Here is a 40,443-nt window from a genome sequence, read left to right as displayed (position 1 = left end):
GGACGCCGCCCTTTCACGGCGGAAACAGGGGTTCGATTCCCCTTGGGCGTACCATAGTTGTCTTCTCAATGCCGAGTGGTTATCTGCTCGAAGGCAGAGCTTGAAAGAGTTCTCTCACTTTGTGAGCGCCCATCGTCTAGCGGTTAGGACGCCGCCCTTTCACGGCGGAAACAGGGGTTCGATTCCCCTTGGGCGTACCACTTCTTATCTCCTCAATACATCTTTGATAAATCTGCGCGCAGAGTTTTCCTCACGACGTATGCGTTGTATCTGAGCTATATGATCCGCGATTTTGCAAAGAAGAAGATGTGGTCTTGGTTCCCCTAGATGGGGGGATGCAGCACTTCGAGATTGCGAATTGGTGTTTTGCAGCAAGCAGTCTTGGGACGTGATTTAGAACCAGCGGCCGTTTAGTCCTGCACCCAGGTGATGGTCTTCTTTGTCCCCGTCAACATCAGCCCAGAGTTTTTCGTCTGTCTGAGATTCATTGCTAACGGTTTTTGCCAGACTTTCGCTGAGTTGAGCATTAATTTCTTTCAGGGCATCGATGTCATCAAGAACTTCGACGCGAGCCTCAGCAGTCTGGAGTTTGCTTTTCAGTGCAGCCGGTTTCTTGCCAGCAAACCTATTGGCACTGTGTGGCCGTTCCATTACGCGAGTCACAGTTTGTCCCTCTTCGCTTTTTTAGCTGAACTTTGATAAGACAGTGTATTGATCCGCGTGAGCTTTAACGGGCTTCTTTGGGCGGTATCATGACAAAGATGGAAAAAGTTGCAGCTTGTCCCCTTTTTGTGACGTATTAGTACTAAGAGTAGGGGAGCAGAGGCAAGAGGACTTTTGTTTTGAACTCATCTAATAGTCGTCTGGATGCTTCTGTGCTTTTGGCTATAGTACTGTGAAACATCGCAGATTATAGACTGATGGCAATGTACAAAAAAATTATCGGACTTGTTTCATGATGCTGGTTTCGCGCCACAACTCTATTCTTGATATTGCCCGAGAGACCGGGAAGGTGGAAGTTGATGAACTTGCCACACGGTTTTCTGTGTCTCCTCAGACAATACGTAAAGACCTGAAAGAGTTGAGTGACCAAGGATTGCTGACCCGTGTGCATGGTGGCGCACTTTTGGCATTTGGCGTTGAAAACCTTGGCTACTCTGCTCGTAAAGATCTGGCAGGCAAAGAAAAAGAGATTATCGGGCAGGCGGCAGCGGATCTAATCCCGGATCGAGCTTCTTTGTTTGTGAATATCGGAACGACCACAGAGGCGGTTGCGCGGGCACTTATCCAGCGCAGTGGCCTGATGATCATTACCAATAACCTTAATGTAGCGAGTACGCTGCGCCCGTTCTCAGAAAATGAGGTCATCATTTCTGGTGGACTGGTGCGTGCGACTGACGGCGGTATTGTTGGTGAGGCTGCAGCAGATTTTATTCGCCAGTTTAAGGTTGATTATGCTGTGATCGGTGTATCTGCTCTGGATCGTGACGGAGCGCTTCTGGATTATGATTATCGTGAGGTGCGTGTGGCACAGGCGATCATTGAGAACGCGCGGCACGTTATTCTGGTGGCTGATCAGACAAAGTTCGAGCGTTCGGCGCCTGTCCGCATCGGCCATATTGCTCAGGTGGATACGTTTGTGACAGACACTCTGGTTTCGCAGGACTATCGGCAGCTGTTGGCTGAAAATGAGGTGCGATTGGTAGAAGTGGCTGGTAAGGTTCAGAGTGAGCCGGGCAATGGCTCACGAAGTACAACGGAGGCTTAAGCCTCTGCTTGGAGCTGTATAGAGCACGTCGAGTTCATGCGCATTCACACATCAAGCTCCAACTCTATATTGTCCTCGTATTCTTATCCGTAAAACGGGATTGATCTGAAAGAAAACAAAAAAAGGCGCCTTTGTCTTTGGATCAAGTTGTTTGGGTTTAACCGCTTGAGCTTCCGGTTTTTCTAGCGTCTGCGATACGCTCCGCCAGGTTTTTATCGGACTGAGGCGCGGGTGCTGCATCATCGGCCTTTGCAGCTGGAGTGCTTTTTGATGCGGCTGTCTTACTTGTGGCAGCTGGCTTACGGGTGCGAGGCTTTGCTGTAGCGCGCTTGGCACGTGTCGGTTTCGGCTTTGGTGCGTCTGTCTTTTGAGCACCTGCGGCGATCGTACTGAGATCGTTCAGGACTTCGTCGTACTTTTCAGAGAGTGGTGGGTTTTCCGAGATTGCCTTCGCTGTGATCTGAGCCGCCAGATCTTTCAGTTCATTGCGCAGATCGACGGCTTCTTCGATCTTAGAGGAACTGTTTGCTCTTTCCTCAAGCTGCTTTGTCAGCTGCTCGATGGTTTTTTTTGCTTCGTCCAGATCGTTTTCTAGGCTTTTCATAGGCTCGGGCGTTTTAATGTTCGGATTCCTAGTGCTGCGCTTGGCAGTTTTTTCATTTGCCGCTTTTTCGAGTTGAAGCGCGTGCTTTAGGTTATCGCGCTCTCGTTCCAGCGAACCATAACGGCTCTTCAGTTTTGTGAAAGACCGTGAGGCCAGTTCGGCGGCTTCTGCTGGAGATGTTGGCTGATGTTTGGTTTCAGACTCAGCAGTCATTTCCGAAACTTGCTGGGAGATCTGCGTTGCCAGTTCTGCCAGCGGGTTGTCCATGTCCTGTAGGTCCGAGGTATCGATTGGACCTATCGGTTTGGTGGCAACTTCTTCTTCTTTCAGCTCTGCATCCAGCTCACGTGTTTTATCCGCAGCAGCCTGTTTGCTGAGTTGGATGATTTCAGCGGACGTGGCCTGATCTGCAGTTTGTGCGGCAGCTTCATCCTGAACTTTTGCTTCCGGTTCTGTCGTGATGCGATCATCTGCAGAAAACGGGATCGGCTCGGATGGATTTCTACGGCGGAGGAAGCGTGTTGCTTTCTGAGCCATGTTCTTCCGCTCGCGGGCCGATTTGAGCTGAACAACGCTGAGCTCTTCTTTGAGCTCTGCAAGTTGGGCTTCAGCTGCTGAACGGGCAGATGCGTTCTCAGCGAGTTTTTCCGTCATCCCTTCGAGGCGCACCTCCATCTGACGGATCGCAATGGCATGTTGAGCGCGTAACGCGTCTTTTGCCATTGTGGCACGGGCATAGCTTATGGGGTTAGACGTCTCAATCGCTTTCCGCGTGAGGCGTACAGCACGGCCCCATATAAAGGGGAGGGCGGCGAGCGCTAGAATGCTCGCGAGGAAGAAACCCAGTGCAATGTATAGTGCAATTTCAATCACAAACTATGCCTGATCTGTTGAACGGTGTGAGGGACTGCTGCAGACTTAAGCGCATTCTCTCACACACTAACTTGCCAAAATATAACTAACGCAGGGTTAGTTATATCAGAAAGGATTCCATGTTGGCTTCCTAGTAAATTTCAAATAGCCCATGTTGAGGCCAAGGCGAGCGCCAACGCCTGCACGAACAGGCACAACGAAGATATCGTTGTTGGACAGAACCTGCATGCCGAAGCCGCCGACAAGGTAGGCTGAGCCCTTAGCACCAACATAGCGGCGATAGATGGCATCGACACTTGGCAGATCGTAGACCAGCATCATAACGCGGGCGCCGTCACCGCCAACATCAAAGCCCAGGGATGGACCTTGCCAGAAGATCTGATGGTTGCCAGCGTTGCGGGTGTACAGTGTACCTTCGCCATAAGCAGCGCCTGCGAAGAACGCTGCTGAGCCTTCCTGCCCCAGGATATAACCGTTTGGTTCGCCGTACTGCTGAACTGCGCGCTCAACAACCTTTGCGAGGCCGGTGGAGATGGAACCGAAAAATTCGCCACCTGCCGTGATGATATCTTTTTGGTGGTATCGCGACTGATCAACGGATGATTGCGCAAATGAATGTGTATTGAGCGCCAGCAGTGCGAAACTGGCGCAAAGGACGATTGCAGCTTTGTTGCGCAGATTGGCGAACAGGCTCGTCATCATGCCAACGTCTCCTTCTAAGAAACCCGAGAATTTGGATTGTTCAGAGCAATTCAAATGTTAAGGGCATAGTGCAACTTTTAGGTACAACAAGTTATAGTGTCTTACATCTACCTAGTGGTTAATCACGGTATAGCTGGGTAAATGATGTACATCCCGTTGGCCTGCAGTCATGAATTTTTGTATCAGTTGTCGAACTTGCTCGTTTAGTTAATGCAGGTGATTCGGACTCTGGATGGACATTCCCATGATTTCTGAGGTTTTCTACAGAAAATTTGCGCGAACGGGCAAAATTCTATGGAGTTCTATCGTTTTTTTGTGTGCCACCTCAGTTTTTGCAGGTGCGCAAGAGCGGTTCACCTACACGCTCTCCATGTGTGATCCCGTGACCTATCAGGTCTCTGAAACTCCTGAAAAGGGGCGTGAAGACCTGACGCTGTCCTGGGGTGGACGGGTTTGGGCATTTTCCAATGAGGGCAACCGAGACGCTTTTCGGCATGCTCCGGAGGTCTATGCCCCATTATTTCAGGGATGCGATGCTCTCTCACTTGCGCAAGGCTACCGAGCTGAGGGATTGGCGAAAATCTACCTTGTTTATAACCAGCGATTATTGCTGTTTCAGAGCCGTGAACACCGGGCTTTGTTTCTGACAGCACCAGAGAGTTTGCTCGCGAAGGCACAAAGTCGTGCACGCGATGTAAAATGCGGTCCATATCAATGATGTCCAGCTTGGAATTAAACCAGCAGGATTGTACCTTTTTCGCCACATCTCGAATCAATCATAGGGCCTATTGGCCAAAGTTCTGGAGCGGTTATGTCAGTATTTAAAGATTTGTCATCTCTTGATCTTGCCGCACTCGTCGCAAGCCGTGTGTGCCACGACATCATTTCACCAGTCGGGGCGATCACGAACGGTCTGGAAGTGCTGGATGAAGAAGGCAATGAGGACATGGCAGACTTTGCGATGGATCTCATCCGCAAGTCAGCGCGTCAGGCTTCTGCAAAACTTCAGTTTGCCCGTCTTGCTTTTGGCGCTGCCGGATCTGCCGGTGCTTCAATTGATCTGGGCGATGCGCAAGAAGTAGCGACTGGATACATGAGCAATGAAAAGGCGAATCTGGAGTGGACTATGCCACGCCTGCTTCTGCCTAAGAATCAGGTTAAACTGATTTTGAACCTGCTGCTGCTCATGAATCAGTGTGTTCCACGGGGTGGTACCATTACCATCAGTATGGAAGGGGATGAGGGTGTTCCGAACTTTCTCCTTAAAGCTGAAGGAACGAATGCGCGAATCCCTCAGGTTGTAAGTGAGATTCTTTCCGGTCAGGAGCCAGAACGCATTGATGCCCACACTGTTCAACCGATCTATGCGGTTTTGTTGGCAGGTGAAGCGGGTTTAAATATCGAGCTCCTGAAAGACGGTGATGCCGTCATATGCAAGGCAAATACTCAAGTTTCAGAGTCTGTCTGATCCTCTGTCAAAAACAACCAGTTATTGTAGGTTGGATGAATCTTACAATCTTTCAACCTATGTTAACCGTTTCGCTTAACACTCAACCTTAGTGAAATTTAGGAGTCTCGGTTTTTGAGGCTCCCCTAAGCATTGAGTGGGTGCGGGCCATGGACGATCTTCTCAGAGAGTTTCTCACTGAGACCAATGAAAGCCTGGATGTTGTAGATGTTGAGTTGGTGAAGTTCGAGCAAGAGCCGAATAACGCCACCATTCTAAATAACATTTTCAGGTTAGTGCATACAATCAAAGGCACCTGTGGGTTTTTGGGCCTGCCGCGTCTGGAAGCGATTGCTCATGCTGCTGAAACCCTGATGGGCAAGTTCCGCGACGGTGTTCCTGTGACACACGAAGCGGTAACACTTGTCCTCGCTTCTATTGATCGCATTAAAGATATTCTTGCGGATCTTGAGGCTGCTAACGGTGCTGAGCCTGATGGCACGGACCGTGATTTGATTGATGAGCTGGAACGCCTTTCCTTAAGCGCTGACAATGACGACATGGCTGACGAAATGGCGGCAGCGATGGCGGAAGAAAAAGCTGCTGAGGAAGAAGTCGGTACCGACATCTATCAGGTGCTGGAGCGGCCTCTGCGTCCTGGTGAAGTTTCTCTTGATGATCTTGAACGTGCTTTCCAGGAAGCTGAAGTTGAGATTGAGCTGCCTGCAGTTGAAGAAGAAACTGAGGAAGATGGCACTGCTGCTCCTAATTTTTCGGAAGCGAAGACTTCTCAGAAAGAAGTTGCCAAGCCGAAGAACCCAAGCGCGAAGGGGAAGGCATCCAGTCAGGGTGTTTCCAACCAGTCTATTCGTGTGAATGTTGAGACTTTGGAACATCTGATGACGATGGTTTCTGAACTGGTGCTGACACGCAACCAGCTTCTGGAAATTGTTCGTCGTCATGAAGACAGCGAATTCAAAGTTCCACTTCAGCGTCTGTCCAACGTTACCGGTGAGTTGCAGGAAGGGGTCATGAAGACCCGCATGCAGCCAATTGGGAATGCATGGCAGAAGCTTCCACGTATTGTTCGCGATCTCTCTCAGGAACTCGATAAGCCTATCGGTCTTGAGATGATTGGTGCGGAAACAGAGCTTGATCGTCAGGTTCTGGAACTCATCAAAGATCCGCTGACACATATGATCCGCAACTCTGCCGACCACGGTCTGGAAGATCCTGCAGATCGTGTGGCTGCTGGTAAGCCTGAGAAGGGTAACATCACCCTTTCTGCTTATCATGAAGGCGGACATATCATCATCGAAGTGAAGGATGATGGTCGTGGTCTGAACCTTGAGAAGATCAAGGAAAAAGCGCTTAAGAATGGTGTGACCACCGAAGCTGAACTTGAAAAGATGGTAGATCATCAGATCTACAAGTTCATCTTTGCTGCAGGCTTCTCTACCGCGACTAACGTGACCAGTGTGTCTGGTCGTGGCGTTGGTATGGATGTTGTGCGCAACAACGTTGAGCTGATTGGTGGCTCTATCGATCTGCGCTCGACACCAGGTCGCGGTTCCAGCTTCATCATCAAGATCCCGCTGACACTTGCCATTGTCTCCACGTTGATCGTGGAAGCTGGTGGTGACCGTTATGCGATCCCACAGCTGTCCGTTGTTGAACTGGTTCGTGTTCAGTCCAACTCTGAACATCGCATCGAGCGGCTTAAAGACCGGCCTGTTCTGCGCTTGCGCAGTAAGCTGTTGCCACTGGTGCATATGTCGGAACTGCTTGGTCAGACTGAAGAGGCTGACCTTGATGAAGACAACGGCTTTATCGTTGTGATGCAGGTTGGTAGCCAGTCCTTCGGTGTTGTTGTTGATGGGGTGTTCCACACTGAAGAGATTGTTGTGAAGCCAATGTCTTCCATGCTCCGCAACATCAACATGTTCTCCGGTAATACCATTCTCGGTGATGGTTCTGTGATCATGATCATTGATCCGAACGGTGTTGCAAGTGCAATGGCAAGCCATGCTTCTGGCACTCTGAGCGATACAGTTGAAGATGAGTACGAAAATGCGGAAGCTCATGTGATTGACGCTGATGCTCCAATTTCACTGCTGCTGTTCCGTGCTGGTTCTGAAGAGCCGAAAGCTGTGCCGCTGTCGCTGGTGACACGCCTTGAAGAATTCGATGTTAACAAGATCGAACACTCCAATGGCCGTGATCTGGTGCAGTACCGTGGTTCGCTGATGCCGTTGGTCTACGTAAATGAGGGTGATCGTCATAAGTCTGAGGGAACTCAGCCGATGCTGGTGTTCTCTGACAATGGTCGTTCAATGGGTCTGGTTGTTGATCAGATCGTAGACATTGTTGAAGACCGGATGACAATCGAAGTGGTATCTGAGCGTCAGGGTGTACTTGGTTCTGCAATCATTCGCGAGCGTGCAACTGAAGTTATTGACCTTGGCCATTACCTGCCATTGGCCTTTGATGACTGGTTCATGCGCAAGGAAATTGATACGACCACAAAGGTGAGAAAACTTCTCTTCCTCGATGACAGTGCCTTCTTCCGCAACATGCTGACACCTGTTCTGAAAGCTGCTGGTTACGATGTTACTGTTTGCTCCAGTGCCCAAAGTGGCTACGAGTTGATGGAAAAAGGCACCGACTTTGCTGCGATTGTGACTGATATCGAAATGCCGGACATCAGTGGCTATGAGTTCTGTGAGAGCCTGCGCCGTGATACCCGCTTCCGTCATATGCCAATCATCGCGCTTTCTGCTGTTGTGACGCCGGCTTCTATCGAAAAAGGCCGTCAGGCCGGGTTCGATGACTATGTGGCCAAGTTTGACCGTCCTGGTCTGTTGGCAGCGCTCAAAGATGTTTTGACCAATGAATTCGGGGTTGCAGCATGACCGCTCATAAACTCACCACAGTCGACGGTGATGACAACCGTCAGGGCAGTGCCGATCACATCCAGTATGTGACTGTTGTGATTGGCAGCCAGTTGTTCGGTCTGCCAATTTCGCAGGTGCATGATGTTTTTGTGCCTGAAAAAGTAACGCAGGTTCCTTTGGCTCCGCCTGAAGTGGAAGGAGTGTTGAACCTGCGTGGACGCATTGTGACTGCTATCAATATGCGTCGTAAGCTTCATCTCAAGCCAAATGATGCTGACCAAGGCATGATGGCTGTTGGTATTGAGTACAAAGGGGAGTCCTATGGCCTTGTTATTGATGCCGTAGGAGAGGTACTCAACTTGCCAAGAAACGAGATGGAAGCAAACCCATCCAACCTTGATTTCCGTTGGGCCGAAATTTCTGGCGGGGTTCATCGTCTGGACGGGCGATTGATGGTGGTTCTTGACGTGGACCGTCTGCTCAGCTCCCTGATTGAACCTAAAGCTGCGTAAAGCATACCTTCGAAGCGAGAGAGCCGATTTAATGAAAAAGTGTCTGGTTGTTGACGATTCCAGCGTAATCCGCAAAGTGGCCCGCCGCATTCTGGAGGACATTGGATTTGAAATCACCGAGGCCGAGGACGGACAGAAGGCACTTGATGCTTGTAAAGCGTCAATGCCGGATGCGGTTCTGTTGGACTGGAATATGCCTGTCATGGACGGGCTGGAGTTTTTGGCCAAGCTTCGTGAGGAAGACGGTGGGGAAGACCCAATTGTTGTTTTCTGTACGACAGAAAACGATGTTGCTCATATTACCAAGGCTATCCGGGCCGGCGCGAACGAATACATCATGAAACCGTTTGATCGGGAGATTCTATCAGCGAAATTTCAGGAAGTTGGATTGGTCTAAGTAATGGATATGGGCCGGCTGGGCATGTATGCAAAAGTTGAGGAGCCGAAGTCAGAGAGATCTGGTCAGATGGCACCTATCCGGGTCATGGTCGTAGACGATTCCGTTGTTATTCGTGGGCTTTTCAGCAGATGGATTGAAGCTGATCCTGAGCTGGAAGTTGCTGCAACCCATCGTAATGGCGAATTGGCTGTAAAAGACATTGAGCGCAGCAACCCTGATGTGGTTGTGCTGGATGTTGAAATGCCCGTGATGGATGGCCTGACAGCTCTTCCTAAACTTCTTGAGAAAAAACGCGATCTTATCATTGTGATGGCGTCCACGCTGACGCGACGGAATGCTGAAGTGAGTTTGAAGGCTCTTTCTCTTGGTGCCACCGATTATGTCGCCAAGCCTGAAACGACTGGCCAAACGGCTGGTGCAGTTGAGTTTCAGAGAGAATTGCTGGAAAAATTGCGGTTGCTTGGGCGCGGTGGGAAGCGCGTTAAGCGAACCAGAACGACAGCAGAACCTGTTCGCAGAATGCGTGCTGAGATCGTCAATGATCCGCACAAAAAACGGAATGATGCCCTTACTGAGAGAACTGAAGCGCGCGCCGCGTTGCGACGTCCTCGCGGGACAGGGGTAAATGCTGCTGGAAAGCAGGAGATAACGCTCAAGCCGTATTCTTCGGTCGTGCCACGGGCTCTTGTGATCGGCAGCTCTACCGGAGGGCCACAAGCGCTCCAGCGTGTGCTGACAGATGCACGCGATGGTTTGCTGAAGGTGCCTGTTGTGATTACGCAGCATATGCCGCGTACGTTCACGACAATTCTGGCAGAGCATTTACATAAACAACTTCAGCTTCCTTCAAAAGAAGCTGAGCACATGGATGTATTGAAACCTGGGCACGTTTATATCGCTCCAGGCGGAATTCATTTGAAAATCGGCAAGCAGAACGGGCAGGCGGTTTCGTTGCTCGAAGACGGAGCTCCCGTCAATTTCTGTAAGCCATCTGTGGATCCACTTTTTGAAAGTGCAGCCGAAGTTTTCGGTACCGCGTGTTTGGCACTCGTTTTAACCGGCATGGGTAGTGATGGCGCAAGTGGCGTCAATGTCATTGCTGGTAAAGGCGGTAGCGTCATCGCGCAGGATGAGGCCTCCAGTGTTGTCTGGGGAATGCCAGGTGCTGCTGCCCGTACTGGGAACTGCAGCGGTATCGTGCCTCTCGATCAGATTGGTGCACATGTCAAGCGTATCTTAAAAGGAGCCGCGCGATGATGACTTCTGAATATGATTTCTTGAAGAAATTTCTGAAATCCCGTAGCGGCCTCGTTCTTTCTGATGAAAAGCAGTATCTGGTCGAAAGCCGACTGATGCCAGTTGCTCGACGTCACAACCTGAATGGACTGAGTGAGCTTATTCTTGCGATCAGCAAGCCCGGCTCCATGTCTATGCAGAATGATGTGGTTGAAGCTATGACAACCAATGAGTCATTCTTCTTCCGTGACAAGAGCCCTTTCGAGAACTTCCGGAATGTGATGCTTCCTCATTTGCTTGAGGCACGCAAAACACGCCGGAGTGCGCGCATCTGGTGTGCGGCGGCGTCTACGGGTCAGGAGCCTTATTCTCTCAGCATGTATCTGAAAGAAGACAAGGCCAAGATCGGTACATTCCGTTTCGAGATTCTGGGAACTGACATTTCCACTGAAGTGCTGGAAAAAGCCCGTACTGGTATCTACAGCCAGTTCGAGGTTCAGCGTGGTCTGCCTATTCAGATGCTGTTGAAGTACTTCTCGCAGCAGGGCGAACTGTGGCAGATGGCTCCGGAAATCCGGGCTATGGTGCAGTGGCGTAAGCTGAACCTTCTGGAAAACTTCAGCCACCTTGGTGAGTTTGACGTTGTCTTCTGCCGTAACGTGCTGATCTACTTCGATCAGCAAACGAAGATTGATGTGCTCAACCGCATCTATCGGCAGTTGCCAGATGATGGCTTCCTCGTGCTTGGTGCTGCGGAAACTGTGGTTGGTTTGACGGATGGCTTTGAGCCCTATCCAAATCTGCGTGGTGTATACCGCAAAAAGCAGGCTGCAAGCCGTCCGGCTGGTTCCTCCAGCTTCTCACGCTCTACGGCGAAGCCTTCGACCACACCTTCCAAAACGCGGCCTACCATTCAGGCCTTAGCAAGTGGTTCCCGGTTTTAGGGATGCAAAATGAAACAGGCCAGCAGATTTGCTGGCCTTTTCTTTAGGCTTTGTTGCGTTCATATACATTCAAGCCCCAAGCTCTCACTTTTTATTTTATGCGTATTCTCATCTGAAAACCGGAGCCGTTTTTCGGAAGTACGAGCTGACTCTCTCATTTTTTTGAACGAAGATTTACTATGTGACTGGTTGTCGTCAGTCGCAATTCAAGTTCAATGCGAGTAAATTTCTCCAAACGATACTTAGAGTTTCCCGATAGTTTGTGACTGTTGACCACCTTTGTTTGTGGTGTGTCAGGCTAATGGAGTGTGAGTGATGAGTTCTCGTGATTTCTTGAAATTGAGCCGACGAGGTGCCCTTGCTCTGGGGGCTGGTGGATTGCTTGCCACAGGGATGCGGAGTTTGGAGGCAGCTGCAGAAACTCCGATAGAAAGCTCCAATCAGCGTGCGCCAGCAACTGAATTTCAGCTTGGTGAGTTCAAGGTCTACGCTTTGCTCGATGGCACCTTTATTGCTGAGCACCCGCAGGATACGTTTGGTATGGAGCAGACGAGTGAGGTGTTTGAAAAAGCGAGCCAGGATCACTTCATCTCCTCCAACAAGTTCCGAGGTTTCTTCACACCGGTTCTGGTGAATACAGGCGATAAACTCATTTTGTTTGACACGGGACGAGGCGTCCTTTCTCAGCCGCAAAGTGGGAATTTACTGAAGGCGCTTGCGACAGCAGGCATCCGGCCAGCTGATATTGATGTGGTTGTGCTGACGCACATGCATGCGGACCATACGGGTGGGTTGATGCAAAACGGTGTCCCAACTTTTGCAAATGCGAAGTATGTCACGAGCCCGATTGAGTTCAATTACTGGGAAAAGCTTGGTCCAGCCGCCAATGGAAGCGCTCGCGTTTTTGCTGAAAATGTGCTGCCTCTCAAAGATAAATTCGACTTTATTGATCCGGGTAGAGAAGTTGTTCCCGGTATCACCGCCGTTGAGGCTTATGGCCATACACCGGGGCATATGGCGTATTTGGTTGAAGCCAATGGACGCAAGCTGATGCTCACGGCAGATACAGCCAACCACTTTGTATGGTCACTGGCCTATCCTGATTGGCGTGTCGTGTTTGACATCGATAAAGCGCGTGCGGCGGAAACGCGTCGGCGTATCTTTGGGATGATTGCGGAAGAACGCATTCCGTTTATTGGTTACCACATGCCGTTCCCTGCCATGGGCTTTGTTGAAGCCGTGGGAGAGGGCTTCCGATTTGTCCCTGCAACTTATCAGCTACAGCTTGGCCATGAGGATGAGCAGAACAGGCCTGAGTAATTGTCAGGGTGTGTTGGGTTTTCTCCGGTAGGCGGAAATCCCAACACCGCAGAGCACCAATGTGGTGGCGATGATGAAGCGGCTATCGATGGCTTCTGCAAGGAAAACAATTCCACCGGCTGTTGCGATGATTGGCACGGTGAGCTGAGCAACTGCTGCCGTGCTTGTCTGTAATTGTGGAATGATTGCATACCAGAGAGCGTAGCCAAGTCCGGAGGTTATAGCACCGGAGATGATGGCGAGGAGAACGCCTGAAGCTGTGATGGTGGTTGTGTCCGGAAACAGAAACAGTGCCAATGAGATGATTGGCACACCGTAGAGAAAGTTCATTCCTGTGTCTTTGAGCGGGTTTGCTGCGCCTCTGCCGATGATGGAATAAATTCCCCAGCCTATGGCGGCAATTGTCATCAATCCTGCTCCAAGCGGATCTATGCCTGCGTTTGAAGGGGAGAGAAGGTAAATGAGGCCAGAGAATGCGAGCGTTGCGCCGATCCACTTCTGGAGTGTCAGGTTTTCGCGCTGAATGAACGCACCGATGAACATGGTGATTTGCACAGCGCCGAAGAGCAAAAGCGCACCGAAGCCAGCATCAAGTGAGATGTAAGCATGCGAGAAGCCAAGAATGTAGGCACACAGCGCAAGGACTGCTGTGACGTTGGGCTTTGAGAATGAGAGCTTGTTGCCGCCTCGAAAGAAGATGAGTGCCAGAAGCATGAGTGCGCCAGCGACAATGCGAATACTGGCAAATGCAGATGGACCAATCTCTCCGTCTGCCAATGCCAGACGATTCAGAACTGAGTTGGCGGCAAATGCGACCATGACAATAGATGTAAGAATAAAAAGCCTCATGGCCGTACCATGGCAACAAAGACAGGTCATGGGCAATACACTTAGGCGTTATTGAAGGTGTTTTACCTGTTAGCCTCCACTAAGACCGCAGAGGCTAACAGTTGGCTTTACTATGTGAACTCAGCTGCCCAGTTGAAATCAGCTGAAGCTTCATAGGATTGCGGCCAGTGTTTGCACCAGTTTGGTCCATGACTGGTTTCTACCCTGTCTGAAGCAGGGAAGTAGGGCTTTATATCCAGCAGCGGCGTGCCGGGTTCTGCGTCAATGTAAGGGACGGTGATGAGACCATTTTGCTCATCCACGTTCAAAAGTGAAACTGATGAGAGGCCGATTGGGTTCGGACGGGCAGGGGATCTTGACGCAAACGTGCCGATCTCATGATTTGTTTTGGCATATGGAGCTGGGAACTGCAGAGTGCTCCGGTCTTGTGCTGTTGCTGCCTGATCTGCCCACCACAGGATGAGTGCGTGGCTAAAGTCTGACAGGTGCAGGAGGGCTGGCGTGTACTCCGGGTGGATATTGAGTTGGAACTGCCCGTTGGTTGCTGTGATGATCCCGATAGATCTCAGCTCTGCAAGAGATTGCATCTTCGTATCCTCATATGTGTTTCGGAAGTCATCAAGCTTGATGAACCTACCCTCCGCTTACTTTCACAAAAGTGCAAGCTTTGGCCGATTTGAGGAGGAAGTGCTTTTGAATTCAGATGGTTACAGAAGAATCAGAAGGGTGTCTTCTTTCGGGTTAATGCGGGAGTTTTGGTTTCATTCCGAGTGCTCGGCGGATCCTGTTCTTGATCTGCTTTGATCTGAGTTTTGTTACGCGGCCTCTTAGGTCTGCGACAGTATTCTCGTAAAGATCGGGGTGAATGATATCGAGGGGGAGCGGGGAAGTCGATTGTGCCGCTTTATGATTGGTTTTGGAGTACAGCAGGACGTTTTGCTTGTACCAGACGCTCACATTAGGGTTGTTCCATATCGCTGGTCTGACAATATCTATCGGGAAGAACCCTTTCTCCTCCATCAGCTTCGCCCAATAGCTTTGCCGTTGCTCGTTGATATGATGGATACCGCCTTGCTCTGGGACGGCAACGGAAAGCAAGACATTGTCTGCGCTTTCAGTCATCTTCTCCAGGACTGTATGCGCTGCAGAGCTTGACAGATGTTCGAGCACTTCAAGGCTCATGGCCAAGTCAAAATGTCTTTTTGTTTGAATGTTCTCTGGCTTTTCCAGATTAACCTGAACAAAGTTTTCCGAGGGTATGCGGAGGGAAGGTTGAGGCACCCATACGCCGTCCAAACCGAGGATTTCTTTTGCACCGAGTTGTGTAGCTGCCAGAAGCCAGCTGCCGGTACCGCATCCAAAATCTATGACGCTCTCTGGCGACAGATGTTGGAAGACGATGGGAAGGATTTCTTTAGCTGAAGCCAGCGAGCCATCCTGTTGGTTGTCGTAGAAACCTTCGTCATACGGTTGCATCTGGCTTGTTCCTTGAAACAGTGGAAGTGTTGCTGATGCATAATGCGAAGGGGAGCGCACATAAAAAACCCCCTTACAATCAGGGTTGTAAGGGGGCTTCTACTGAAACTCTTTGAAAGTCAGCTGATAAAGCTATTAAGCTGCTTTCTCTTCTGGTTCGCGCAGAACGTATCCGCGGCCCCATACTGTTTCGATGTAGTTTTTGCCAGCTGTTGCGGAAGCGAGCTTCTTGCGCAGCTTACAAATAAACACATCGATAATTTTGAGCTCTGGTTCGTCCATGCCACCGTAGAGGTGGTTGAGGAACATTTCCTTAGTGAGGGTTGTGCCCTTACGAAGGGAAAGAAGCTCTAGCATCTGATATTCTTTACCAGTCAGATGTACGCGCTGACCTGCAACTTCGACAGTTTTGGTGTCGAGGTTTACAGTGAGGTCGCCGGTAACAATAACAGACTGGGCATGACCTTTAGAACGACGCACAATTGCATGAATACGTGCAATCAGCTCGTCCTTGTGGAATGGCTTTGTCATATAATCGTCAGCGCCGAACCCAAGGCCACGGACCTTGTCTTCAATGCCAGCCAAACCGGACAGAATAAGAATAGGTGTCTTCACCTTGGATACTCGCAGTGTGCGCAGTACCTCATAACCGGACATGTCCGGCAGGTTCAGATCCAGCATGATAATATCATAATCATACAGTTTGCCGAGGTCGATGCCTTCTTCGCCGAGATCTGTCGTGTAGACATTAAAGTTCTCGGATTTGAGCATCAGTTCAATGCTTTGTGCAGTAGCACTATCGTCCTCGATCAACAATACACGCATGTTAATCCCCTCGTGTTGCCTTTCCTGGGCAGTCGCGCCGGCCCAAAAACACAAACCGTTGCGAAGGAATACTATAAACCCGACTCAATTGAATGAGTTTATGGTTAACAGAACTCGAATCGCTACCGCAAGCGTTTTACTCTCACGTAGAACAGTTCTCTGGGTACAACCTAGAATTCAAGGGTGTAACCTTTCCTGTTCACCAATTTGAGACCGGTTGGCTTTCAATCGAATCAAGTGCTACTGAAAGCCATGTTTAGACGCTTCGTTTCCTTGAAAGGGCTATACGCCATTCAAAGTCTCCCCAATAACATTAAGCAGAAGCGTAAACGATCGGTTACCAACGACGAAAATGATTAATAGGGAATCTGTTTTGGACTCGCTTTTTGCAGAAATCGAATCATGCCTCCCAACCGAAATTTACGGGAGAGTAGAAGCAGTTAAGGGACTTCTGATTGAAGTTGCAGGGCCTGTTTACGCCATGAGCGTCGGCGCGCGTCTACTAATAGAAATAGGGGAGAACGCAGCGTCAATTCAAGCTGAAGTCGTCGGGTTTCGAGACGGAAGAGCGCTTTGTATGCCATTTGGCGAGCTCGATGGTGTGCGTCATGGTAGCAAGGCAAAGCTGATTTCACGCGAGAGTATTGTCCATCCATCGAGTGCCTGGCTAGGGCGTGTTGTTAACGCTTTAGGCGAACCGATCGATGGAAAAGGACCTCTTCCATTCGGTTCGATCCCGAGAAAATTACGTGATTCACCACCTCCGGCTGCAGAACGAGCCCGTGTTGGGAGCCCGATCGACTTGGGTGTGAGATCCCTTAATAGTTTTGTAACGTGTTGTCAGGGGCAGCGCCTCGGTATTTTTGCCGGGTCTGGCGTGGGTAAATCGGTCCTTATGTCCATGCTTGCACGTAACGCGGAAACAGAAGTGTCTGTTATCGGTCTTATCGGTGAACGTGGACGTGAGGTTCAGGAATTCATCGAGGATGATCTGGGCGAAGAGGGGCTGGCGAAATCTGTTGTTGTTGTCGCAACGTCTGACGAAAGCGTTTTGATGCGCCGGGAAGCGGCTTATCTCACTCTTACTCTCTCTGAATATTTCCGTGATGAGGGCAAGAATGTTCTTTGTATGATGGACTCTGTTACGCGCTTTGCCATGGCGCAGCGTGAGATTGGTCTTTCTGTTGGTGAGCCACCGACCTCTAAAGGGTATACGCCAACCGTCTTTACTGAATTGCCGAAATTGCTGGAACGGGCTGGACCAGGTGCTGTTGGCAAAGGCGCAGTGACGGCTCTCTTTACTGTGCTGGTGGAAGGCGACAACCATAATGAGCCTGTGGCCGATGCTGTTCGCGGTATTCTGGATGGGCACATTGTTATGGAGCGCGGGATTGCAGAGCGTGGTCGCTACCCGGCTATTAACGTGCTAAAATCCGTCAGTCGAACCATGCCACGTTGTGTGCCTGAAGAAGCCTTACCGATTCTCCGGCGTGCCAAGCAGCTGATGTCTGCTTATGCGGACATGGAAGAACTGATCCGTCTGGGTGCCTATAAAGAAGGTGCAGACCCCCTTGTTGATGAGGCAATTGCCAAAAATGACGCCCTTGAAGCGTATTTGGGGCAAATGAAGGGGGAAAAAACTACAATTGAAGAGGGATATTTCCAGCTTGCTCATCTTTTGGAAATGACTCAGGCGTAAGCTCACTCTCCGGTAAAGGGAGTATTGCGTATGAAGAATCGTGAAGGCCTTTTGAAGCTTAAGAAGTTCAATGTTGATGAGAAGCGCCGTCAGGTGACTCAGATTGAAACGATGTTGAGTGATTTTGATCGAATGGCTGAAGATCTGGAGAACCAGATTGTTCAGGAGCAAAAGCGTGTTGGTATTGATGATATCAGCCATTTTGCGTATCCGACTTTCGCTCGCGCGGCTGCACAGCGCCGAGATAACCTGAAGCACTCGACTGAGGAATTGAAGTCTCAGCTTGAGAAAGCGCAGGACGAGCTGACTGACGCTGTTTCCGAGTTGAAAAAGATCGAGTTGATGGATGAGCGTGACCAAATGCGTCAACGTGCTGCCATGGATGCGATTGAACAAGACGGAATGGACGACATTGCGGGGCGGATGGCGCGTCGCTAATTCTTCCCGAGGTTGAGGGTGTCTCTCGTTCTTAGACGGAATGACCTGATACTCTGATAACCCGAACTGGTCTTAACCTCTTCATAATCCTTTATTGATCGCACTGCGCCTGTTCGCGGTGCGATACCTCGTGGTTGCTTTCATTTCACCAATGTTTATTTATAGGCTGTTGCGTCCAGGTCTCGCGCTGAGAACTGAGCAGTGTCCACTTTTCGGGAAGACGCTTCAGGAGCCTTTATGCCTGTTTTACTTGGGTTTTTAATTCCACTTGCCGCGTTTTCGTTCGGTCTGGGGCTGACATTGCCGCTCTTGAGTATGGAGCGCCTTTATTTTCTGGAGGATACGCCAAGCCTGTTGCAGGTGATTGGCGGGCTCTATGAAGGTGGTGAGGTTTCAATTGCCGGACTTGTCTTTGTGTTTTCTGTCTTTCTACCTGCCCTGAAGATTCTCGTACTCGGTATTTCCGCATTGCATCGGTCATCCAGCAAGTGGCTTCGGGCGCTCAGCTATCTTGGGAAGTGGTCCATGATGGATGTGATGCTGGTGGCCTTGGTGATTTTTGCAGCCAAGACAAGCGGGCTTGCCAGTGCTCAGGTTTTGCCGGGATTGTGGTTTTACGCTGCTGCGACCCTTTCAACGGCTACTGCTGCATTCATGGTTGGGCGGGTTGCCAGATAACACATGCATGCTTTCTTCTGTCAAAAACTCTGATTGCGCAGGGTTATTTTGTCGGTTTGTCTTCACTGGATCTTCTCGTTTATGGTGTAAAGCGATAGTGTTCGCTTGAATTTTGCTCGTTTCCATTTTGGGTGATCCATGCTTTTCCGGTTTCTTATTGCGGCATTCGCTGCGTTCTTTCTCAGTTTTGCCAGTACTGCGCAGGCTCAAACCTCCTCCACTTCTGCTGAGGGTGGGGCTGATGTGCAGCAGGCCAAGCAAGCTCTGATCAAGGTGCTTGAAGACCCGAAAGGGCGTGAGGCGCTTGTCAAAATCTTGCAGGAGCAGCAGGCCAATGGCTCGTCTGGTTCCGGGGCATCCACGGCCACAGCAAACCCGGCTGCCAAAGCAACGATTGCGGCGCAGATCGGGACTTATGTGCAGGATGGTGTTTCGAGTTTTTATGACTTTGGTACGCTCATCATCACAGGGCTATCCGGTTATGAGGACTTGCTGGATGGCCAGTCTAAAGTGGATCATTCGCGGTTGTTGGATGGCATTTTCAGCATCATCCGGGTGCTGTTGCCTGCGTATATCGTACTGATTATTTTGCATAAGATATCAACCGCTTATATGCGGCGGTATGAGAAGAGAGTAGACCGGCACCCGCTGTTCTTCCGTGTTGGACTGCTGGCGATTACCTCCGGTTTTGATGCCGTGTTTGTTGGGGTTGCGTCTGGCGCTGGCTATCTGTCGGCTTACATTTTTTCGACGGACCCAACGGTTCAGAGCGTCAACAATGTCGAGTTGTTTGCTATCAATGCCTTTTTCCTGATTGAGATGTCGCGGGTGGTGATCCGGTTTGTGTTTGCACCGCATCGATCAGCCTTCCGCCTGTTGCCATTTTCCGATCAGGAAGCTGTTTTTTGGTCGCGGCACCTAATTATGATTGTCGGGATCCTTGGCTTTGGCATTCGCTTGGCCGTGCCGATGGTTGGGGTGAATTTATCTGCGCAGCTTGCGGGCAGTGTGCGGGTCACTGTTGTGCTTGTTTGCCTTGTTTATCTTGTGACGATTATTCTTCGGTCACGGATGCGGGTCCGCCACGCTATTCGCGGATATGCCGAGAGCTTTCGAGGCTCCAACTTCTCAGTTCAACTCTTTAAGGCGCTCGGCTTTGGCTGGCATTTGCTAGCGTTGCTTTATGTGTTTGCAATCATGGTTGCATGGCTGCGTACGCCGCTTGATGCCATCAATTATATTGCCAGAACCAGCGCTATGTCCCTGCTTGTCATCTTCATCGGGCTGGGCATCATGATGTTGCTGACGAGGGTGATCCGGAAGGGGGTGAACCTTTATGATGCGCTGGATCATGTGCTGCCTACGTTTGAAAGCCGCCTGAACTCCTTCCTGCCGACTGTTTGCATGGTGCTGCGGGTTATCGTGGGTCTTTGTGTGATTGTTGGTGTTCTGGAAGTTTGGGGTGTTGGCAGTTTCTGGCAGTGGATCTGGTCGGGTGACGGTATTACCTTTGCGAACTCCATCATGTCTGCTGTCATTGTCATCCTTATTGGGTTTGCTCTCTGGCTGACGATTATGTCCTGGATTGACCTGCGCATTCTTGAGCGGGAGGGGAAAGTTGTTTCCAGCCGGACCAAGACGCTGTTCAAGCTGTTCAGCAATGCAATTTCCATTTTAATGATTGTGATGTTCACACTGCTGGCTCTATCAGAGCTTGGCATTCAGATTGCTCCGTTGATTGCTGGTGCTGGTGTGGTTGGTCTGGCGGTCTCGTTTGGTTCGCAAAAGCTGGTGCAGGATGTGATCACTGGTGCTTTTATTCAGCTTGAGAATGCGATGAACGAAGGAGACTTTGTTGAGGTTGGTGGTATTTCCGGGACCGTTGAGCGATTGAGCATTCGCAGCGTGAGCCTGCGTGATCTCAATGGTACATCGCACATCATTCCATTCTCTTCTGTGACGAGCGTTTCCAACTCCACCCGCGACTTCGCTTATGCGGTGTCGGTTATGGGTGTTGGGTATGGCACTGATATTGAAGTCGCTAAAGAAGCCATGCAGGAAGCCTTCCGCCGATTGGAGGAAACACCGCACAATGTTGCGATCCTTGGTGAGTTGGAAATGCATGGTGTGACGGCGTTTGGTGACTCTGCCATCAATATTCGGGCGCGCATTAAAACCTTGCCGGGCAGCCAGTGGGCAATCGGGCGGGCTTATAATGAGTATCTGAAGGTCGTGTTTGACGAGCGCGGCATTGATATTCCATTCCCGCAAGTGACCTACCATGTGGCAGGCGACAGCAAGCCAGAGGAGGTTCCTCAGGTTGAGCAGAAAGCTGCGCAGACAAAAGCACAGGGTACCAAAAATTCTGGTGGAGAGGGAGAGGACATTCCGCCGGACGATGGTCCCAATTAATGTGATTTGAGTTGAAACAGGCACCGAAACAATGCAGTTTCGGTTTCATATGAAAAAGGCGCGTTCGTTTTGATCACGAACGCGCCTTTTTGCTGTTGCACGATGTTAAACAAATGGACGAGAGAATTAAGCCAAACAGACGTTTTTTTTGCTTGCTTATGGGAGTTTCGTTTTAATACATATATATGATAATAGGTTTCGTTGACTTTCGAAAATATTCGAATAGGTTCGGCGTAATGAATATGCGTGCTATCACGGATTCACTGGCGAGAACCGTGACATTGAGGGGCCAGTCATGAGCAAGACCATGAGTAAGAGCTATGATCTATTTGTCATAGGGGGCGGGATCAACGGCTGCGGCATTGCTCGGGATGCCTCTGGTCGTGGACTTTCAGTTTTTTTGGCGGAAAAGACTGATTTTGCAAGCGCGACTTCTTCGGCCTCGACCAAGCTGATCCATGGCGGATTGCGGTATCTGGAATATTATGAGTTCCGTCTTGTTCGTGAAGCTTTGAAGGAACGCGAAGTTCTTTTGAACATGGCGCCGCATATCATCTGGCCGCTTCGCTTTATTCTTCCGCACCATAAAGGCTTGCGTCCGGCGTGGTTCCTGCGTCTTGGTCTGTTCATGTATGACCATCTGGGTGGTCGTAAGCTTTTGCCAGCAACGAAGACTGTGCCGCTGGACAGTGCTCCGTTTAATGATGGCTTGAAGTCTCTTTTCACGCGCGGTTTTGAGTATTCTGATTGCTGGGTGAATGATGCGCGTCTGGTTGTGCTGAACGCGCGGGATGCCGCTGCACGTGGTGCTGAAATTCGCCGTAACACTGAAGTTGTCCGCGCCTCCCGTAACGCTGGTGGTTGGGAGATTGAAATTCGCGATAGCGTGAGCGGCAAGAGCGAGCTGGTGCAGGCCAAAGCGCTGGTGAATGCGGCTGGGCCTTGGGTGTCTAACGTTTTGAAAGGCGCGATTGGCCTGAACAGTCAGGCGAATGTGCGTCTGGTGAAGGGCAGCCATATCATTGTACCGAAGATGTTTGGCCATGATCGCAGCTTCATTTTCCAGAATGCGGATGGCCGTATTGTCTTCGCGATCCCTTATGAGGATGACTTCACGCTGATCGGCACCACAGATGTTGATTATCAGGATGATCCGGCAGGGGTTTCCTGTTCTGATGATGAAGTTGCGTATCTGTGCAGCGCGGTGAGTGAGTACTTCTCTAAAGAAGTGACCCCGGACATGGTTGTGCGAACCTATTCCGGTGTGCGTCCTCTTTATGATGATGGTGCAAGCGAAGCGCGTGCGGCGACGCGCGATTATGTTCTTGAGATGGATGAGGGTGAGAGCAAGGCTCCATTACTGAGCGTGTTTGGTGGCAAGATCACCACATACCGCCGTCTGGCGGAGCATGCGTTGGAGAAGCTGGCGGATTATCTGCCGCAGGCTGCCAAGAAGAACAGTTGGACCAAAGATAGCGTTTTGCCTGGTGGTGACTTTGAGCCGGGTGATTTTGGTGCGAAGGTTGCTTCTTTGAAATCAGCTTATCCGTTCCTTGAGCATGACCATGCTTATCGTCTGGTACGCTCCTATGGTTCTGATGCCGTGAAGATCCTCGGGTATGCGAAAACCAGTGCTGAGATGGGCGCGCATATTGGCGGTGATCTTTATGCCTGCGAAGTGAACTGGCTGGTTGAGCAGGAATGGGCGGTCACGGCTGATGATATTTTGTGGCGGCGTTCCAAGCTGGGACTGCATCTGCCGAAGGAAGCTGCAGGTGTGCTTGAGCATTACCTTGCCAGCTACTTTGAAGCGAGCCGCATGGCTGGTTAAGTTTCAGGCTCTGTTTTTCCTGGTGAAAGGCAGAGCCTGTTTTATGTCATGGCGCCTTGTATGGGATGGTATACACAAAGGTTGGCCTATATCTTGGTGTTTTGACCTTTGTATTTTGGTAAGTGACATTCTAGGTTCATCATCAGATTGTTTCGGCGCCTCAGAGAATAAACTGGTGCCAAATTGGATTTTCGAAGAGGGGAACCCTCTTCCGGGAGGAATAAATGACAGGGTGGGTGCTCTCCATTGATCAGGGGACGACGTCAACGCGTGCGATCGTTTTCAATGACAGTTTTGAAAGTGTGGGTGTCGGGCAACGGGAGTTTCCGCAACACTTTCCGCATGAAGGCTGGGTAGAGCACGATCCTGAAGACCTCTGGTCGACGACTGTTGAGACATGCCGCGAGGCTTTGTCCGGCGCTGACCTTGCTGCAGGGCAGATTATCGGTGTGGGCATTACCAACCAGCGTGAGACAACGCTGATCTGGGACCGCAAGACCGGTGAGCCGGTTTACAACGCGATTGTCTGGCAGGACCGCCGAACCTCTGCCTTCTGCAGCACGTTGAAAGCGGCAGGTCATGAGGAGCTGTTCACCAGCAAGACTGGTTTGCTGCTTGATCCTTATTTCTCCGGCACCAAGGTTGCCTGGATTTTAGACAATGTTGAGGGCGTGCGTGAGCGGGCGGAAGCTGGAGAACTGGCGTTTGGTACCGTTGATACCTGGCTGATCTGGCGTTTGACAGGCGGCAAGTCCCATGTGACTGATGCGACCAACGCTTCACGTACTCTTCTCTATAACATCGGCGAGAACCGTTGGGACGAAGAACTGCTGGCTCTCCTTAACATTCCGATGAGCTTGCTGCCGGAAGTGAAAGATTGTGCGGATGATTTCGGCACAATCACTGCGGATCTGTTTGGTGCCGAGCTGCCGATTTATGGCGTGGCTGGCGACCAGCAGGCGGCAACGGTTGGGCAGGCTTGCTTTAAGCAAGGCATGGTGAAGTCCACTTACGGCACTGGCTGCTTTGCATTGCTGAACACAGGTGAAGAGCTGGTTTATTCCAAGAACCGTTTGCTCTCTACCATTGCGTATCGCCTTAACGGCAAAACGACCTATGCGCTGGAAGGCTCCATCTTTATTGCCGGTGCTGCTGTGCAGTGGCTGCGTGATGGGCTGAAGATCATCGAGACCGCTGCGCAGACGCAGTTGATGGCTGAGAATGCTGACCCGGAAAGCCATGTCTATCTGGTTCCGGCGTTTGTTGGTCTGGGTGCGCCATACTGGGATCCTGAAGCCCGCGCGGCGATTTTCGGCATGACGCGTTCCACCGGTCAGGACGAGATTGCACGGGCGGCACTGGAAAGTGTTGGCTACCAGACTGTTGATCTGATCAACTCCAAGTCTTCTGACATGGGTTCTCCGCTGAATGGTGACACCGTGCTGCGCGTTGATGGCGGCATGGTTGCCTCTGACTGGACCATGCAGTTTCTTGCGGACATTCTTGGCCGTCCGGTGGATCGCCCTGTTGTTCAGGAAACCACCGCACTTGGCGTTGCGTGGCTTGCGGGTATGAAGGCGGGTGTTTGGCCGAGCATGGAGGAATTCTCCAAGCGCTGGCATCTGGACCGTCGTTTTGAGCCGAACATGGACGCAACCGAGCGTGAGAAGCGACTCTCCGGTTGGCATGACGCTGTTTCCCGGACTCGTTCTCAGGCCTCCTGAACTTCATGATATTGTGCTGCGGGAAGTGTCGGATTGCCGGTTACACACTTTCCGCAGCGTTATTAACCTGCTGAATTTATTGCTTTTCCACTGTGGTTCTGGATTAATTTGCTTTCAGATATATCACAGTATTGACCTTTGAGGGTTTGAGGGTCATATTGCCTGTAATATATCACAGGTGAGGATAATCAAAATGTGGACTGGTGTTTACCCGGCTGTCACAACAAAGTTTACAGAGAACGATGAGCTTGATTTTGCAGAGATGGAGCGTTGCTTCCAGCTGCAGATGGACGCTGGCTGCGATGGAATCATTGTTTGCGGTTCTCTTGGTGAAGCGATGGCGCTGGAGCCAGAAGAGAAAATCGAAATTCTCAAGCTTGCCAAAAAGGTTTGTGGGTCCAAACACGTTATCATGACTGTGTGCGAAAGCTCCACACGTCGCGCGATGAAAGCAGCGGCGGATGCAGCGGCAGCTGGCGCAAATGGTCTGATGGTTCTGCCGGGCGTTCCCTACCGCTCTGCACCGCATGAGACTGTGGCACATATCAAAGCTGTTACCAAAGCTGGCGGCGTTCCGGTGATGGTTTACAACAACCCGGTTGCTTACGGTGTTGATGTGACGTTGGACATGTTCGCTGAGCTGGCAGACGAGCCGCTTATTGTTGCGATGAAAGAGTCCACCGATGACATTCGCCGCGCAACAGAAGTGATCAACCGCTTTGGCGATCGTTTCAAGGTGCTGACCGGCGTTGATAACCTTGCGCTTGAAAGCCTGATGATGGGCGTTGATGGCTGGGTTGCTGGCCTTGTTGTGGCTTTCCCACGCGAAACTGTTGCGATCTACAAACTGGCAAAAGCTGGCCGTTATCAGGAAGCGCTTGAGATTTACCGCTGGTTCCGTCCGCTGCTGGACCTGGATGTCTCCACCAATCTAGTCCAAAATATCAAGTTGGCAGAGATGGTCGCTATCGGCTCTAATGACCGTGTTCGTGCGCCACGTCTGGCTTTGTCCGGTGTGGAGCGTGCGCGTGTCATCAAGGTGGTGGAAGATGCAGTTGCATGCCGCCCGGAACTGCCGGAGCTTAAAGAGCTATGCGACACATCCATGTAATCGGAGCCGGGGTTGTTGGATTGGCAACAGCCCTGCGCCTTCAACAAGAAGGCCATAAGGTTGCTCTGATTGACCGCAATGGTCCGGGTGAAATGGCCAGCCGTGGCAACGCGGCTGGCATTGCATGGACCGATGTTGCGCCTTTGGCATCCAAGGGCATTTGGCGGAAAATACCCGGCTGGTTGCTAGACCCGCTGGGGCCGCTTTCTGTGCGTCCTGCTTATGCACTCAAGATCCTGCCATGGATGCTGCGGTTCTCGCGGGCATCGCTTCCTGACAAACTGAAACACAGCGTTCTTGGCAAAGCTGCGATTAACAAGGCTTCGCTGCCTGCATGGGAACGGCTGTGGCAATCCTCAGGCACGCGGCATCATGTGTTTATGAAGGGTTGTCTTGAGGTTTATACCGAGCGCAGTCAGATTGAGGGTGTTCGCAAAGGCTGGCAGGAGCAACGTGAGCATGGCATCGAGGTTGAAGAGCTTAATGGCGACCAGATCCGTGAGTTAGAATCCGATTTTTCTGAGAATGTTGTTGGCGGAGCACTGGTGCCGGGATGGATGAGTGTTGATGATCCGCATGCCCTGTGCCTGAGCCTTGCAGAGGCTTTTGAGCGCAACGGCGGCAAGATCCTCAAGTCCTCGGTTTCCCATGTTCAGCCGCAGGGCGATCACATTGTTCTGCATCTGGAAGGTGAAGAGCAAATCCTCAGCGATCATGCGGTGATCGCCTGTGGGGCCTGGTCCAAGACGCTGGCGGCCCAGTTGGGAGACAAGGTGCCACTGGAGACGGAGCGTGGGTACAACACCACATTTTCTGAGCCGAATGTTGCTTTGAAGCATGCTGTTATGGTGCCAGGACTTGGCTTTGCTGTGACGCAGCTTTCTCACGGATTACGGGTTGGCGGTGCTGTTGAGTTTGGCGGACTGGAGATGGAAGCCAACTGGAAGCGGGCTGACGCGATGGCTGAGAAGGCATCTCGTTTGTTACCCGGCCTGAACCGTGAAAACGGCATTCGCTGGATGGGACATCGGCCTTCTATGCCGGATACCTTGCCAGTGATCGGGCATTCGAAACAAAGCGACCGCGTGACTTATGCGTTTGGGCATGGTCATCATGGGCTCACGCAAGCAGCCATTACGGCTGAGCTGGTCAGTGACCTGATTTGCGGTGAGACACCAAAAATAGATTGCACACTTTACAGTGCTCAACGATTTTAAGCGCGGTTTTGCCGGGGGAGAGAGAGGGCTCCATCGGTTGACCGCCGGCATCCTGTATTGATGCCATGGAATAAGGGGAGGGGAGCTTGGTCTCCAAGAGTTTTTTCTGTGTTGATGGGCATACCTGCGGTAACCCCGTGCGACTGGTTGCGGGCGGCACGCCAGCCTTGCGCGGCAATGATATGCTGGAGCGCCGGGCGGATTTTCTCAAACGCTATGACTGGATCAGAACCGGATTGATGTTTGAGCCGCGTGGGCACGACATGATGTCCGGCTCCATGCTGTTTCCTCCAACACGGCCTGACTGTGATGTGGCAGTGTTGTTTATTGAGACATCCGGCTGTTTGCCCATGTGTGGGCATGGCACCATCGGTACGATCACTATGGCGCTGGAGGAAGGACTTATTGAACCTCGCGAGCCGGGCAAAGTGTATCTGGATACGCCAGCTGGTCTTGTGGTGGCCGAGTATTTTGAAAAAGACGGATATGTTGAGAGTGTTCGCCTGACCAACGTGCCAAGTTATTTGGCGGAGACTGGCTTGAGCGTTGATTTGCCAGGAGTGGGTGAGATCAGCGTTGACGTGGCGTATGGCGGCAACTTCTACGCCATTGTTGAGGAACAGGAGAACTTCCCGGGTCTTGAAAATGTGGGTGTCTCACAGTTGCTCGACTGGAGTCTGCGGTTGCGGGCTGCTTTGAATGAGAAGTACTCCGTGACACATGCCGAAGATGAGCGCATTCACGGTATCAGTCACATTCAATGGACTGGCAAGCCAACCTCTGAGGCTGCTGATCGGCGCAATGCGGTGTTTTATGGCGACAAAGCATTGGACCGTAGCCCGTGTGGGACCGGTACATCTGCCCGCCTTGCGCACCTTTACGCCAAGGGCGAGCTAAAGGTTGGTGACACCATGCGCCATGAATCCATCATTGGATCTGTGTTTGTGGGCGGTGTGAAGGAAGCGGCCAAAGTGGGCGGCCATGACGGCATTATCCCAACCATTGAAGGCTGGGCCCGCAAAACCGGCTACAACACCCTCTTCCTCGACGATCGTGACCCCTACATGACGGGCTTTCAACTGGCAGCCGACGGTGTAAAGCACTTTCCGGAGAAGGGGACATACGGAGAGTGATTGTGAATGGTAGGCAAGAGTGAGTTTCTTGCTTTGGCAAGCCACTCTTACCTTTCCAAGCATTAGAGCACGTCGCGTTCATTAGCATTCACGCATCGTGCTCTGACATCTTTGGTGGAGCGAATTCTTCTCGTTTGATTGAATCCAATCAAACGGAACGCGCTCTAGCTGTCAGATGTCGTTCCAGCGACCCAGAATTCGTTGCGGCGGGTGGTGATGCGTTGGGCTATGAAGTCAACGAAGAGGCGGACGCGGGCGGTGTTGCGGAGGTCTCGGTGGAGGAGGAGCCAGATGCTGCGGTAGGGCATTGGTTTTTGGAAGGGCGCGCGGATGAGTAAGGGATGCCTGTCGCCCAAATTGCAGGCAAGGTAAGCCATGCCTAAACCTGCGGCGGCCAGAGAAATGAGCGGCACCAGTTCTGAGACCCTGTGCTTCAGGAGCGCTTTTGGGTAGCAGCCACTTTTGATCCATGGAGCCGTTGTCTCGCCTTCCGCCTCATGCCAGCCGATGAAACTCAGGCCTTCGCCGTTGTTGTCTTTGATCTTTTCAGCGTATTCCCGTGTGCAGTACGCTGCTTGTGACATCTGCACGAGCTTCCGGCCTACAACGTCTTGTGTCACCTCGTCAGCGATGCGAAAGCCAACGTCTGCTTCTCGTCTGGTCAGGTCAGCGACATTGTTTGTGAAGTTCAGGTTCAGCTCGATTTCCGGATACTTTTCAGCGAACAAGACCAGATCATCCATGATGGACGTCATGGCCAGACCATGGGGCATGGTGACGTAGATGGTGCCGTGCGGCTCTGCATCTCGCCCGACGATGATGCGGGAGGCTGCCGTCATCTCGTCTTCAACCCGCTCTGCGTAGGGAAAAAGCGCTTCGCCCAGTTCTGTTAAAACAAGTCCTGTCTTGGAGCGGTCAAACAAGCGGCTGCCAACACGTTCTTCCAAAACTTCCAGCCGTCGGGCAAGGGTTGTGTGGTTGACGCGGATCAGGTTTGCGCCGCCTCTCAGTGTTCCGCTGCGGGCCACGGCCAGAAAGTACTTTAGATCATCCCAGTTCAGAGCGTAGTTTTCTTGCATGATCAGGCCTATACCCTGTGGTTCAAATTTGGAACATAACGTCCATTTTTACCTATCTACACTTCAAAATTCAACCAGCGTACGTTTCCGTCATTGACCATACTTCAACAGGAAACGCAGCAATGTCTCCGATCAGATCTGTTTTGATTACTGGTGCGAATGCAGGGTTAGGCCGTGAGGCGGCACGACAACTTGCAAAGACCAGCAGTATTGAGAGGATTTACCTCGCCTGTCGCAATGAAGCCAAAGCTTTGGCAGCAAAAGTTGCGCTTGAAGCTGAGGCCAAACGCGCAATTTTTGAAATTATCCTGATGGACGTGATGGACCCGGAGTCTGTACGTCAGGCCATCAGCCAGATGGCAGCACCGGTGGATGCTCTCATTCTCAATGCAGGCGGGGTGGGTGGCCGGTCGCCCAATAGCATGACTGCACATGGTGTAACCAACATTTATGCCGTGAACCTGCTGGGTCATGTGGTGTTGGTGGACGAGATGCTTGAGCGTCAACTGATCACCTCTACCGTGCTTTATGCAGGTTCTGAAGCTGCGCGTGGCATTCCTAAGATGGGTGTTGCCCGCCCAGTGCTGAAAGAAGCGTCCGTGGATGAGTTCCGCGCTATGGCGGATGGGCGCACGTTTACTAAAAAGAGTGATCCAATGGAGGCCTATGCGAGCGTGAAGCTTATTGGCGCTCTGTGGATGTCTTCCATGGCTCGTCAGCACCCGCATATTCGCTTTGTGACCATGAGCCCGGGCGGTACCACTGGCACCAACGGGTTTGATGATATGCCCTTCGTTAAGAGGCTTTTCTTCAAGCATGTGGGCGGCGTTCTGATGCCTTTGCTGGGCATGATGCATGGCGTTGAAGATGGTGCGAAGCGCTATGTGGACGGTATTCTGGACCCGAAGTTCAAGAGCGGTGTTTTCTACGCCAGTGCTGGCGAAGGTGCTATCGGCAAGCTGACTGATCAGGCCACTCTCTTTTCTGCTCTCAACAATCACAGTTTTCAGGACAATGCCAATCAGGCTGTCCATCAACTCATCTAATTCCCTAAAGCAGTCCGCATTTAAGCTGAAACACCTGAACTGCTTTAGTCTTTGTTTTTGCCTATCTTTATCCGAAAACCGGTTTCCACTTTTCGGAGACACGCTGTAGTTACTTAATCTGGAGAGAACCTATGGATCTTATCTATCTCATTATGGTTGGCGCCCCGACACTTATGCTTCTCGGTCTGGGGACCGTCTCAATGTTTGCTCCGTCGCGCATGACGAAGAACTTTGCGCTTGAACCTGTTGGTGTTGCGGGCCTGAGCACGATCCGATCTGTGATTGGTGGGCTGTTCTTATCAAGTGTTGCGCTTTTGATTATTGGGTTTGTGACGGCGCAGCCGCAAGCCTATGTCGTTGTTGCCATTTTGCTGGGTGTTGTTGCGCTGGGCCGTGTTGTCGGCTTGCTGGCAGATGGATTTGTAAAAGAAGTCGTTCCGCCGCTTATTGTTGAGCTCGTTCTTATCGCAGCGTTGCTTGGTGCTTTCTTACGGCCTTTCTAAGAGGATCAATGCTCTTTTAAGGGCTTGAAGTTTTAGGCGGTGGGGAACCAGAGTTCTCCGCCGTTTTGCTTTTTCTAATGCGTCGATAAGCTAGCGTGACCTGATCTTCAACCAGCGGAAGGCTTGGTCAAGGTAAGCAGCACCGTCAGTGGTTACAGGATCACCGTGTGCGACCACGACCGCTTTTGTCGGCCAGCCGAGAATTTTTTTGAGTGCCTTTCGGGCTGTTGTCTTATCGCGGAAGGCGAGGCGGAACTTGCGTGGCACACTTGGTGTTGGTTCTGTCATCAAATCGAGCCGTGCAACGAGGGCCCGCCATCCTCTGAACCATCCTTTAGGAAACTGCTGCAACAGGTCTGTGAACAGCGTGGTTCTGCTGGCTTTGTGAAAGAACACCACCTCTGTTGTAATGGAGTTGCCACCCACGACAGACTGGGTAATCTCTGTTTGCCAATCTGCCTGAGGCGTGTTGCTCAGGGTAGAGGCGAAGGACAGATCTGGTCTCTTTTCAGCCAAACCGGGAGCGGCGTGAAGTTGGGCCTGAGGATAAGCCGTGGCCCATTCCGCAAGGAAGCTGTCGTGCAGATGGTTTGGTGCGATGATGTGGCGAACGGGGCCGAGCGCATCTATTTGGTCTTTCAACTTGTCTGACAATGCTATGGGAGACCAGATGAAGAGCTCGCCATTTTGCAGGCGGATGACCGCCATGCGGGTTGAGTAACGAAAGCCAAGTGCGGCTGTGATGACTGGTCCACTTGCCAACCAAATTTCCGGAGCGAATGAGTAAAGCGTTGACATGACGTTCCCCATTGTGGAAGTCAGGCGCGTGGTATTTTGTGCCCTATGGTCATAATTCTAGAATATCCTGGGATGTGACGAAACCATCTGTTTTGCCAAGAGTGGAGGACAAAAGTGGGATGAATGCCAGCTTGATGAAGGGAATTCATGCTCTTTTGCGAAATTGAATAAAGTATAGGGGTAATAACCTATAATATATCCACAGTCACAAATACGCGGTTTGATAGCAAAACGTTTACATATATCTCGTGATAAACTAAGCGGTGGCCTATAAGACCTCCTGTCTTATTAAGATCTGCCGAGTATGCCTCGTATACATCGCACAGATTTTGCGACCAGAACTCTCTGATTTACTTCTCGAAGGACTCTAAGACGATGTCTTGGGAAATGCTTTTCACCTTCTTCGTATTGTTTGCAGCCGTCATCCTGTTTGTTTCCGACAAGCTGAGGTTGGACCTTGTTGCGATCATGGTGATGTTGGCGCTTGGGCTGTCTGGTATTCTGACGCCTGCTGAAATGCTTTCGGGTTTCGGGTCCACCGTTGTTATTCTGATTGCCGGACTGTTCATTGTTGGTGAGGCGCTGGCTCAAACCGGGATTTCTTATGCGGTTGGAGACAAGATCGTTCAGATTGCGGGGGATCAGGAGTGGAAGCTGATCGTGCTGTTAATGCTAACCGTTGCGGCGCTGGCGTCTGTTATGAGTGTGACGGGGGCAGGGGCGATCTTTATTCCGGTTGCTATCCGCCTTGCGAGCCGCTCCAACCTTTCTCCTTCGCGGCTGCTTATGCCACTTGCTTATGGGGCGCTGATTGGCGGGATGCTGACGCTGATCGGGACGCCGCCCAACCTGATTGCCAATGCTCAGTTGCAAAATGCTGGTATGGAGCCGTTCAACTTCTTCATCTTCACGCCGATTGGCTTGGTTATTCTCATTGTGGCTGTGATTTACATGCTGGTCTATGGCCGCCTGTTTTTGCGCGGTCAGCAGAGGCCACAAGGGGCGACGGAGCAGGGGCGCCGGACGCTGCAGGGGTTTTTGGAAGCCTACGATATTGAAGACAAGATTGTCCGTCTGCGGGTTCGTGAGGATTCGGAACTGGTTGGGCAGACTGTTGTGAGCGCGAAGCTGCGGCGGCGGATTGGGCTTACACTGTTTGGGTTGGAGTATACCTCCACCACGACCAAGCGGTTGAAGGTGACGTCGACCCAGACAAACCGTGCCTTCAAGGCTGGTGATATTGTGTTTGGGGTGATGCAGGAGCCTATCAGCGGGGATGTGTTTGCCTGCATTGGACTGGAGCTGTTGCCGATGGGCGAGGAGGGGCATCACCTTTCTGCTCGTGAGCTTGGCATGGCGGATTTGATCGTGGCGCCGGATTCCAAGCTGATCGGCAGAAAGATCAGTGGTGCCGGATTTCGGACCAACCACAACCTGAGCGTTGTCGGGCTTATCCGTAAGGGGGAAACTCTGCACGGGAACTTTGGGAACATCGAGCTGAAGTTTGGGGACCAGTTGCTTGTGGTTGGGGACTGGGAGAACATCAGCAAACTGCAGGCGGCGCGGGAGAGTTTTCTTCTGCTGGCGTTTCCGGAGGAGATCAAGAACTATCTGCCGCGGCGCAAGCTGGCGCCTGTCGCGCTTGGTATTCTGGCGGTTATGCTGGCGCTCATCATTTTCCGCGTGGTGCCCAGTGTGACGGCGGTTGTGCTGGCGGCGACGGCTATGGTGTGTGTGGGGTGTGTTTCGGTCAATCGGGCTTACACCTCCATCAACTGGCCCAGTCTGATTTTGATTGCGGGGATGATGCCCATGGCCACCGCTTTGGAAAAGACGGGTGGGCTGCTGTTGATCGTGGACCAGATTGTTGGGCTTTATGGCGATAGCCCGCCTTATGTGATGCTGATGTCGTTGTTTTTGCTCACTTCTATTTTCAGCCAGTTTACGTCGAACACGGCGACGGCGGTGCTTATTGCGCCTGTTGCGTTTGAGGTGGCTGCTATTATGGGTGTGCGGCCTGAGCCGTTTTTGATGAGCGTTGCGATTGCGGCTTCGACGGCGTTTTGTACGCCTGTGGCCTCGCCCATCAACACGCTGGTGATGGGACCGGGGAACTACCGGTTCAAGGATTACGTGGTGATTGGCGTGCCGCTGCAGATCATGGCGCTGGCGATTGCCACTCTGCTTATTCCGGTGTTTTTGCCGTTCTAGCTGAGGTTCAGGATCCAGTCTTCGTATTGTCGGCCTTGCTTGATTTCTCCCTGAGCGGCTGCGGTGATCTCAAAGGATTTTGAGCGCACCTGGCGGGGGGAGAAGCCGAAGTATTGTTTGAACATGCGGCTGAAGCTGCTTTCATTCATGAAGCCAAAATCCAAAGCCACCTGATAGGTTGCTCTGTAGGCGTTGCGCGGGTCTAGCAGTGCGCGCAAGACGGCCTTCATGCGCCTGTCGCGGATGTATTTGCTGACGCCGCCGAAGGACAGAAACAACTCGTAGAGTTTGCTGCGTGATACGTTTATGGCACCGCCGAGATAGTCCGGAGACAGGTTGGGGTTGGTCAGGTTTGCCTCGATAATGCGGCGGGCGCGGGTCATCAAGGCCAGATTGACACCTTCCTGCCCTGCCTCGCTTTCATGTGGCATTCCATTCAGGCACGCTGCAATCAATCCCATGGTTGCGGGCACGAGTTGCTGGGCTTGCTGCATGTTTAGCTTGCTGGTCTGGGCGCTGACTGACGAGAGATGTTCGCGCAAAATCACATTCAGTGGGTGAGCCGCCGGGAGTGTTTTTAAGTTGCTGTCATCCGGGCTGTGCAGCAGGGGCGCAAGCTGCTCGCGGGCAATCAGAATGGAGCGATTGCTGTAACTGCCCGAGATTGAGCCACCTTCCTGTGAGAAATCCAGAAAAATGCAGTCACCCTTGTTGAGGTTGACGCTCTTTGGTCCTGCATAGAATTCGGCGTCGCCCTCATCATGAACCATCAGCAAATAATGATCTACGCCATCTCGTGCCATGGCCGCATTGGTGCGGTTGGCGATATGGGCCTGTGCTGTCACCTGAGAGAGCATGAGGGAATCGAACAGCACAGACTGGATTTCACCAAAGAAATCGAGCTGATCCTCGCCGCGGTGAATTTCTGCCTCGCAAAGACAGGCTAAGCTCTCTCGCCAGAACGCAAATCTGTCTTTTCGCCGGATGGAATTTAATGAGAATGAGTTTCTTGGTAGGCCGACGATCGGTTCCGTTTGAATTGCCTCACTCAACGGCCCGCCTCCTGCTGCATGAATGCTTTAGACATGCATACTATGTGATGTATTTGACAAGTGCACAACTGCAGGCACCTATATAATTTAGTAGATGCCTATGGCGTTCAGGAGGTTTTTGAAGCCTCAGTTATCATGAGCAAAAAAGCGTTCCGCAGCCTGCACCCTCATGATAGTTGCGTAGGTTTGCTTCTTACCACCTGCAATCGGTTTTGCATCAGAAACAGGTTTGTTATCTGCACCCTCAATATTTTGGGAATACTGCGATGAGTTTGGGCGCTTTAGAGTTGCCAGACCGACTTCAGCGCACATGAGCAATATGGTGGTGGGATGTTCTATCTTGGGATTAAAGGCAGGTTGGGCAGAGCGAAGTTTTGGTTGTTTAACCTGTTCTGGATTGGCCTGTTTATGTGTGGTCTGGTGTTCATGATTGAAGTGTTCCCGATCGCTTCTCACCCCGTCCCAAGGACCCTGGCAGTTCTCATGTCCATTGCCCTTTACTACATCCAGTTTTCGCTAATGATCAGGCGCTTGCACGACATGGGAAAATCCGGCTGGTGGTTTGTTCTCTATTTCCTTGTTCCGTCCATCTACTTCGCCGTCCTCCCAACACTCCCGGAATATGGTGCCTCACTTGTCGTCAGTCTTGTGTTTGCATTCGTGGCAATGGGCGGACTGGCGAACGTTGGTTTTGCTGCGGGGACGAAGGGACCGAACAGGTATGATGTGGCGTCGGTCCCTGTCGCTGCGTGAGCTAAGGTTTTGTAGCTTAGGTGTAGAGGTGTGCTTATCCGAAAACTGGTTTCTGCTTTTCGGAGATACGCTGTAGGTGAAATTTTGTGCTCGTCGTAACTTGGATTTGTCATGGGTTTGTTGAGCCCAATTTACCGGATTTCAGCAGAGCGGCGAATGTCCGGTTTAGGGAAGTTCATTGTATAATAACGAAGACAAACTGCTTGTATCTCCGATGCGGGCATCAGCGATCTTTCCAAGATAGTTGGCCAAAAGGTCAAATACTGTTCTGATCCGTGGGCTTGTTTGAAGTTCTCTGTGAGTAACCAGCCAGATAGGGAACTCCATAGAGGGCAGGTCAACGAGTACTTTTTCGACAGAAGTTTCAACTTCTCCTAAGACCTCGGGAAGCATTGAAATCCCATGACCAGACTTCACCATTTCCCAAGTGACCATACTCGAACACGGCTGCATCACGAAGTTTGCGGATCGGAGGGGGATTCCCATGTTGTTCATCGGCGCAATCAGACGTTCAGGATCGGGGATGCCCACAAAATCATGGTCTGCCACATCTTCTTTTGTGCGTGGTCGACCAACTCGTGTCAGATAGTCGCTTGAAGCATATAAGTTGGCTCTCAAGTCTCCAACATGGGTTGCTATCAGATCACTTTGATCTGGTCGGGCGTGTCGGATCGCGATGTCTGCCTCGCGTAGCATGAGGTCCTGGATTCCACTGGACTCGTTAATGCGGATTGTAATGCCGGGAGCCTGGCTCCGCAGTTTAGACAATATGACGGGCAAGAAGGCTGCTGCCATAAGGTCGGTTGCGGTTAACACGACTTCCCCGGTAATATTTTGCGACTGACGGTCGGCTGCCATCGACAGGAGCGTTGCAGCCTCACCCATGGAGCGTACGTGGGCTAAGAGTTCTTGCCCCGCTGGGGTCAACGTTTGCCCTTTAACAGTGCGGTCAACCAGAGTGACACTGAGTGAAGCTTCGAGAGCGGATATCTGTCTGCTGATTGTTGGCTGTGTCGTATCTAATACGCGAGCCGCAGCACTGAACGACCCTTCTAAGGCGGTAGCGTGAAACGCTCTCACTTGGTTCCAGTCGAATGATACGGCCTGCCAGTTCATCGATTTACGTATACAGAACTAACGTATTTAGTCAATAGAGCGACCATTGATGTATGGGTATTATGTATAAGCAAGGGACGACAGGAAGCCTTGGCTTTGTTGCTGCCGATTGTGACTATCAAATCCGACCGCGCAACAAGGCATAAATAAGCAACTAGAAAGACCCAGTAGGGCATTGACGTGGAGCTCACAATTGCGACGAAGCGCTGCAAGATCACGTTCAAAATACAGGAAAGACAGAATGAGCAAATTGGAAAAGTTTTGGGATCAATCCGCTAGCAACTATGACAACACAGAAGAGAAATTTGAATTCATTCATAGTCGCAGCCGCGAGAACACAAAAAGACATCTAAAGGATACCGACATTGTGTTGGACTACGGATGTGGAACAGGCACTACCGCCTGCGAGATTTCCAGCTCGGTTCACAGCGTGTGCGCGATTGATATCTCAACCGGGATGATCGAAATCGCAAAGGCAAAGGCCACAACAGGTGGCATTGCCAACGTTGATTTCGAACAAGCTGACATCTTCGATGAAGAGTTCGAGAGTGGTTCTTTCGATGTGGTGTTGGCATTCAACATGCTGCACACAGTGCCTGATCCGGAAAGTGTTGTGCAAAGAACGATTGAACTGCTGAAGCCTGGCGGGTTGTTTATTTCTGTAACACCTTGCTTGGGTGGCAAAAAGTCAGCCTTGGTTACACTGCAAATTCTGTTGGTCAAAGCGTTGTTAAGGGTTGGGGTTATTCCCGTGCCCATTCGACAACTCAAGAGTGCAGACTTGGACGATCTGTTGGATGATGAAAGGTTGCAGGTCATTGAGACCGAGGATATTTTCAAGGGTGCATCGAGCTATTTTGTGGTTACAAAGAAGGTATCCTAGTCACGCGCCTGACACACAAACGCAGTATCCGCCTTTCTGTTGGAAGTTGCCCTTAGTATTAATATCGCTCGCGAGCTGCGTTCTCTATAGTTGTCATGTTTCGCCTCACAGCGAACTAAGCGGTCGTTCGAGCAGTTGCAGCGAAGATCTACTTCGTCCGTATCGAGTATATGGATGGTGCTTGAATGGAGTGCTATCCATACCTCACGACTGTTGGAAGAGTATACAATTAAAAAAATGCAAATACATAAAGCCGATGAGTTTTCTGCACTGAAGCGACTGTCAGTAATTGATCAGAGCAACGTGCTTCTATTGTGAGGAACTTAAGTTTCGTATGCTCCTATAACAACGGCGTGACAGAAACTGCCCCCAAACCCAGCCTTTTAATCTCCCACCTTACTGTAATGTAATGCCTTCCTGTTAGACGTGGGCGCGATTGCTCCTGTTGTTGTCTAAAAGGAACCCCTGCTGATGATCGATATGATTATCGTGGCTGGCTATTTGGTTGGCATACTTGTGGTGGGGTTGTGGGGTGGTCGGATTCAGCGGGGGCTGAAGGATTATGCGACGGCGGGGCGTGAGTTTGGGTCTCTTGTTATTTTCGCCACCATGTCCGCTTCTTTTATCGGCGGGGGCTTTTCTACCGGAAATGCGGAGAAGGTGTTTTTATATGGCGTTGCCAACATTGTGGCGCTGTGGGGCTTCAGTTGTAAAGAGATTGCTGTTGCCACGCTGATTGCGCCCAAGATGAAGGCGTTTCCTGATGCGGTGTCTGTTGGTGATGTTATGGGCAAGGCCTATGGCAAGCTGGCCAGACTGACCACGGGTGTCTGCGGTTTGTTGTTGTGCTGCGGTATTGTGGGCGCGCAGGTTGGGGCGATTGGCGTTATCTTCAATGTGTTTTTTGGGCTGGACCGGTTCTGGGGGATCGGGATCGGCTGCGGTATCGTCATTCTTTATACGACGCTGGGCGGTATGCGGGCGGTGGTTTACACCGATGTGGTGCAGTTCGTTATTCTTGCGATTGGCATGCCGCTGGTGCTGGGCTTTGGCATTTATCAGATTGGTGGTGTTGATGCGCTGTTTGCGGCGGTGCCGCCGGATCATCTGAGCTTGCCCGGGCCGGACTTTGGCTGGATGGGGCTGATTGGGCTTATTCTTGTCTTTATGTTTGGTGAGACTTTGGTGCCTCCTTATATGCAGCGCTTGCTGGCGGGGAAGACCGCGTCTGCCGCGGCGCGCGGTACACTCTATTCCGGGCTGTTCTCTTTTCTCTTCTTTGCAATCACCGGAGCCATTGGTTTGGTGGCCTTTGCGCTGGACCCGGACCTGAACCCTAATAATGCCATGGCCTTTGTGATTGTGAGCGTTATGCCGCCTGTGCTGAAGGGCCTGGTGTTTTCCGGTGTGATTGCGATTGTGATGTCCTCGGCGGATTCCTATCTCAACTCTGCCAGTATTGCGTTTGTGAATGATGTGTTGCGGCCTTTGCGGCGCAAAGAGATGCGGGAAGAGGACCTGCTGTTCATCGCCAAGCTGGTGACGCTGGTTGTGGGGCTGCTTTCTATTGTGTTTGCCGTCTCTATAGAGAGCATTCTGGATATTCTGATTTACGCCTACAATTATTGGGCGCCGATTGTGCTGGTGCCGCTGGTTGCGGCGATCTATGGCGCTCGTCGTGGAACCCCTGCGTTTGTGGCCGGGGCGGTGACGGGTGTTGTTGCGACGGTGTTGTGGCAAAGCGGGCTCGACTCGCCTTTTGATCTGCCGGGGCTGGTGATTGGTGTGCTTGCCAATCTGGTTGTGTTCCTCTCCATGCCGAAATCTTCCATCTATATGCATGAGTGAGTGAGGGCGGCTGGTTTGCTCAAGACATTTTGATGTTTTGTGGGTTGCGGGGTGAGGTTGGTGCGCTAGCCTTTCAGCTAACCTGGAGCTTGATGCGTCTCTTTACGGTCACGCATCGTGCTCTCACATATTTGGTGGAGCGGTTTTATTGGGTTTGATTGCATAGGATCAAACGGATCACGCTCTTATGGAGGCTTTTATGCGTGCTTTTGTTTCTGGACTATTCCTCAGCTTGTTGGTGACCCCGGTTTTGGCGGGAGAGGCTGATGTGGTCAACGTGAATGTGGCCCCGCAGGCGGAAGGCTCCTATCGGTTTGAGGTGAGTGTGCGCCACAGCGATGAAGGGTGGGACCATTATGCCGATGCGTGGGAGGTGCTTTCTGAAGACGGTAAGGTGCTTGCTGTGCGGGTGCTGGCTCATCCGCATGTGGAGGAGCAGCCGTTCACACGGTCTTTAAGCGGCGTGCAGATTCCAGAAGGGATGTCGCGGGTGGTTGTTCGTGCCAGAGACAGTGTTCATGGATATGGCGGTGAGACGGTAACCGTGGACCTGCCGGGGCGGTGAGACTGGTTCTGCCGGAACAGGCTGTCATGGTTTGCGGTAGGTTTTGGTGAGGCGGGCATAAGTCGGGTTTGGGCTGACTGGCTCGGGCCTGACGGTGAGGGGCATAAGTTGGGCTCGGTTGGAGCTGCGGGCGCGGGCGACTGGATCGGGCTTTTGCCGTGTTTGCCGACATAGGAACGCAAGATCGCGCGTCTCACACCGAAATAACGCAGACTAACGCATAAGAACGCAAACCCGGTGAAGGGCGGTTTGCGGCGGCTGAGCGACTCGCTGAAGTATCAGAGGGGCGTTTGCGGTGGTTTGGGTGTGTTGGGGGTGTGGGTTTCGTTTGAAAAAGTTGGATATCCCCGTCTGTGTAAATTTTGGATTTGTTAAGTTTTGGTGTTTTGGCTGGTTGTTATTGGCTTGTTTCTGCGGCTTTGGGGGTGCTGGTGGTGGTGTGTGGGTTGATATATGAAGTTATTGAATTGTTTGAATTTTAGTTTTTGCCCGATTG

Annotated in this window: 36 protein-coding genes and 2 tRNA genes (1 of these 38 only partly in view); 27 read left to right on the top strand and 11 right to left on the bottom strand. The window is 51.5% G+C overall.

What is annotated here, in order from left to right:
* Positions 1–54, top strand: a tRNA-Glu gene (locus PsW64_RS22235); it begins 34 nt to the left of the window's first position.
* 71 nt (positions 55–125) lie between these two features.
* A tRNA-Glu gene (locus PsW64_RS22230) sits at positions 126–200 on the top strand.
* A 193-nt stretch (positions 201–393) separates the two neighbouring features.
* On the opposite strand, the gene PsW64_RS22225 is transcribed toward PsW64_RS22230, so the two are convergent.
* A complete protein-coding gene (locus tag PsW64_RS22225) occupies positions 394–651 on the bottom strand; it encodes a hypothetical protein (protein ID WP_063305036.1) in 258 nt (85 codons plus the stop codon).
* A gap of 304 nt (positions 652–955) precedes the next feature.
* On the opposite strand from PsW64_RS22225, the gene PsW64_RS22220 reads away from it, so the two are divergent.
* Positions 956–1,768 carry a DeoR/GlpR family DNA-binding transcription regulator gene (locus tag PsW64_RS22220; protein ID WP_063290202.1) on the top strand — a complete coding sequence of 271 codons (813 nt, stop codon included), beginning with the start codon at positions 956–958 and terminating at the stop codon, positions 1,766–1,768.
* 157 nt (positions 1,769–1,925) lie between these two features.
* Here the strand turns inward: PsW64_RS22220 and PsW64_RS22215 are convergent, their stop codons facing one another.
* Together PsW64_RS22215 and PsW64_RS22210 are read right to left on the bottom strand one after the other, a co-directional pair.
* Entirely contained in the window at positions 1,926–3,245 is a 1,320-nt protein-coding gene (locus PsW64_RS22215) for a hypothetical protein (RefSeq protein WP_063305035.1), read from the bottom strand.
* A gap of 105 nt (positions 3,246–3,350) precedes the next feature.
* Complete coding sequence (locus PsW64_RS22210) at positions 3,351–3,947, bottom strand: DUF1134 domain-containing protein (protein ID WP_108819076.1); 597 nt, start codon at positions 3,945–3,947, stop codon at positions 3,351–3,353.
* Between the two features lie 313 nt (positions 3,948–4,260).
* Between PsW64_RS22210 and PsW64_RS22205 the strand changes: the two genes are divergently transcribed.
* The 8 genes from PsW64_RS22205 (at position 4,261) to PsW64_RS22170 (ending at position 12,700) form a co-directional block, all read left to right on the top strand.
* Complete coding sequence (locus tag PsW64_RS22205) at positions 4,261–4,665, top strand: hypothetical protein (protein ID WP_208980962.1); 405 nt, start codon at positions 4,261–4,263, stop codon at positions 4,663–4,665.
* 93 nt (positions 4,666–4,758) lie between these two features.
* Positions 4,759–5,415, top strand: coding sequence for a histidine phosphotransferase ChpT (gene chpT / locus PsW64_RS22200; RefSeq protein ID WP_063305033.1), 657 nt, complete (start codon positions 4,759–4,761; stop codon positions 5,413–5,415).
* 149 nt (positions 5,416–5,564) lie between these two features.
* Entirely contained in the window at positions 5,565–8,306 is a 2,742-nt protein-coding gene (locus tag PsW64_RS22195) for a hybrid sensor histidine kinase/response regulator (protein ID WP_063305032.1), read from the top strand.
* Positions 8,303–8,800: a chemotaxis protein CheW gene (locus PsW64_RS22190; protein ID WP_057461956.1), complete on the top strand. Its 498-nt coding sequence runs from the start codon at positions 8,303–8,305 to the stop codon at positions 8,798–8,800. Before PsW64_RS22195 ends, PsW64_RS22190 begins: the two co-directional genes overlap by 4 nt.
* A 31-nt stretch (positions 8,801–8,831) precedes the next feature.
* Complete coding sequence (locus PsW64_RS22185) at positions 8,832–9,197, top strand: response regulator (RefSeq protein WP_057461955.1); 366 nt, start codon at positions 8,832–8,834, stop codon at positions 9,195–9,197.
* 3 nt (positions 9,198–9,200) lie between these two features.
* Positions 9,201–10,457: a protein-glutamate methylesterase/protein-glutamine glutaminase gene (locus tag PsW64_RS22180; protein ID WP_063291548.1), complete on the top strand. Its 1,257-nt coding sequence runs from the start codon at positions 9,201–9,203 to the stop codon at positions 10,455–10,457.
* Positions 10,454–11,380, top strand: a complete 927-nt coding sequence (locus tag PsW64_RS22175; RefSeq protein ID WP_057461954.1) for a CheR family methyltransferase — start codon at positions 10,454–10,456, stop codon at positions 11,378–11,380. Before PsW64_RS22180 ends, PsW64_RS22175 begins: the two co-directional genes overlap by 4 nt.
* A 315-nt stretch (positions 11,381–11,695) precedes the next feature.
* Positions 11,696–12,700, top strand: a complete 1,005-nt coding sequence (locus tag PsW64_RS22170; protein ID WP_057461953.1) for an MBL fold metallo-hydrolase — start codon at positions 11,696–11,698, stop codon at positions 12,698–12,700.
* Positions 12,701–12,703: 3 nt separating this feature from the next.
* Here PsW64_RS22170 and PsW64_RS22165 read toward each other — a convergent pair whose 3' ends face one another.
* From PsW64_RS22165 to ctrA, 4 genes are all read right to left on the bottom strand, one after another.
* Positions 12,704–13,549, bottom strand: a complete 846-nt coding sequence (locus PsW64_RS22165) for a DMT family transporter (protein ID WP_082831190.1) — start codon at positions 13,547–13,549, stop codon at positions 12,704–12,706.
* 110 nt (positions 13,550–13,659) lie between these two features.
* Positions 13,660–14,136: an SAM-dependent methyltransferase gene (locus tag PsW64_RS22160; protein ID WP_063305030.1), complete on the bottom strand. Its 477-nt coding sequence runs from the start codon at positions 14,134–14,136 to the stop codon at positions 13,660–13,662.
* Positions 14,137–14,290: 154 nt separating this feature from the next.
* Complete coding sequence (locus tag PsW64_RS22155) at positions 14,291–15,025, bottom strand: class I SAM-dependent methyltransferase (RefSeq protein WP_063305029.1); 735 nt, start codon at positions 15,023–15,025, stop codon at positions 14,291–14,293.
* Between the two features lie 135 nt (positions 15,026–15,160).
* Positions 15,161–15,850, bottom strand: coding sequence for a response regulator transcription factor CtrA (gene ctrA / locus PsW64_RS22150; RefSeq protein WP_008551652.1), 690 nt, complete (start codon positions 15,848–15,850; stop codon positions 15,161–15,163).
* Positions 15,851–16,223: 373 nt separating this feature from the next.
* Between ctrA and fliI the strand changes: the two genes are divergently transcribed.
* The 9 genes from fliI (at position 16,224) to PsW64_RS22105 (ending at position 28,093) form a co-directional block, all read left to right on the top strand.
* The gene (gene fliI, locus PsW64_RS22145) at positions 16,224–17,549 is read left to right on the top strand and encodes a flagellar protein export ATPase FliI (protein WP_063290411.1); all 1,326 of its coding nucleotides are present in this window, start codon (positions 16,224–16,226) and stop codon (positions 17,547–17,549) included.
* A 30-nt stretch (positions 17,550–17,579) separates the two neighbouring features.
* Positions 17,580–17,987 carry a flagellar export protein FliJ gene (gene fliJ, locus PsW64_RS22140; protein WP_057461950.1) on the top strand — a complete coding sequence of 136 codons (408 nt, stop codon included), beginning with the start codon at positions 17,580–17,582 and terminating at the stop codon, positions 17,985–17,987.
* A gap of 237 nt (positions 17,988–18,224) precedes the next feature.
* Positions 18,225–18,665, top strand: a complete 441-nt coding sequence (locus PsW64_RS22135; protein WP_063305028.1) for a paraquat-inducible protein A — start codon at positions 18,225–18,227, stop codon at positions 18,663–18,665.
* A 138-nt stretch (positions 18,666–18,803) separates the two neighbouring features.
* Complete coding sequence (locus PsW64_RS22130; protein ID WP_063305027.1) at positions 18,804–21,077, top strand: mechanosensitive ion channel domain-containing protein; 2,274 nt, start codon at positions 18,804–18,806, stop codon at positions 21,075–21,077.
* 307 nt (positions 21,078–21,384) lie between these two features.
* Positions 21,385–22,908, top strand: coding sequence for a glycerol-3-phosphate dehydrogenase (glpD, locus tag PsW64_RS22125; protein ID WP_063305104.1), 1,524 nt, complete (start codon positions 21,385–21,387; stop codon positions 22,906–22,908).
* Positions 22,909–23,132: 224 nt separating this feature from the next.
* Positions 23,133–24,632, top strand: coding sequence for a glycerol kinase GlpK (gene glpK / locus PsW64_RS22120; RefSeq protein WP_063305026.1), 1,500 nt, complete (start codon positions 23,133–23,135; stop codon positions 24,630–24,632).
* A 193-nt stretch (positions 24,633–24,825) separates the two neighbouring features.
* The gene (locus PsW64_RS22115; protein WP_063305025.1) at positions 24,826–25,743 is read left to right on the top strand and encodes a dihydrodipicolinate synthase family protein; all 918 of its coding nucleotides are present in this window, start codon (positions 24,826–24,828) and stop codon (positions 25,741–25,743) included.
* Entirely contained in the window at positions 25,725–26,960 is a 1,236-nt protein-coding gene (locus tag PsW64_RS22110; RefSeq protein WP_063305024.1) for an NAD(P)/FAD-dependent oxidoreductase, read from the top strand. The genes PsW64_RS22115 and PsW64_RS22110 overlap by 19 nt, the downstream gene beginning before the upstream one ends.
* 86 nt (positions 26,961–27,046) lie before the next feature.
* A complete protein-coding gene (locus tag PsW64_RS22105) occupies positions 27,047–28,093 on the top strand; it encodes a 4-hydroxyproline epimerase (RefSeq protein ID WP_063305023.1) in 1,047 nt (348 codons plus the stop codon).
* 164 nt (positions 28,094–28,257) lie between these two features.
* Here PsW64_RS22105 and PsW64_RS22100 read toward each other — a convergent pair whose 3' ends face one another.
* On the bottom strand, positions 28,258–29,172 hold the full coding sequence (locus PsW64_RS22100) for a LysR family transcriptional regulator (RefSeq protein WP_063305022.1): 915 nt from the start codon (positions 29,170–29,172) through the stop codon (positions 28,258–28,260).
* Positions 29,173–29,294: 122 nt separating this feature from the next.
* On the opposite strand from PsW64_RS22100, the gene PsW64_RS22095 reads away from it, so the two are divergent.
* Both PsW64_RS22095 and PsW64_RS22090 read left to right on the top strand, forming a co-directional pair.
* The gene (locus PsW64_RS22095) at positions 29,295–30,218 is read left to right on the top strand and encodes an SDR family NAD(P)-dependent oxidoreductase (RefSeq protein ID WP_057461941.1); all 924 of its coding nucleotides are present in this window, start codon (positions 29,295–29,297) and stop codon (positions 30,216–30,218) included.
* A 131-nt stretch (positions 30,219–30,349) separates the two neighbouring features.
* Positions 30,350–30,721, top strand: a complete 372-nt coding sequence (locus tag PsW64_RS22090; protein WP_057461940.1) for a DUF4345 family protein — start codon at positions 30,350–30,352, stop codon at positions 30,719–30,721.
* Positions 30,722–30,811: 90 nt separating this feature from the next.
* Here the strand turns inward: PsW64_RS22090 and PsW64_RS22085 are convergent, their stop codons facing one another.
* Complete coding sequence (locus PsW64_RS22085; RefSeq protein ID WP_057461939.1) at positions 30,812–31,519, bottom strand: DUF4336 domain-containing protein; 708 nt, start codon at positions 31,517–31,519, stop codon at positions 30,812–30,814.
* A gap of 375 nt (positions 31,520–31,894) precedes the next feature.
* Here PsW64_RS22085 and PsW64_RS22080 point away from each other — a divergent pair, with 375 nt between their 5' ends.
* On the top strand, positions 31,895–33,730 hold the full coding sequence (locus PsW64_RS22080; RefSeq protein ID WP_063305021.1) for an SLC13 family permease: 1,836 nt from the start codon (positions 31,895–31,897) through the stop codon (positions 33,728–33,730).
* Here the strand turns inward: PsW64_RS22080 and PsW64_RS22075 are convergent.
* Positions 33,727–34,782, bottom strand: a complete 1,056-nt coding sequence (locus tag PsW64_RS22075) for a helix-turn-helix domain-containing protein (protein ID WP_063290182.1) — start codon at positions 34,780–34,782, stop codon at positions 33,727–33,729. The two genes, PsW64_RS22080 and PsW64_RS22075, sit on opposite strands and share 4 nt — an antisense overlap.
* A gap of 330 nt (positions 34,783–35,112) precedes the next feature.
* On the opposite strand from PsW64_RS22075, the gene PsW64_RS22065 reads away from it, so the two are divergent.
* On the top strand, positions 35,113–35,535 hold the full coding sequence (locus PsW64_RS22065; protein ID WP_063305019.1) for a DUF805 domain-containing protein: 423 nt from the start codon (positions 35,113–35,115) through the stop codon (positions 35,533–35,535).
* Positions 35,536–35,700: 165 nt separating this feature from the next.
* On the opposite strand, the gene PsW64_RS22060 is transcribed toward PsW64_RS22065, so the two are convergent.
* Positions 35,701–36,615 (bottom strand): LysR family transcriptional regulator, encoded by a 915-nt coding sequence (locus PsW64_RS22060; RefSeq protein WP_244277345.1) that lies wholly within the window; start codon positions 36,613–36,615, stop codon positions 35,701–35,703.
* A 277-nt stretch (positions 36,616–36,892) separates the two neighbouring features.
* On the opposite strand from PsW64_RS22060, the gene PsW64_RS22055 reads away from it, so the two are divergent.
* The 3 genes from PsW64_RS22055 (at position 36,893) to PsW64_RS22045 (ending at position 39,947) form a co-directional block, all read left to right on the top strand.
* A complete protein-coding gene (locus PsW64_RS22055) occupies positions 36,893–37,534 on the top strand; it encodes a class I SAM-dependent methyltransferase (protein WP_063305017.1) in 642 nt (213 codons plus the stop codon).
* 471 nt (positions 37,535–38,005) lie between these two features.
* Positions 38,006–39,382 carry a sodium:solute symporter family protein gene (locus PsW64_RS22050; RefSeq protein ID WP_057461933.1) on the top strand — a complete coding sequence of 459 codons (1,377 nt, stop codon included), beginning with the start codon at positions 38,006–38,008 and terminating at the stop codon, positions 39,380–39,382.
* Positions 39,383–39,581: 199 nt separating this feature from the next.
* Positions 39,582–39,947 carry a hypothetical protein gene (locus PsW64_RS22045; protein ID WP_063305016.1) on the top strand — a complete coding sequence of 122 codons (366 nt, stop codon included), beginning with the start codon at positions 39,582–39,584 and terminating at the stop codon, positions 39,945–39,947.
* Positions 39,948–40,443: the final 496 nt, after the last annotated feature.

Source organism: Pseudovibrio sp. W64 (assembly GCF_001623145.1).
Lineage (GTDB): Bacteria > Pseudomonadota > Alphaproteobacteria > Rhizobiales > Stappiaceae > Pseudovibrio.
This window is presented reverse-complemented; position numbering and strand designations above follow the sequence as displayed.

Coding starts and splice junctions, on each gene's coding strand:
- PsW64_RS22225 (WP_063305036.1), bottom strand. CDS start 651: ATGGAACGGCCACACAGTGCCAATAGGTTTGCTGGCAAGAAACCGGCT.
- PsW64_RS22220 (WP_063290202.1), top strand. CDS start 956: ATGATGCTGGTTTCGCGCCACAACTCTATTCTTGATATTGCCCGAGAG.
- PsW64_RS22210 (WP_108819076.1), bottom strand. CDS start 3,947: ATGATGACGAGCCTGTTCGCCAATCTGCGCAACAAAGCTGCAATCGTC.
- chpT (WP_063305033.1), top strand. CDS start 4,759: ATGTCAGTATTTAAAGATTTGTCATCTCTTGATCTTGCCGCACTCGTC.
- PsW64_RS22195 (WP_063305032.1), top strand. CDS start 5,565: ATGGACGATCTTCTCAGAGAGTTTCTCACTGAGACCAATGAAAGCCTG.
- PsW64_RS22190 (WP_057461956.1), top strand. CDS start 8,303: ATGACCGCTCATAAACTCACCACAGTCGACGGTGATGACAACCGTCAG.
- PsW64_RS22185 (WP_057461955.1), top strand. CDS start 8,832: ATGAAAAAGTGTCTGGTTGTTGACGATTCCAGCGTAATCCGCAAAGTG.
- PsW64_RS22180 (WP_063291548.1), top strand. CDS start 9,201: ATGGATATGGGCCGGCTGGGCATGTATGCAAAAGTTGAGGAGCCGAAG.
- PsW64_RS22175 (WP_057461954.1), top strand. CDS start 10,454: ATGATGACTTCTGAATATGATTTCTTGAAGAAATTTCTGAAATCCCGT.
- PsW64_RS22170 (WP_057461953.1), top strand. CDS start 11,696: ATGAGTTCTCGTGATTTCTTGAAATTGAGCCGACGAGGTGCCCTTGCT.
- PsW64_RS22165 (WP_082831190.1), bottom strand. CDS start 13,549: ATGAGGCTTTTTATTCTTACATCTATTGTCATGGTCGCATTTGCCGCC.
- PsW64_RS22160 (WP_063305030.1), bottom strand. CDS start 14,136: ATGCAATCTCTTGCAGAGCTGAGATCTATCGGGATCATCACAGCAACC.
- PsW64_RS22155 (WP_063305029.1), bottom strand. CDS start 15,025: ATGCAACCGTATGACGAAGGTTTCTACGACAACCAACAGGATGGCTCG.
- ctrA (WP_008551652.1), bottom strand. CDS start 15,850: ATGCGTGTATTGTTGATCGAGGACGATAGTGCTACTGCACAAAGCATT.
- fliJ (WP_057461950.1), top strand. CDS start 17,580: ATGAAGAATCGTGAAGGCCTTTTGAAGCTTAAGAAGTTCAATGTTGAT.
- PsW64_RS22135 (WP_063305028.1), top strand. CDS start 18,225: ATGCCTGTTTTACTTGGGTTTTTAATTCCACTTGCCGCGTTTTCGTTC.
- PsW64_RS22130 (WP_063305027.1), top strand. CDS start 18,804: ATGCTTTTCCGGTTTCTTATTGCGGCATTCGCTGCGTTCTTTCTCAGT.
- glpD (WP_063305104.1), top strand. CDS start 21,385: ATGAGTAAGAGCTATGATCTATTTGTCATAGGGGGCGGGATCAACGGC.
- glpK (WP_063305026.1), top strand. CDS start 23,133: ATGACAGGGTGGGTGCTCTCCATTGATCAGGGGACGACGTCAACGCGT.
- PsW64_RS22115 (WP_063305025.1), top strand. CDS start 24,826: ATGTGGACTGGTGTTTACCCGGCTGTCACAACAAAGTTTACAGAGAAC.
- PsW64_RS22110 (WP_063305024.1), top strand. CDS start 25,725: ATGCGACACATCCATGTAATCGGAGCCGGGGTTGTTGGATTGGCAACA.
- PsW64_RS22100 (WP_063305022.1), bottom strand. CDS start 29,172: ATGCAAGAAAACTACGCTCTGAACTGGGATGATCTAAAGTACTTTCTG.
- PsW64_RS22095 (WP_057461941.1), top strand. CDS start 29,295: ATGTCTCCGATCAGATCTGTTTTGATTACTGGTGCGAATGCAGGGTTA.
- PsW64_RS22090 (WP_057461940.1), top strand. CDS start 30,350: ATGGATCTTATCTATCTCATTATGGTTGGCGCCCCGACACTTATGCTT.
- PsW64_RS22085 (WP_057461939.1), bottom strand. CDS start 31,519: ATGTCAACGCTTTACTCATTCGCTCCGGAAATTTGGTTGGCAAGTGGA.
- PsW64_RS22080 (WP_063305021.1), top strand. CDS start 31,895: ATGTCTTGGGAAATGCTTTTCACCTTCTTCGTATTGTTTGCAGCCGTC.
- PsW64_RS22065 (WP_063305019.1), top strand. CDS start 35,113: ATGTTCTATCTTGGGATTAAAGGCAGGTTGGGCAGAGCGAAGTTTTGG.
- PsW64_RS22055 (WP_063305017.1), top strand. CDS start 36,893: ATGAGCAAATTGGAAAAGTTTTGGGATCAATCCGCTAGCAACTATGAC.
- PsW64_RS22050 (WP_057461933.1), top strand. CDS start 38,006: ATGATCGATATGATTATCGTGGCTGGCTATTTGGTTGGCATACTTGTG.
- PsW64_RS22045 (WP_063305016.1), top strand. CDS start 39,582: ATGCGTGCTTTTGTTTCTGGACTATTCCTCAGCTTGTTGGTGACCCCG.